47 protein-coding genes and 1 tRNA gene (2 of these 48 cut by a window edge) are annotated in these 57,671 nt (G+C 56.9%); 23 read left to right on the forward strand and 25 right to left on the reverse strand.

From position 1 onward, the window contains the following. The 5 genes from GGR27_RS09360 to GGR27_RS09380 all read left to right on the forward strand — a co-directional run. Positions 1-619, forward strand: the 3' portion of a protein-coding gene (locus GGR27_RS09360) for a hypothetical protein (RefSeq protein ID WP_168037152.1). 572 nt of this gene lie to the left of the window's left edge; only the last 619 of its 1,191 coding nucleotides appear in the window; its start codon lies off the left edge, out of view; it ends in the stop codon at positions 617-619. Between the two features lie 82 nt (positions 620-701). Continuing rightward, a tRNA-Arg gene (locus GGR27_RS09365) sits at positions 702-774 on the forward strand. Between the two features lie 209 nt (positions 775-983). Continuing rightward, positions 984-1,604, forward strand: a complete 621-nt coding sequence (locus GGR27_RS09370; protein ID WP_168037153.1) for a hypothetical protein — start codon at positions 984-986, stop codon at positions 1,602-1,604. A gap of 3 nt (positions 1,605-1,607) precedes the next feature. Beyond that, the gene (locus GGR27_RS09375; RefSeq protein WP_168037154.1) at positions 1,608-2,231 is read left to right on the forward strand and encodes a nucleotidyltransferase family protein; all 624 of its coding nucleotides are present in this window, start codon (positions 1,608-1,610) and stop codon (positions 2,229-2,231) included. Then, the gene (locus GGR27_RS09380; RefSeq protein WP_168037155.1) at positions 2,206-3,312 is read left to right on the forward strand and encodes an XdhC family protein; all 1,107 of its coding nucleotides are present in this window, start codon (positions 2,206-2,208) and stop codon (positions 3,310-3,312) included. The genes GGR27_RS09375 and GGR27_RS09380 overlap by 26 nt, the downstream gene beginning before the upstream one ends. A 129-nt stretch (positions 3,313-3,441) precedes the next feature. On the opposite strand, the gene GGR27_RS09385 is transcribed toward GGR27_RS09380, so the two are convergent. Together GGR27_RS09385 and folP are read right to left on the reverse strand one after the other, a co-directional pair. Then, positions 3,442-4,632, reverse strand: a complete 1,191-nt coding sequence (locus tag GGR27_RS09385; RefSeq protein WP_168037156.1) for a DUF4230 domain-containing protein — start codon at positions 4,630-4,632, stop codon at positions 3,442-3,444. Between the two features lie 57 nt (positions 4,633-4,689). Further along, positions 4,690-5,535, reverse strand: coding sequence for a dihydropteroate synthase (gene folP / locus GGR27_RS09390; RefSeq protein ID WP_168037157.1), 846 nt, complete (start codon positions 5,533-5,535; stop codon positions 4,690-4,692). A 157-nt stretch (positions 5,536-5,692) separates the two neighbouring features. Here folP and GGR27_RS09395 point away from each other — a divergent pair, with 157 nt between their 5' ends. Beyond that, a complete protein-coding gene (locus GGR27_RS09395; protein WP_168037158.1) occupies positions 5,693-7,303 on the forward strand; it encodes a hypothetical protein in 1,611 nt (536 codons plus the stop codon). On the opposite strand, the gene GGR27_RS09400 is transcribed toward GGR27_RS09395, so the two are convergent. After that, positions 7,304-7,933 carry a metallophosphoesterase family protein gene (locus tag GGR27_RS09400; RefSeq protein ID WP_168037159.1) on the reverse strand — a complete coding sequence of 210 codons (630 nt, stop codon included), beginning with the start codon at positions 7,931-7,933 and terminating at the stop codon, positions 7,304-7,306. Between the two features lie 365 nt (positions 7,934-8,298). Between GGR27_RS09400 and GGR27_RS09405 the strand changes: the two genes are divergently transcribed. Then, positions 8,299-9,861 (forward strand): carbon-nitrogen hydrolase family protein, encoded by a 1,563-nt coding sequence (locus GGR27_RS09405; protein ID WP_168037160.1) that lies wholly within the window; start codon positions 8,299-8,301, stop codon positions 9,859-9,861. A 17-nt stretch (positions 9,862-9,878) separates the two neighbouring features. Here GGR27_RS09405 and GGR27_RS09410 read toward each other — a convergent pair whose 3' ends face one another. Together GGR27_RS09410 and trxA are read right to left on the reverse strand one after the other, a co-directional pair. Continuing rightward, positions 9,879-10,460: a Uma2 family endonuclease gene (locus GGR27_RS09410; RefSeq protein WP_168037161.1), complete on the reverse strand. Its 582-nt coding sequence runs from the start codon at positions 10,458-10,460 to the stop codon at positions 9,879-9,881. 126 nt (positions 10,461-10,586) lie between these two features. Continuing rightward, positions 10,587-10,907 carry a thioredoxin gene (gene trxA, locus GGR27_RS09415; RefSeq protein ID WP_168037162.1) on the reverse strand — a complete coding sequence of 107 codons (321 nt, stop codon included), beginning with the start codon at positions 10,905-10,907 and terminating at the stop codon, positions 10,587-10,589. 131 nt (positions 10,908-11,038) lie between these two features. Here trxA and GGR27_RS09420 point away from each other — a divergent pair, with 131 nt between their 5' ends. Further along, positions 11,039-12,112 (forward strand): DUF3810 family protein, encoded by a 1,074-nt coding sequence (locus GGR27_RS09420; RefSeq protein ID WP_168037163.1) that lies wholly within the window; start codon positions 11,039-11,041, stop codon positions 12,110-12,112. Between the two features lie 111 nt (positions 12,113-12,223). Here GGR27_RS09420 and GGR27_RS09425 read toward each other — a convergent pair whose 3' ends face one another. Further along, complete coding sequence (locus GGR27_RS09425) at positions 12,224-15,607, reverse strand: ATP-dependent helicase (RefSeq protein WP_168037164.1); 3,384 nt, start codon at positions 15,605-15,607, stop codon at positions 12,224-12,226. A 459-nt stretch (positions 15,608-16,066) separates the two neighbouring features. Here GGR27_RS09425 and rfbD point away from each other — a divergent pair, with 459 nt between their 5' ends. Then, positions 16,067-16,936, forward strand: coding sequence for a dTDP-4-dehydrorhamnose reductase (gene rfbD / locus GGR27_RS09430; RefSeq protein WP_168037165.1), 870 nt, complete (start codon positions 16,067-16,069; stop codon positions 16,934-16,936). Positions 16,937-16,940: 4 nt separating this feature from the next. On the opposite strand, the gene GGR27_RS09435 is transcribed toward rfbD, so the two are convergent. Continuing rightward, positions 16,941-19,160, reverse strand: a complete 2,220-nt coding sequence (locus tag GGR27_RS09435) for a DUF6851 domain-containing protein (protein WP_168037166.1) — start codon at positions 19,158-19,160, stop codon at positions 16,941-16,943. A gap of 142 nt (positions 19,161-19,302) precedes the next feature. On the opposite strand from GGR27_RS09435, the gene GGR27_RS09440 reads away from it, so the two are divergent. Then, a complete protein-coding gene (locus tag GGR27_RS09440) occupies positions 19,303-20,976 on the forward strand; it encodes an RluA family pseudouridine synthase (protein WP_209037904.1) in 1,674 nt (557 codons plus the stop codon). Positions 20,977-21,055: 79 nt separating this feature from the next. Next, on the forward strand, positions 21,056-21,622 hold the full coding sequence (locus tag GGR27_RS09445) for a Maf family protein (RefSeq protein ID WP_168037167.1): 567 nt from the start codon (positions 21,056-21,058) through the stop codon (positions 21,620-21,622). A 27-nt stretch (positions 21,623-21,649) separates the two neighbouring features. Here the strand turns inward: GGR27_RS09445 and GGR27_RS09450 are convergent, their stop codons facing one another. After that, positions 21,650-23,365 (reverse strand): M1 family metallopeptidase, encoded by a 1,716-nt coding sequence (locus GGR27_RS09450; protein ID WP_245184506.1) that lies wholly within the window; start codon positions 23,363-23,365, stop codon positions 21,650-21,652. A gap of 143 nt (positions 23,366-23,508) precedes the next feature. Here GGR27_RS09450 and GGR27_RS09455 point away from each other — a divergent pair, with 143 nt between their 5' ends. After that, positions 23,509-23,883, forward strand: a complete 375-nt coding sequence (locus tag GGR27_RS09455) for a hypothetical protein (RefSeq protein WP_168037168.1) — start codon at positions 23,509-23,511, stop codon at positions 23,881-23,883. A 99-nt stretch (positions 23,884-23,982) separates the two neighbouring features. On the opposite strand, the gene GGR27_RS09460 is transcribed toward GGR27_RS09455, so the two are convergent. Continuing rightward, positions 23,983-25,359: a peptidylprolyl isomerase gene (locus tag GGR27_RS09460; RefSeq protein ID WP_168037169.1), complete on the reverse strand. Its 1,377-nt coding sequence runs from the start codon at positions 25,357-25,359 to the stop codon at positions 23,983-23,985. 4 nt (positions 25,360-25,363) lie between these two features. Between GGR27_RS09460 and GGR27_RS09465 the strand changes: the two genes are divergently transcribed. Beyond that, positions 25,364-25,513 carry a hypothetical protein gene (locus GGR27_RS09465; RefSeq protein WP_168037170.1) on the forward strand — a complete coding sequence of 50 codons (150 nt, stop codon included), beginning with the start codon at positions 25,364-25,366 and terminating at the stop codon, positions 25,511-25,513. A gap of 192 nt (positions 25,514-25,705) precedes the next feature. On the opposite strand, the gene GGR27_RS09470 is transcribed toward GGR27_RS09465, so the two are convergent. After that, positions 25,706-26,566 carry a hypothetical protein gene (locus GGR27_RS09470; protein ID WP_168037171.1) on the reverse strand — a complete coding sequence of 287 codons (861 nt, stop codon included), beginning with the start codon at positions 26,564-26,566 and terminating at the stop codon, positions 25,706-25,708. Next, positions 26,563-28,641 (reverse strand): peptidylprolyl isomerase, encoded by a 2,079-nt coding sequence (locus tag GGR27_RS09475; protein WP_168037172.1) that lies wholly within the window; start codon positions 28,639-28,641, stop codon positions 26,563-26,565. Before GGR27_RS09475 ends, GGR27_RS09470 begins: the two co-directional genes overlap by 4 nt. Positions 28,642-28,954: 313 nt before the next feature. Between GGR27_RS09475 and GGR27_RS09480 the strand changes: the two genes are divergently transcribed. The 4 genes from GGR27_RS09480 (at position 28,955) to GGR27_RS09495 (ending at position 31,770) form a co-directional block, all read left to right on the forward strand. Beyond that, on the forward strand, positions 28,955-29,398 hold the full coding sequence (locus GGR27_RS09480; protein WP_168037173.1) for a hypothetical protein: 444 nt from the start codon (positions 28,955-28,957) through the stop codon (positions 29,396-29,398). 133 nt (positions 29,399-29,531) lie between these two features. Beyond that, a complete protein-coding gene (trpS, locus tag GGR27_RS09485; protein WP_168037174.1) occupies positions 29,532-30,557 on the forward strand; it encodes a tryptophan--tRNA ligase in 1,026 nt (341 codons plus the stop codon). 20 nt (positions 30,558-30,577) lie between these two features. After that, entirely contained in the window at positions 30,578-30,763 is a 186-nt protein-coding gene (gene xseB / locus GGR27_RS09490) for an exodeoxyribonuclease VII small subunit (protein WP_168037175.1), read from the forward strand. Positions 30,764-30,903: 140 nt separating this feature from the next. Continuing rightward, positions 30,904-31,770, forward strand: coding sequence for an SDR family NAD(P)-dependent oxidoreductase (locus GGR27_RS09495; protein ID WP_168037176.1), 867 nt, complete (start codon positions 30,904-30,906; stop codon positions 31,768-31,770). Here the strand turns inward: GGR27_RS09495 and GGR27_RS09500 are convergent. Both GGR27_RS09500 and GGR27_RS09505 read right to left on the reverse strand, forming a co-directional pair. Continuing rightward, complete coding sequence (locus GGR27_RS09500) at positions 31,767-32,624, reverse strand: SDR family NAD(P)-dependent oxidoreductase (RefSeq protein WP_168037177.1); 858 nt, start codon at positions 32,622-32,624, stop codon at positions 31,767-31,769. The two genes, GGR27_RS09495 and GGR27_RS09500, sit on opposite strands and share 4 nt — an antisense overlap. A gap of 68 nt (positions 32,625-32,692) precedes the next feature. Further along, a complete protein-coding gene (locus GGR27_RS09505; RefSeq protein WP_168037178.1) occupies positions 32,693-33,775 on the reverse strand; it encodes an NAD(P)-binding domain-containing protein in 1,083 nt (360 codons plus the stop codon). Between the two features lie 128 nt (positions 33,776-33,903). Here GGR27_RS09505 and GGR27_RS09510 point away from each other — a divergent pair, with 128 nt between their 5' ends. Genes GGR27_RS09510 through GGR27_RS09520 form a run of 3 tightly spaced genes read left to right on the forward strand, consistent with a single transcriptional unit; the run spans position 33,904 to position 35,765 of the window. After that, positions 33,904-34,989 (forward strand): beta-ketoacyl-ACP synthase III, encoded by a 1,086-nt coding sequence (locus tag GGR27_RS09510; RefSeq protein WP_168037179.1) that lies wholly within the window; start codon positions 33,904-33,906, stop codon positions 34,987-34,989. Positions 34,990-35,040: 51 nt separating this feature from the next. Beyond that, positions 35,041-35,298 (forward strand): UPF0175 family protein, encoded by a 258-nt coding sequence (locus GGR27_RS09515; RefSeq protein ID WP_168037180.1) that lies wholly within the window; start codon positions 35,041-35,043, stop codon positions 35,296-35,298. Further along, positions 35,286-35,765, forward strand: a complete 480-nt coding sequence (locus GGR27_RS09520) for a DUF3368 domain-containing protein (RefSeq protein WP_168037181.1) — start codon at positions 35,286-35,288, stop codon at positions 35,763-35,765. The genes GGR27_RS09515 and GGR27_RS09520 overlap by 13 nt, the downstream gene beginning before the upstream one ends. Here the strand turns inward: GGR27_RS09520 and GGR27_RS09525 are convergent. After that, the gene (locus tag GGR27_RS09525) at positions 35,760-37,064 is read right to left on the reverse strand and encodes a bifunctional folylpolyglutamate synthase/dihydrofolate synthase (protein ID WP_168037182.1); all 1,305 of its coding nucleotides are present in this window, start codon (positions 37,062-37,064) and stop codon (positions 35,760-35,762) included. The genes GGR27_RS09520 and GGR27_RS09525 overlap by 6 nt on opposite strands. 88 nt (positions 37,065-37,152) lie before the next feature. Here GGR27_RS09525 and GGR27_RS09530 point away from each other — a divergent pair, with 88 nt between their 5' ends. Then, positions 37,153-37,473, forward strand: coding sequence for a tetratricopeptide repeat protein (locus tag GGR27_RS09530; protein ID WP_168037183.1), 321 nt, complete (start codon positions 37,153-37,155; stop codon positions 37,471-37,473). 112 nt (positions 37,474-37,585) lie between these two features. Here GGR27_RS09530 and GGR27_RS20440 read toward each other — a convergent pair whose 3' ends face one another. The 5 genes from GGR27_RS20440 to GGR27_RS09555 form a co-directional block, all read right to left on the reverse strand. After that, on the reverse strand, positions 37,586-41,362 hold the full coding sequence (locus tag GGR27_RS20440; RefSeq protein ID WP_168037184.1) for a DUF5722 domain-containing protein: 3,777 nt from the start codon (positions 41,360-41,362) through the stop codon (positions 37,586-37,588). 99 nt (positions 41,363-41,461) lie between these two features. Continuing rightward, positions 41,462-45,226 (reverse strand): DUF5722 domain-containing protein, encoded by a 3,765-nt coding sequence (locus GGR27_RS09540; RefSeq protein WP_168037185.1) that lies wholly within the window; start codon positions 45,224-45,226, stop codon positions 41,462-41,464. A 213-nt stretch (positions 45,227-45,439) separates the two neighbouring features. Next, positions 45,440-45,919 carry a hypothetical protein gene (locus GGR27_RS09545; RefSeq protein WP_168037186.1) on the reverse strand — a complete coding sequence of 160 codons (480 nt, stop codon included), beginning with the start codon at positions 45,917-45,919 and terminating at the stop codon, positions 45,440-45,442. A gap of 214 nt (positions 45,920-46,133) precedes the next feature. Further along, positions 46,134-48,071 carry a DUF4139 domain-containing protein gene (locus GGR27_RS09550; RefSeq protein ID WP_168037187.1) on the reverse strand — a complete coding sequence of 646 codons (1,938 nt, stop codon included), beginning with the start codon at positions 48,069-48,071 and terminating at the stop codon, positions 46,134-46,136. Positions 48,072-48,127: 56 nt separating this feature from the next. Continuing rightward, positions 48,128-48,961: a glutamate--tRNA ligase family protein gene (locus tag GGR27_RS09555; protein WP_168037188.1), complete on the reverse strand. Its 834-nt coding sequence runs from the start codon at positions 48,959-48,961 to the stop codon at positions 48,128-48,130. 104 nt (positions 48,962-49,065) lie between these two features. Between GGR27_RS09555 and GGR27_RS09560 the strand changes: the two genes are divergently transcribed. Beyond that, complete coding sequence (locus GGR27_RS09560; RefSeq protein WP_168037189.1) at positions 49,066-49,881, forward strand: C1 family peptidase; 816 nt, start codon at positions 49,066-49,068, stop codon at positions 49,879-49,881. Here GGR27_RS09560 and GGR27_RS09565 read toward each other — a convergent pair. The 6 genes from GGR27_RS09565 to GGR27_RS09590 all read right to left on the reverse strand — a co-directional run bounded on the left by GGR27_RS09565 (position 49,865) and on the right by GGR27_RS09590 (position 56,957). Further along, on the reverse strand, positions 49,865-50,254 hold the full coding sequence (locus tag GGR27_RS09565; RefSeq protein WP_168037190.1) for a hypothetical protein: 390 nt from the start codon (positions 50,252-50,254) through the stop codon (positions 49,865-49,867). The genes GGR27_RS09560 and GGR27_RS09565 overlap by 17 nt on opposite strands. Further along, positions 50,254-51,192, reverse strand: coding sequence for a tRNA epoxyqueuosine(34) reductase QueG (queG, locus tag GGR27_RS09570; protein WP_168037299.1), 939 nt, complete (start codon positions 51,190-51,192; stop codon positions 50,254-50,256). The genes GGR27_RS09565 and queG overlap by 1 nt, the downstream gene beginning before the upstream one ends. A gap of 166 nt (positions 51,193-51,358) precedes the next feature. Beyond that, on the reverse strand, positions 51,359-52,585 hold the full coding sequence (gene porK, locus GGR27_RS09575) for a T9SS ring complex lipoprotein PorK/GldK (RefSeq protein ID WP_168037191.1): 1,227 nt from the start codon (positions 52,583-52,585) through the stop codon (positions 51,359-51,361). Between the two features lie 320 nt (positions 52,586-52,905). Further along, on the reverse strand, positions 52,906-53,880 hold the full coding sequence (locus GGR27_RS09580) for a PorP/SprF family type IX secretion system membrane protein (RefSeq protein ID WP_168037192.1): 975 nt from the start codon (positions 53,878-53,880) through the stop codon (positions 52,906-52,908). A 23-nt stretch (positions 53,881-53,903) separates the two neighbouring features. Next, complete coding sequence (locus GGR27_RS09585) at positions 53,904-56,021, reverse strand: thioredoxin domain-containing protein (RefSeq protein WP_168037300.1); 2,118 nt, start codon at positions 56,019-56,021, stop codon at positions 53,904-53,906. Between the two features lie 120 nt (positions 56,022-56,141). Beyond that, entirely contained in the window at positions 56,142-56,957 is an 816-nt protein-coding gene (locus GGR27_RS09590; RefSeq protein WP_168037193.1) for a Cof-type HAD-IIB family hydrolase, read from the reverse strand. A gap of 391 nt (positions 56,958-57,348) precedes the next feature. On the opposite strand from GGR27_RS09590, the gene GGR27_RS09595 reads away from it, so the two are divergent. Then, on the forward strand, positions 57,349-57,671 hold the 5' end (the start) of the coding sequence (locus GGR27_RS09595) for a hypothetical protein (protein WP_168037194.1). It continues 745 nt past the right edge of the window; the window shows 323 of its 1,068 coding nt (coding positions 1-323); the start codon lies at positions 57,349-57,351; its stop codon lies beyond the right edge, outside the window.

Genomic DNA, 57,671 nt, shown 5'->3' on the forward strand with positions numbered 1-57,671 from the left:
CGGAACTTTCCGGCCAACGCCCATCGACGGCCCGTTTGCTTACGTATATATCGGTAAAACGCTGGGTTTGGGGAATAAAGCTTACCGCATCTTCCGGACGGACGCGGGGGAAGTAGAAATGGAAACGTACAGCGGCACGCTCGAGCCCCATCGGGTGGAGCGAGTCATACTCGAACCCGTGCCGGGCGTAGTTCCCAGTGACGTTTCTCCGGAAGAATTCGGCAATCGGCTGACGGATGGAGTCCAAAGTATGGACCGGGAGTACCCGGAGATCGACTCCGCCAGCGTGAAGTACGTGGCTAAAGAATCTTTTGCGGGTAGGATCTTGAGTAGAGATGATCTGAGTGAGTTGTCTTTTACCTTCAACCAGGACGGCCAATTCATTTTCGTGGCCGGTGATGAAGTGCTCACGACGGGTATGTGGGCGCTCTCGCCCGACCGCAACTTTCTCATCATCACGCAAGAAATGGCCAGTGGAATGTACCTGCCGATTCTGAAATACGACGAGGAGGAGATTACTTTTCGGTACCCCATGTCGGTCGCGACGCGCGAGCCGCGGGGCGTGGAGTTAGGTAGCTACGGCATCGTCAACACATTTATTAACGTCAAACGCCGGTAGGCGCAACTTTCGGGAAGAGCCCAGTTTTATCTGGGTGCGGGTTGCCGGTCCGATAAATCGCCGTAACTTCGCGCCGCATTCGGGGCCCATAGCTCAGTGGATAGAGCACCTGATTTCTAATCTGGCGGTCGCAGGTTCGAGACCTGCTGGGCTCACAATAGCACCCGACGGGGCAACTGGTACTTTTACCGGTTGCCCTTTCTTTTTTGGGCGCGGCCGCCCCGACAAAATACGGGACTAGCTATCGCGTCGCCGGTGCGGGGATTTTGAGCAAAGAGCAAAGAATACAGAGGAAAGAGTAAAGACGGTGGGGTAGAACAAGTCCAACTTGGCGACCGTTTTTAAGTCCTAAACCCACCCATTGATGAACGTCGTACGCGCCACCGTTCCCCTGCTCCTGTCGTTTTTCCTCTGCACCTGCGGTAATCGCCCAAATGAACTGGCGGAGGACGGCGCGGGCGTCGATACGGGAACGACTCCGGAAATCGATAACCCCAACGAGGACAACACGGACATCTACGACGTCGACCCCGAAGATCCTTACCTAATGAGCAACGGTGCCATCCTGGGCTTAAAACCCGGCGAACCCCTGGGCGAGTACGCCGACGGCCTCCGCACCGGCCGTATTCGCACCGGCGAGGGAGATTTTGACGTGTACTTCATCGACGGGGCCGAAGGCGATGAACTGGGCTACCTGCTGCCCGACCCAACCGCTAAATCACGAATCGGCGACATAATCCTCACCGCCCCGACGGTCGTGACCGAAAAGGGCATCCGCGTCGGCCTGACTTACGCCGAACTAATCGAACGGCTGGGGGCAGTAGCTTTTCACGGTTCCGAAACAGAAGCCCGCGTGTACGGCACGAAGGACGGGCTGCGGTACCGGCTCGACGTGAACAGTACTAAGCGCGACCTGACGGAGGCCGACATCGAACCCGGTACCCGGATTACCGAAATCGTCATCAACCGGCAAGGGCCGCGCTAGACCGTGCAAAAAAAAATCACCACGGTTATTCTCGCGGCGGGCCAATCTAGTCGGATGGGGCGGCCCAAATTACTGCTGCCCGTAGCCGGTCGGTCACTCATCGCCGGAGCCGTGGCGGTCGCCGAAACGCTGTCCGGGCAGAACATTGTCGTCACGGGAGCTTACGACCGGGAGATTAGACGGGTACTCGTCGAAAATACAACGGTAAACCTTATCCATAATCCGGACTGGGAAAACGGGATGGGCTCCAGCATCAATACCGGCGTAAGTGCCGTAAACCCTACCGACTGCCGAGGAATTTTAGTCATGCTAGCGGACCAGCCACGGGTGGACGGCGCGTTTCTGAAAAAAATCATACAACGTTACGACACTTCCCCCGCCACCATCGTGGCGACCAAATACCCGAGTGGCCCCGGCGTACCGGCCGTATTTTCTCCCGAGCACTACCGGGAACTGATCGCCCTCACGTCGAGCGGCGGCGCGAAAGACCTGATCAGAAACCGGGGCTACCTGGTCGACGAAATCGAATTGCCCGGCGGCAACGTCGACATTGATACCCCCGAAGACTATCTTGCCTTCACTGGAAAAACCCTGGACGACCTTGAAGGAAATAAGACAGATCATTGAGCTTTACGACCAATTAAAAAGTGAGAACATCCCCGCCGCGCTGGCCGTGGTCGTCAACGTCGAGCAATCGAGCTACCGGCGGATCGGCGCGCGGTTACTGGTGGCGGCGGACGGGCGCTACGTCGGTGGCATCAGCGGTGGCTGCCTGGAGGGGGACGCTTTGAAACGTGCTAAATTGGCCATTCACTCCGGCCGCCCGGCGGTGCATACGTACGATACGACGGACGGGGAAGACGCGGTGATCGGCATCGGGCTGGGTTGTGAGGGGCGGATCGACGTGCTTTTTTCTCCCGTCGATTATGCTGACGAGAATAACGAATTAGAAATGCTACGCGGTTGCCTCTCCATTCGTAAACCGGTAGTGCTCGTTCGGCTGTTGGATGTATTCCAAGCGGACGATTGGTCGGCTTACAATCTCGTCCGGCCACGATTAATTACGGATTTGACGGAGTTTAAAGCGTACTCGGATTCGCTGTCTTCTAATCGATTAATGGAGCGGGCGGCGGAAATTCTGGCCGGAGGAAGAAGCAAAGTGGACAGTTTGACGGACGAACGGGACCAACCATTTCGCGTCCTCTACGAAACCCTGCACCCGCGGCCGCGCCTCATTCTGACCGGCTATAACTACGATATCCCGGCAACACTGGCCGCCGCCCGCCTGCTAGACTGGGAAACGATCGTTGTAGCTCCCATTCGTAAGCTAACCCGCGAAATTACCGCGCTGGCGGATCAGTGCTTCGATTACGCTCAAGTAGCTCAAATCGACGTAGACGAAGCCACCGCCATCGCCCTCATGTCGCACGATTACGACTGGGACCGGGTGATGGTCCAACACTTTCTACCCCTAAAACCCACCTATTTCGGTATGCTGGGCCCGCGAAAGCGAATGATCAAAATGGACGAGTCCCTACCGGAGCTAGACCTTGCCGGCTACGAAAACTTATACGCACCCGTCGGGCTAGACATCGGCGCGGAAACACCGGAGGAGATCGCCGTGAGCCTGATCGCGGAGATCGTAGCTTGCTTTAGGAACCGGTCCGGTGGAGGGCTACGAAAACGGAGTGGAAGTATTCACGTTTAGGCGGTAGGAAGAGAGGCAGTAGGTGGTAGGCGAGTAGGCGGTAGGGCCGAGCGTTACAGTACCTACCGCCTACCGCCTACCGCCTACCGCCTACCGCCTAATATCCCTACCGCCTACCGACTAACCTCCCTACCCAAGCCGCCCCTGCGTATCCCGCTCCGCCCCCAGCTGATAATCAACTTCAATGCGATAATCCGGCCCCAACTGGCGAACGAGTGGTAAGAACATCGTCTCCATCAAACTATTCGCCTGCGTCTTCGCCCGGGTCATCACGTCACTTTCCAACGCTTCGGCCCGGAAGGTTTCGCGCAGGCTGTTGACGGATTCATTGATGTTAGCTCCTTCCAGTTCGCGGAGCCAGCCGATGTCGAGCTTTTCGATTTTGGGCAAGACTTCGTGGCTGAGGATAGTCGGCTCGGGAAGGGTAATGCGGACGGTTTTGGAAGCTTCGTCGAGTTCGATCGTAAAGAAGTCAGTGAGGCGGAAGCCTACTTTCAGGATGGAAATGGCCGTGATCTCAATGTCCGATTCTGAGACGTTGAAGCCGGCTACGGTGGAATTGATTTTTTTCTCGATGCCTTTCTTGTCGCGTATCTCAATCGTAGCCAGTTCACCGATCACCGTCTCGACTTTTTCCTGAAAAATGCCTTTTGACCGCGAAAAATCATCGATCGCGGCACGCTCGGCCATTCGGGCCATCATCGGACGGAGGGCTTCGCCGGTGGCGACTTTGCACGGGTTATCCACCTCCCGCCCCCGGGCGATGATGTTACCGTTGCGCATCCGGACGACGGCGGCCAGAATCTTATTGACCATGAAACAGGTGTAGTTCGAGGCGACTTCTTCGAAGATCTGCGTGATCTTGCCGCCACCTTCCTCGTACCAGGCTTCGTATACGGCCGCCGAGGTATCGCGCATGCGCATAAAATCTTGGTAATAAAGGTCGGCGAACTGTTGGTGTTGTAGGTCGTATTCCCGCACGACTTCTTGGCGAAGGCTATCGTTCAGGCCCATCCGGTTGCTAACGTGCTGAAGAATGTCGGTATTGATGTCATAAACTAGTTGGTCGAACTCGCGGCGGTAGCGTTTTGGGTGCTGGAGGACGCGCAGGGCCAGATCGGGGTCGATGTCGACGCGGAAGTCCGCCGGGCGGTACTGCAATTCGTATTCGGCCGGGCGGGCAAGAAAACTACCGGGGGAGCCCTGGTAATACCGGTAACCGAGCACGCCCAGAATACCGAGGATGGCCGCGATGATGACCGCGGAGATCAGGCTGCCGGATTTACGGGATCGGGGTGCTTGGTTGGGGTAATCCGCCATGGTTTGTGGTATGCTTTACCGTCCCGAGTGAAGGAACGTTGATGATGCGGGGGTGAGTCAAATACGCGGCGCGGCTGCCAGTAATTCATGAAGCTTGATGGCTTGTGCCGCCTCCTTCACGTCGTGCACCCGCAAAATGTCAGCTCCTTGTTGGAGCGCAAAAAGGTGCAGTGCGGTATTAGCCGGGAGACTTTCTTCCACCGCAATACCGAGCGGACGCCAGGTGGAAGATTTGCGACTGATACCCAAAAGGATCGGCACGCCGAGCGTCTTAAAAACCGCTAAGTTGGCGAGTAGTTCGTAGTTCTGCTCGACCGTCTTGCCGAAACCCCAACCGACGTCGACTAAGATATCGAGCACGCCCAGCTCACGCAATTCACCCATTTTGGCGGCCAAGAAATCCCAAACGTGCGTGATTACTTTGTCGCCATACGCGTTCGTTCGTCGCTGCATGTCAGCCGGTTTCCCGGGCATGTGCATCAATACATAAGGAACGCGGAGGTCGGGTAGGGTGGGGAAGAGTTCGGCGTCGAGGTTGCCTGCGCTGATGTCGTTGATCATCGCGGCCCCGTGCGCGACTGCGGCGCGGGCGGTGGCACCGTAGATCGTATCGCAACTGACGAAGGCTCGCGGGTGCGCCTTAGAGATGGCCGCGATGATGGGTAAGACGCGATCCATTTCTGCGCCGGAGCTGATAATCTCCGCGCCGGGCCGGCTACTCATGCCACCGACGTCGATGAAAGTGGCACCATCACTAAGCATTTGCCCGGCAGTATCCACGGCGCGTTGGGTGTCCGTGACGCGGCTTGCGGCGTAAAAGCTGTCGGGCGTGGCGTTGAGGATGCCCATGATGAGGGGGCGGTTTAGTTCGAGGAGGCGGCCGTTGCAGTTTAGGGAGGACATCTTTGGTCTGGGGTTTTTAGTCTAGGGTCTGTGGTCTAAGGTCTGTGGTCGCTAAGCTAGTGCAGAAACTGAGTAGATACCCCCCCAATGCAGTAAGAACGTCTATCTTGCCGGGACCAAAGACCACAGACTCCAGACCATAGACCTTAGCCCCAAAGTGTACACCGAGCAACAAATCCGCGGCCTGGCCATCAACTTCCTCCGCCAGCACTACAAGCTGCGGCCGCGATCGGGGACGAGCGGGACGCGGGTGGTGCCCAACGTGCATTACTACCGGGGCGTGACGATCGACGCGCGGCTGGCCTTTCAGCAACCGGACCTGGAGTGGTTTACGGCTACGGTGGAAGCGACGAGCCTGGATACGGGGCAGGAAGTGCTTTATCGTAAGAATTGGTTCGGGATTTTTGCTTACGCGCTATTGTTCGGCTTGGCGGCGGTGGCGGTTTTTTTGGCGCTGTCGCCCCGACTAAGTACGGGACTAACTTACGCGTCGCAGCCGGAGGGTTTTAACGTCTGGCGGTGGGCGGGGGGCGCGCCGGCTTACGGAATGCTGTTCTTCGGGTTTTTGATCCTGACGTGCGTGGCCGCGCTTGCGTTGAGCATCGGCAAGGGCTTCCGCTACATCTACGCCGTCGACCAGTTCAAACGCTTTTACGCTAACGCCCAGTGGATGGCGTACGACAAGGAAGTATTTCAAGATTTGCCGCCCCGCTACTTCGCTGAGTTTCAAAGCCAGTGCATCCGCTACGGCTTCGGCATGATGGAAATCCTGCCGGGTAACCGGGTACGGGACGTGATGGAGCCGAGCCACATCGACCAGTTCTCCGGAAAACGCGCGCAGTTACCGCTCTGGGTAGCGGCCATTCAACCGCCGCCCAAGCTTAGGTCGCTCGTAAAATCTTTGCCCTTCCCCAAACGCCCGGCATCTACGTCCGCGCCCACACCTACTGATGGTTATACCGACCCGCTCGACGTTGGTACTTATCTCCCGGCCCAAACTCGGCAATCCGATTACGTTACCTCCATTCTTCACGCCAAGAAGGGTCGACCAAAGTGGTACCAGCGCCCCGCCCGCCGAATCGCCCACGCCCGCTGGTTGCTCCGTGATGCTCGGCGTAAATTCTCCCCCGACGAAATCCGCCGCCGCCCCGGCTATTTTTCCCTGCGTGCCTGGTACTATCCCTCACTGATTGGTGTTTTACTCACCTTAGTCACCTTCGGCGTGCTGCAGGCCAGTTGGAGCCCGTTCGCCAAACTCGGCAGCCGCTTCGAGACACCCGACGTCGCCGGCCTCGAACCGGCTGCCAACCCCGCACAAAGCCGCGCGAGCCCCGACCTGCTCCCCGGCGAATACGATCACAACTTCGACGCGGACAACCGCCCCGCTGGTGAAGTGTACCTGGATGCCGATCGTGACGTGCCAGCCGATAACCCGCCGCGCACCGTGCTGCGCTACCGAGTGGACCAGGCCGGCGAATCCCGCACGGACTACGAGTGCCTCTCCCTGGCCCAACTGCCGAGTACCTATTATTTACTAACCACCGGCGTCTACCCCGATTTCACCTCCGCCCGCGACGCCGCCGATAACATCAACGCCCTTTACAGCATGGCGGTTACCGTGGCGGCCGAAGAGTGCCTGCGCACCGGTGGCGGTAAGTATTTCGTCTACCTCGACGCGCCGGTTGTGGAGGAAAGTCAGGCTAATTTCTTGGTCAGAGGGTATTTGCGACGGTATGATTTGGCGGTGGAGGTGTTGGTGGTGGAATAGTTAATCCAACATCGCAAAAAAGCGCGTCTCCCGCGTATCCAGGTTGAAAACCGTCAGGTAGCCCATCTCCCAGGAGTGGTGGGAGCAGCCGGTGTCGATGCAGAGCCGGCCGAGTTTGTCCATGTTTTTGACGGTGGCCTCCACCATCACTTTCGGTTCCGGGGTGTGGCCGTGCAGGACGGTGCGGCCTGCGAGCCAATCGAAGTCGATGTCATCGTACCAGTAGCGCTCCCAGAGCATGGCTTCCTTGTCGGCCAGGGGGGTGGGCGACTTGAAATTTAGGCCGGCGTGCACCAGCAAGTAACCCGGTGTTTCGTGGTAGTACTTAAGGCCGTTCATCCAGTCGATCGTACGGCTACGGTGCCACCTCCGTGGCGTCCACTCGTAGCGTTCGCGCTTGCCGTTGTGATAATCTAGTAACATCTGTTCGTGATTGCCGCGTAGACAGGTGACTTTGTAGCCCCGTTCTTCCAGGGCCCAGATTTGCTGGAGGACGCCGTAGGAATCCGGTCCACGGTCGATGTAGTCACCGAGGAAGAACAGTTCGTCGGACACTTGGAAGTTCATTTGTTCTAGGGCGTGGGCGAGGGTTTTGGAGCAGCCGTGGATGTCGGTTAGGGCGTAGCGCATTTAGGGAAGGGGTTCTGGCTGTTTAACGCTTTTCGTGGTCGCAGGTGCAATGTTTTTTGAGGAAAGAGGAAAGATAAAAGAGTAAAGATTGCGCGACGGGACGGACCAAATTTTTGATCTGTTTCGAAGCGTCGAGACCAAAGTATAAGAAATGTAACGCGTCCAGCAGAATCTGGTGGACCAAAAAGCTGTCCGATAATTACGGAGGAACACTCATTTGTTTGCTCCGCCTCTTCAACTACTTTGCACCCGCGTCCGCGCCAACATACTACCGCGATCCATTGTTTAACATCCCGACCCAGGGCGAGTAACCAGTGCCCACGGGCCAGAGACTACAGACCAAAGACCACAGACCAAAAAGCACCATGGCTTCCCCCACCACCACCTACGACACCCCCGCTACCAACCCCGAAACCATCGGCAAGATCGAGCTGAAATACCTCGCCATGGAGGAGTACGCGCAGCTGAGAGAGTTGATGGAAGAAGCCTACGCCGTCCTGCCCGAAAGCGCCTGGGAAAAGGACGAAATTCAGAACATCATCGGTCGCTTTCCGGAAGGGCAGATCGCCATCCTGATCGATGGACAACTCGCCGGATGCGCCCTGGGCATCATTGTCGATTACGCTAAATTTGGCGATGACCACACCTACGCCCAGATTACCGGTGAATATACTTTTAACACGCACACCGAAGCCGGAAATATTCTTTACGGAATCGACGTCTTCGTCTCCCCCGAATTCCGCGGCCTCCGCCTCGGCCGCCGCATGTACGATTACCGGAAAGAGTTATGCGAACAATTAAACCTGGAAGGCATCGTCTTCGGCGGCCGATTACCAAAATTCCACCAGTACGCCGACCGGATGAGCGTAAAGGAATATATCGAAAACGTCAAGCTGCGCGAGATAACCGACCCGGTTTTGAATTTCCAGTTCAATAACGATTTCCACGTCAAAAAGGTAATAAAAGGGTATTTACCCGGCGACACCGATAGCCGCGAATGCGCCGCTCTTTTGATGTGGAATAATGTGCTTTACACCGAGCCGACCAAGAAGCCGACCGTTACCAAAAGCGTCGTCCGCCTCGGCCTCATCCAGTGGCAAATGCGCCGCTACGAAACGCTCGATGCGCTATTAGAACAAATGGAGTATTTCGTGCAAACGGTAAGCAACTACCGGTCGGATTTCTGCCTGTTCCCTGAATTCTTCAACGCGCCCCTGATGGCCGCTTATAATGATTTAAAGGAACCGGACGCCATCCGCAAACTCGCGGAGTACACAGACCCGATCGTCAAGAAAGCCAGCGAGTTTTCCATCCAGTACAACATTAACATCATTACTGGCTCCATGCCTTCCGTGGAGGACGGAACGCTCTATAATGTCGGTTACCTCTGTAAGCGGGACGGCTCGGTGGAGAAGTTTTACAAGCTCCACGTTACGCCCGACGAGGCGAAGGTCTGGGGCATGACGGGGGGTAAAGTCCTTCGCGCCTTCGACACGGATTGTGGCCGAATTGGCATATTAATTTGCTACGACGTTGAATTTCCGGAATTAGGCCGCTTACTCGCCGAACAGGACGTTGATATCCTTTTCGTTCCCTTCCTCACCGATACGCAGAACGGCTACAGCCGCGTCCGTCACTGCGCCCAAGCCCGGGCCATTGAGAACGAGTGCTACGTCGCCATCGCCGGCTCGGTCGGTAACCTACCGAAGGTGCATAATATGGATATTCAGTACGCGCAGTCGATGGTTTTTACGCCGTGTGATTTTGCGTTTCCGAGTAATGGCGTTAAGGCTGAAGCGACGCCGAATACGGAGATGATTTTGGTGGCGGACGTGGATTTGGATTTGCTCAAAGAGCTACACGAGCACGGCTCGGTGCATAATTTGCGGGACCGGCGGGTGGATCTTTACCGGCTGGAGTTGCGGTAGGGGCGGGTAGTACCCCGTTATAGGGCGAGAGAGAAGTCAATATCCGCGTAAATAGTCTGCATCGGAACCTCAATGCCCAGGGAATGGAACATGACCGATTGGTCCAAATTATAGTAAGAACCAATGTGCCACAATTCGTGTGTTTCCCGATAAAAACTTTCTACGCTTAGTTTTCGACTGTCAATCAGGACGTATTCCTGAAAGCTTTCCAAACTGCGGTAGTAAGAAAATTTTTCGTTGCGGTCGTACTCGGCCGTCGAAGGAGAAAGTACCTCGACGATCAAATTTGGGTTAGTCAACCGTGCAATTCCTCCCTCCTGATACGTCGGCTTACCGCAGGTGGCCGTGAGGTCGGGGAAAACGTACTTGTTGGTCGACTCGATGGCGACGGCGTTTTCGCTGTTTTTGACCTTGCATTTTTTCTGGCCGGTCGCTAGCGCCAAATAAATATTGTCAATGATATCGTTATGGGCAATTTTCCCTCCGGTCATCATGCGAAGTTTACCGTCGTGATATTCGATCTTAAAGTCCGAAGCCTCCAGCATACGGAAGTATTCGTCTTTCGTGTAGTAGTCTTTCGTCGTGGCTGGTTGTCCCATGAAAACTAAATGTCTTGGTGGCAAGTAAGGTTAAAAATACGTATTTCATTCAACTCTTTCAAAATCAGAAACCCCACCTCTCAAAAGAGAAGCGGGGTTTCTAGTTTGTACTATCACACTAAAGCACTAATTCAACTGCGCCTCAATCTTCTTCATCAATTCCTGCTTACTCGCCGCACCAACGTGCTTATCGACGACTTCACCATCCTTGATGATCAAAATAGTGGGGATCGAACGGACGCCGTATTTCTGGCTGAGTTCTGCGTTCGCATCAACGTCGACCTTGCCGATGAGGGCTTTGCCTTCGTACTCGGTGGCGAGTTCTTCGATGATGGGGCCGATCATGCGGCAGGGGCCACACCATTCCGCCCAAAAGTCGACGAGGGCTACGCCGCCTTTATCGATTACGTTTTCTTGGTAGTTGGTGTCGGTTAGGGTAAAAGCCATGGTAAGCGGATTTTTAATTTTTGTCTACGCGATTTGCGTGGGTTCACAACACCATCGCCTTTCGCTTGGTTTAATGCCCGTCCGCCGCCGCGTTCGACTTGACGCCATCCGACACCCCAAAACGACTGCCCGTGACCCTCCGCCGCCTGTGGCCGTCCGCCCTGCTTTCAATACTTCTTGTACTCCGTTTCATCTTGCCCGCCTCCGCGATCGAAGCGGTGTACAGCCGGGGGGTATTCCCGGTTTTCCGGACTGTCTGGGATCATACGTTTCCACTTTTACCCATCCCACTATTCTTCGTTTTCTGGCTGGTCGTCATCCTTCTTTTTGCGCGGTCGCTGGTGCAATGGAATCGGGCAAGAAAGCAAAGTTCAGCGGGCGGAGCCTGGAAAAGCTTACCCGGGAAAATATGGAATGGTGCCGCCCTGCTGATCTCGGTATTCCTCCTCGGCTGGGGCTTTAACTACGGCCGCGTCCCGGTAGATGAGCAACTAGGCTTCAATCGCTACAACCCCACGCAAGATGAATTACGCGACCGAGTCTATACCGAAGCCGAAGAACTTGCAATCCTACGAAAAAAGGTAACGCTCGATACTCAGGCCTTATCATCCCTGCTCCTTCCCCCCAACCTGGAACCCCGCGTCCGCGCCCAAGTAGCCCAAGCTTTTACCGACCACGGCTACCCCGCCCCCGGTCGCCCCCGCGCCCGCCAACTCCAGCCAAAAGGCATTCTCCTCCGCTGGAGCACCGCCGGCGTCTACTGGCCCTGGGCCGGTGAAGCGAACATCGACGCCGGCCTCCACCACCTCCAAAAACCGGCAGTCATGGCCCACGAATTCGCCCACGCTTATGGGTTCGGCGACGAGGGCACCTGTACCTTCTGGGCCTGGCTCGCCGGCCGTGAAACGAACGATCCTTACCTAAACTACGCCTTCAAACTCGCTTACTGGCGCCAAATCGCCGGCCGCCTCCGCCGCGCCGAACCCGTCGAATACACCGAATGGCGTGCCGCCAACCTCGACCCCGGCATCCGCAATGACCTCCAGGCCATCTACGACAACTCCGCTAAATATCAAGACATCGCCCCCGCCGTCCGCGACCTCACTTACGACGCCTACCTCCGCGCCCAGGGCGTCCACGGCGGCCTCGCCAATTACGGTACCGTCATCCAACTAGTGGAAGGCTATCGCCACGCGAAAAAGTAGTTCTCAGAATTCGATGGACTACGGAGGTACCACGCCAGAACAGTGCAGTCTATACCTAAGACTAAAGACCCTAGACCCTAGACTAAAGACCCTAGACTCTAGCTCCAGACCCTAAACCAAATGATCCAAAAGTGCCCTATAAACCAAACTCTGCCGCAAAACCTCCTCACACCCCACCACCACCAAATGCTCCCGGGCCCGCGTAATCGCTACGTTCAGCTTCCGGTCCACGCCCTCCTCACTCAGTTGTGATAGCGTGGTGATTTGCCGGTCGTCGTTGGTACACAGACTGATCAGTACGATCCGCTTCGCGCCGCCCTGGTAGCGTTCTACGGTGTCAACTTGATAGTGATCCGCGTTCAGCCCGGCTTGCTCTAGCTCCCTTCGGATGTGTGCGATTTGCGCGCGGTAGGGCGTGATGATGCCGATGTCGTCGGGTAGTACCGGGCGGTCGGTTGCTGCGTACAGTGCTTCAAAAGTTTGGATTAATTCTACCATCATTCGCGCTTCGTGCCCGTTCACTTTTGGGTCCGGATTGTCCCCGTCGCGCTTACTGGGTAAATACAGAAACCGCTTCTCGGTTAGTTTTTTGGAGAGGATCGTAGATAATGATGACAAGTTAAGCGGCAGACGCTGCGTAGTCGAGTGCGGAATCGAATCCGGTAAAATAGATAATCCACCCTGGTAGAAATGCGCCGCCGGAAAGGCCATGATGTCTTCGTGCATCCGCCCCTGGTGGCTAAGTTGGTCGTAAGCCCAGTGCCAATCGTTCTTCTTTGCCGTGAGGTATAGGCGCTCGAATAGAGAGTTGCCGAGACTGGTCAGTCCGGTATCCCGAAGCTTTCCGTCCCGCACTACCGTCCCGTACGCCGCCTGCTGCACCACGGCGGGTAGCTGTTTGTGGTCACCGATCAACAAGGCTTTTTTCGCCCGGGGAAGTAGGCCACACAACAAGGGTTCCAAAATCTGACTGGCCTCGTCGACGATGATGCGGTCAAAGTTTTTGAGCTGGAACAAGTCACTTTTCCCCCCAACACTAGCCACTGTACTCACAAAAATCCGCGTAGATTCAATCATGCCCCGCAACTCCGAACGACGGGTGATGCCGGCCGAGCGGGCACTGAGTAGCCGGTCTCGAAAAGCCTCACCGGCACCAAGACTACTACCGATACGGATGTAATTAGTAAAAGACTTTCCGTCTGGCCCAATAATGCGCTCGATGCTCTCACAAATTTCGTCGACCGCGCGGTTGGTGTAGGCGACGAGAAGAATACTTTCGCTGGTATTGTCCAATAAATGCTTGACCAAGTGGTGAAGCATCTGGCTGGTTTTGCCCGTTCCGGGAGGCCCCCACAAGAGGAAGTAGTCTTCGGCCGGGATAATCTTTTGCAGGATCTTGTTCTGCTCGTCCGTCAACGTTTCCGCGATGGGGTCGGGTAACGGTTCTTTCTGCACCGGCGGGATTAATCCCATCCACATTTTCTTCAGGTCTTCCCCGGCCGTGGCCCAGGTGAACAAACCGCGGTAGTGGTTCCGAAACGAACTGTCGAGAATATCTTTTTCGATACTCCAGTAGCCGTCCCCCCGGTAGCTCCGGTCGTTGAGCTGCTGACTGCGCAGGCGTAGCTCTACCGTTCGGGCGGTGACCGACAGCACGGAGCCCTTGTGTACCTGCGAGCGGACGGTGTCCTCACGTCTGGCCTCCTGGCCTTCGGTGGTGTAGAGCGCGATCAGGTCTCCCTTGCGAAATTTTACCAAGCGGTCATCCTCCGCCGGGCGGGTGAGCGTGAGGGTGGACGACGACGGGTCGTACACTTCGAATCTGAGCCCGTCGAGTAATTCGAACCGCTCCATTTTCTCGTCGCGGCCGTCGAGCCAGAGCGAGGCCAGCCCGTTTACGGCTTCCGATCCTTGCTCCCCGGTTTTGGAGATTTGCTGCTCGCGGGCGATGAAGCCGAGGTAGGCCCCGAAGTACCGCTTTTCGAGGTCGGTAAGGGCTGCGGTTACTTCCAGGACTAGTGCGTGGTCCTTTACCGAGAAACCACTTAAGTTCGGGAAGAAGCCCGGAGCTAATTTACCGATCAGTTTGGTGGTGGCATAGGCCAGGTCCTCTTCCGGGTCCATGCCGAGTTTGGCGATGAGTAGTTCGACGCCAATCAGCTTATTGCGGGCGGCGATAGCTTCCAGTTTCTGGAATTTCTCCGGCGGCGCGTATTTCAGCCCGTTGTCGTAATCGAGGCTATAAAGAATGTAACTCCGCACGTTCGCGCCCTTCCCCAGCGCCCGGTTGACCATCAGGTCGTAGAGCAGTGTCTGGATATAATTCGTCTGGTTGATCTTGTGCTTATTCTGCTTCCAGGGTTTGCTCGTTTTTAGCTCGACGATGGTCGTCTGCCCGCCCGGCTGGTCGGCGGATTGGAGGACGTCCAAACGACCCTGAACGCCGTAAGTAGGGCTGAGGAAAGATGGCTCCAGCAGGATGTTTTCGCGCTGTACGTTGATGCCGTCCAGGCTCTCGGTGACGAATTTGCGGACGGAGAGGTAGTGGTGCTTTAGGTCCGTGAGCAGTTTACGGATGTCGTTGTCCTCGTACAAACAAAGGCCGAGCGGCTGCTCCTGAAAGATCGTGCCGATCAGGTCCTTAAAGGTCACGTCGGGGTTTTCGACCAGTTTGTCCAGGAAGTAGTTCACCAAGTTACCGCGCATCAGCGGTAACTTCTGCTCGTAGGGTACGAAGCGCTTGGCCAGCGACGTCCAGGGCTGGAAGCTGGACTGGCCGTCGAATGATTCGGCCACGGCGGTGACGTCGACGAGAAAATCCGGGCTAACGACGATCTGCTCGGGAAAAAGCTGCCCACCATCCCGCAGCTGGGCGTTAATCAGGTTGAGCACCGTCGGCACGCCGCTGATCTTGCGGACGATGGCGATGGCTTCGGCCACCATCTTGTTGACGACTTCTTCGGCGCCGAAGGGAATCGTGTAGGTTCGTTCCGGGCGCGCTTCTTCCTTTACGGTCAGGGTTTCTTCCTCTTCGTCGAAATCCACCACGACGACCCGGAGGAAATCGTGGGTATATTTCACCTGTGGGCGTGGGTAGTTGAAAGGGTAGGGCGTATCCAAATAGCCCACCCATTCCATTGGTACTTCGCCACCGAATAGCGCCCGGGTCAGCTCGATGCCGAGGCGAAAGCCGGTAAAGATGTGTTTGCCCATTTCTTGGGGCGCGAGCGTGTCGACCTTGCGCGTCCGGTATTTGCGCTCCTGAAAGATGTGGCGACCGCTGATGCCGAATTTGTGCGCGGCGTAGGAAATACGGGCGTAGGTGGTGGAAAAATTAAAATTATCTTCTTTCGTCGCCTGCTCGAATTGGTCGAGGTGAAGGAGCTTCAGCGCCCGGGCACGGTCGGCGGGGGAAAAGGCGGCGTTGTCGCGGATATTGAGCAGCCGGCGGTAATAATGCTTGCGCAGCGCGTCGTTTTTCGGGGTGTCGGTCATCGGGGCTTAAGGTAGGCACTGTCGGTCTTATCTCGGTTCTCTCCGGATAAACCTCGCACCCGCGACGCGGTAGTTAGTCCCGCACTTAGTCGGGGCGGCCGCGCCCTGATTTGTGTAGCAATAATGGCTTGAATAGTGAGCGGCGCGGTCGCGGGTGCAAGGGAAGTTACGGGAAGCAGCCGGGTGGGCCAACCGGAATGAGTTAACCACGGATTTAGAGCATGTTGGGACTTTGGGTTCCTGGCCGGTTTTGAGACAGTTTTGTGATGGTTAAGGCAGCAAAACCGGAGTTTAGCCATAGCTAAATGAGGATTTTGCTAACGAAGACCACCGCAAAAGTGGCCAAAACAAGGCCGGAAGCTAAAGTCCCGACATGCTCTTAGACAAAATCGACCCCAAAAATAACTGACCGGCCACCCCGCCCGTTATACCTTGCAACCCACCACACCGAAGTACCGAATGAAAAGAATCATGATCTGCGGCGGCGGCGGCCAACTCGGCCAGAAGCTGATCGGCGCCGCCCGCGCCCACAACGACGGCGATTTGCGCATTTTTGCCTACAACCGCTCCACCCTCGACATCACCAAACCCGCCGACCTGCGCGCCGCCTTCGACGAAGCCCGGCCCGACGTTTGCTTCAACGCCGCCGCCTACACGGCCGTCGACCGCGCCGAAGCCGAGCCCGATAAATGCCGGCAAGTCAACGTTGACGGAGCCGCCCGCCTGGCCGCCGCCTGCCACGAACGAGGAATTGCTTTCGTGCACTTCAGCACGGATTACGTCTACGACGACGGCTACAACCGCCCGCTGCACGAAGACGACCGTACCCTCGGGACCAGCGTCTACGCCCGCACGAAACTCGAAGGGGAGAATGAAGTCATGAAGCAGCACCCCGGTGCTTACGTCATCCGTACCAGTTGGGTGTACGCTGAATACGGCCATAACTTCGTGCGCACAATGCTGCGCCTCGGCCGGGAGCGGGATTCTCTGAGCATCGTCGCCGACCAAATTGGTAGCCCCACTTACGCCGCCGACCTGGCCGCCGCCGCCCTGCAACTCGCCGCCGCGCAAGCGGAACCGGGCATCTATAATTTCGCCAACGCCGGCGTTGCCTCGTGGTACGACCTGGCCCACGCCGTTTTCGACATCTGCGACGTACAGTGCGAGCTTAAACCCATCCGGACCGAGCAGTACCCGACCCCGGCAAAACGCCCCAGCTATTCCGTGCTCGACACGCGTAAAATCGCCGCGGTCATCGGCCAACCCCGCAACTGGCGTGATGCGCTAAAGGACAGCATCGAACGTCTGGCCGCCATCGAAGTCGTTTAGAACGCTACAGAATAACCACTTTGCCCAGTATTTTTCCTCCCGCTACCCGCACGAAATAGACGCCCGGTTGTAATCCTTGCGTGGGTAGCCTTCGGAAAGCGCCCGCGGTCCGTACTTGGCGCACCGCGCGACCCGTCAAGTCACTCAGCACCAGCGTCCGCGCCCCGAAATCCTCGGGTATTTCGATGATTACGTCCTCACCAACGGCGACGGGATTAGGAAATACGCGCACATTTTGTGTCCGCTCGGGGTCACTAATTGAAGTGAGGTCACCCGCGAAAAGGTCGAAAGACTTCTCTACGGCGTCCGCCCCCACCACGATGCCGATTCGCCGCCCCGGAATGTCGTCCACCGGTGGATGGATGCCGCCCCAGATGCGACTCAGGGAAGTCTGGTCGGACGCATCACGGTAAGTCGCCCACTGCAAAACGACGTCCACGCTCGGCCCCTTCTCGAACACCAGAAACTCATCTTTTTTCGCTACGAACTCCCCCACGCCACCGGGGAAAAAGGGGGAGCCCGTCACTTTCTCCAGCACGTAGGCCGCCGCCGAACTGTAGGTGCTGTGCCCGGAAATATAACCGGCAAAATTAGGCGTCACGAAAGTGGGCCGTTGGTAAGGAAACCAGTAGGCGGGGTTGATCCAGCCGACACCGGCGACGTCCGTCAGCGGGTCGATGATCGAGTCCGGACCGATCCATCCCCAAGCTTGCGTTTGCGCCAGTGTCCGGAGGTTCTGTAGTTCACCCGGCGCATCGAGTGGCTCGATGTAACCTGGGTCCAGTTCGAGACCAAAAATGTTGGGGTTGTCACCGTTGGGGTTGGTTGACTGCCCGTTCTTGCCCATCCAGCGGATCGCGGAAATGGGTCGGATGTAGTCGTAGGCACCCTTGATCGACCAGGCGGATATGGCCGCGTCGTGCAGTGCGCCACCGAGGGCGAGGTAAGCTTTTACGTCGTATTCGAGCGGGCTGAGTTCCGGGCCGGTGCCGGCAAGTTTGCGTTCGAAAAGCGGGTGGTCCATGACGCCGTTGAAGATGTCGAACCAGTGGCCGGGGGGCGTTTCGCTGGCGGGGCCGTCGGCCCAGAATTCGGCCAGGACGCGGGCGTAATCGCCGCGGGGCACGATGTTGGGTGGGTAAGCTTCGCCGGTGACGGGGTTGAGTGCGTGCCCGTTCGAGCCGGCCGTGCCGCCTTCCTTCAGGTAAAAATCACGGTATTCGGCCAAGGTGGTTGGGTAGGGCGCGGTGAGGTTGCCGCTGGCACCGGGGGAGATGTCCCACTCCACGCCGTCGCTGGGGTCGAGGTGACCGGACCACTTGAGGACGGTCTCGAAGTTCCAGCGGTATTCGGCCAGGCCGGCGGTGTCCGTCCGGGTAAACACGGGGGGCGGGCCGGGGTCGTGGTAAACGAAGCTGTTGCCGAATTGAAAGTCGGCGTCGGCCATGCTGCGGTCCGCCGCGTCCATCGCGAAGGGCGTTACGCGGCCCCATTCGGCGCCGAGGAAGGGGAGGGGCGCGCCGTCGCCCACGGGGTTGCCCGACTGGTCGATTACAACCCCCGGAAACTGCAGGGACTGCCACCGAACGGGGTCGCGCAGTTGGAAGATGGAGAAGACGTTATTGAAATCGAGGGCGGGGTTGACGGGGTCGGCGTACTCGCTGTTCGCGAAATCCATGGCTTCGTTCGAGCCGTCGGTCATGCCGTAGCGGATAATCTGGCTGGCAACGTAGTTACCCAGCGCGGCGGGGTCGCCACTTTTGTAGTCGAGGCTGACGTTGGCCCCGTCGTAGCCCAGCTCCGTCAGTAGTACGTTCAGTCTTCCCGTCGTGCCCACCGCGCCGGGGGAGTTTTGGTAGCGGTGAATTAACAGGCGGTAAGCGGCGAAGCTGACGGCTTCCCGGGCGGCGGCCTCCGGGTCGGGGTAGTCGGGAACGAGCCAGTGATCGATTGGCACCTGCACATTGTCGAGGAGGGCCGGCGTGCCGCTTTTATTGACCAGCGCCCAGCAGTCGTACGTGGCGGCGGAAACGTGGTAGAGGTTGCGGGCGTGGACGACGGGGCGGGCAAAGTCGTTGCGGATGGCCTCGAGGAGTTGCTCATTCCACTGGCGGGCTACGGAATGTTCGGTTGTTTGCGCCCCGATAGCTATCGGGGCTGTCGCCAAGTAGAAAAGCAACAGAGCAAAGGTGATTAGCAAAGGGCGTTGACGGGCGGCGGGCATGGGTGTAGGTTCGGTGTTAGGGGCGTTTGCGAAGATACGGGGGCTGGTTGGTGAAGGGTAGCGGGTGGATGTCAAACATTGGTTAAAGCTGACTTCTCCGGGCAAGTCGTAATTTCGCCCCGCCAAATCCGATCCAATTTCTTTGCTCCATCCCCTCCCCCCGGCACCGGCCCCGCATTTAGTTGGCGCGCCCGCCCGTTTCACGTACCCGTTCCACTACGAGCCCCATCCGCTCGCCATCGCCGCCGTGCAGGATTTACAAACTCACCTGACATCCCAAACGGAATGGACTTACGATTTCGGACTAGATGATCCGAACCTACCCGGGAGCCAGGGCAAAATGTTCGGGGTGCTCGTAGTGGAAAAAGGTGGTGGGCAGTTTGCCTATTTAGCCGCCTACTCGGGTAAACTAGCGGAATCGAACCACCTCCCCGGTTTCGTACCACCCGTATTCGATATTCTGGAGGAGGACGGTTTTTACAAAGCCGGCGAACGCGAAACCAATGGCTTCACGGAGCGAATTGAAGCATTGGAAAATGCCCCCCGCCTCCCCGCTCTCTTACAGGAAAAAGCGCAAGCCGCTGACCGGGCACAAGCGGAAATCGCCGCCGAGAAACAAAACCGCAAAGTCAGCAAAAAACACCGCGACGCCCGCCGGGAAGCCGCCCGTGATCTAACGGCCGAAGAATTTACCGCCCTCGAAAAACAACTCGCCGAAGAAAGTGTAGCTGGTGCCTTCGCGCTGCGCGACCTCTCCCGCTCCTGGAAGAACCGCCTGACTAACCTGGACGCGGAAATCGCAACGCTGCAACAAGCAATAACTGACCTCAAAGTGGCCCGCAAGCACCACTCCAATCAACTCCAAGCGCGTATTTTTCAGCAGTACCGCTTCCTCGACGCGAACGGGGAGACGCGTGACCTACTGGATATTTTTTCGCAAACGATCTTCAACATCCCGCCCGCCGGTGCCGGGGAGTGCGCCGCGCCGAAGCTGCTTCAGTACGCTTATTTGCACGACCTAAGACCGGTCGTGATGGCGGAGTTCTGGTGGGGCCAGTCGCCAAAGTCCGAAATCCGCAAGCACGGCCGCTACTACCCGGCTTGCCGGGGAAAATGCCTGCCTATCCTAACGCACATGCTCCGGGGCTTAGCGGTGGATCCGAACCCGATGGAAGAAAACCCGGCGGCGGGAAAGGTGCTACCGGTAGTTTATGAGGACGATGACTTACTGATCGTGAATAAACCCGCCGGGTTTCTGTCCGTCCCCGGGAGGCTAATCGAAGATTCCGTCCAGGCCCGCATGGAAGCACGGTTCCCCGAAGCACGCAACCACCTGATCGTCCACCGGCTCGACATGAGCACGAGCGGCTTGTTGCTCCTGACGAAGCGTAAAGAAATACACAAACGACTCCAGCAGCAGTTTTTCAAGCGCTCCATCAAGAAACGTTACGTGGCCCTGGTGGAGGGTATGGTCGCGGGAGAATCCGGCACGATCGACCTGCCACTGATCGGTAACCTGGAGGATCGCCCCCGCCAGATGGTGGACCACGAAAATGGGAAAACGGCCCGTACGCAGTGGCAAGTGGTCGAGCGGTTACCCAACGAGCGCACCCGCGTCTATCTCTGGCCCGTAACCGGCCGCACGCACCAACTCCGCGTTCACTGCGCCCATCCGCTCGGCCTGAATTGCTCCATCGTGGGCGACGACCTCTACGGCATCCCCGACGGGCGTCTCCACCTTCACGCGGAAGAAATTTCTTTCGTGCACCCGGGGACGGATCAGCCACTCCTGTTCAGCGTGCCGGCAGAATTCTGACTTCGCTTACGATTAGCTTGGTTGAGAGCGAACCGTACTCTTGGCTAGCACCAAAGACCAAAGACCAAAGACCAAAATCATGCCCAAGAAAATAATCCTAGCCTCCAAATCCCCCCGCCGCTCCCAACTCCTCACGCAGGCCGGTATTCCTTTCGAAGTACGCACGGCCGATACCGAAGAAATCTACCCGGAAGATCTGGACGTACTTAAAGTAGCGCCTTACCTCGCCAAACTAAAGGCGGACGGCGCCAAACACTTGTTGAAGTCCGATGAGGAAGTGTTACTCACCGCGGATAGCGTGGTCATCCTCGCAGGCAAAATCTACGGTAAACCAGTCGACCGCGCCGAGGCCATTGCAACCCTCGGTTTACTCTCCGGCAACCGCCACACTGTCGTGACCGGTTGCTGTCTGCTGGACGGAGAAAAGCACGAAGTCTTTGCCGGCGTCGCCGAAGTCTACCTCAACGAAATGACGACGCGGGAAATAGAAAAATACGTAGACGCCTACCAACCCTACGACAAAGCGGGTTCCTACGCCATTCAGGAGTGGGTCGGATTGGCGAAGATTAACCGGATCGAGGGGACTTACCCGACGATCATGGGCTTGCCAGTGGATTTGGTTTATTCCCACTGGATGGAGTGGTAGCGGTGTTGAGCTTGGGCAAATCGTTCTTTATCGATTCTCCTCCGCTACCTCCAGGTCCACCAAAAAGCGACCCTCATCAACACGGATTTTCTCAATACTCGTATCACCGGATAGCTGCTGCCAAGCTTCCGTAGCTTCCACGCGCACAGGTTTGCCGTCGATGACCAATCCAACCGGCAACGCCAACCCCGCCACGTCAGCCCGCAAGCGGTACTCTACCCGGCTCCCGCGTTCGCGCAACTGAATTACCGGGATACTGGGGTGGTACAGGTACTGCTCAAAAAATGGATTGAGGTCTTGCTGTGCGTATTTACTAAAGTAGTCTACTACCTGCGCGGTGTTGACGATGCTGTGTTCGTTGTCCTGGTAAAAACTGCGAAGCATTCCGAAAAACAAAGGGTCGTCATTGAGAACGTGACGCAGCGTGTGGAGGATCCACGCGCCTTTGTAGTAATGGTCGGAACCACCGAAGTTGCCAAAATTCACGCCCAGCGGACCGACGATCGGCGATTCGTTTCTGACGAATGGTTTCTGCGTCACTAAGTACCGCCGCGCGTCCGGCTCGCCGTAGCGGTACTCGACGTACAGCGCCTCCATGTAAGTCGTAAAGGACTCGTGAACCCACATTTCCGCGTGGTCGGCCACGCTGATGGAATTGCCGAAATACTCGTGGCCCGTCTCGTGGATGATGATGTAATCCCAGTCCATATCTTTCGGGATCAAACCGCCGAGATAACCGCGCATGTAGCGGTTACCGTAGGCGATGCCACTCTGGTGTTCCATGCCGAGGTAGGGCGTTTCAATTAGGGCGTAGCCATCATCCCAGAAGGGATATTTGCCAAAATAATGCTCGTAGGCCGCCAGCATTTTATCGACCTGCTTGAATTGCTTGCGCGCAACCTCTTCGTTGTAATCTAATACGTAATAATCCAGGTCTAACTCCTCGCCGTCAAAGCTTTTGTAGGTATCGGAAAAATGGACGTAGGAGCCGATGTTGAGGCTGATGTTGTAATTGTTGATCGGGTAGGAAACGAACCAGTCGAAGCGTTTCTGGTAGCGGTTATCCAGCAGGACTTCCGCGCGTAAGTTTCCGTTACTCGCTACGTACAGGCGCTTCGGGACGGTGATGCTGACGAGCATCGAATCCGGTTCGTCGCCCAGGTAATCTTTATTTGGCCACCAGAGGCTCGCGCCGGTCCCTTCACAAGCCACGCCGATCCAGGTGCGGTCGCGTTGGTCGAGGGCCCAAACGAAGCCGCCGTCCCAGGGTGCATTTTCGGCGACGGTAGGGACGCCGCCGTAATGAATCGTCATTCTTTCTACTAATTTATCCGGCACCTGCGTCCGCGCCAAATCGATGAACACGGCATTTTCCACACGGTCATAATGTAAAAGGCGGCCGTTCTGGACCACACTGTCGATGGTCATGTTGCGAAACAGGTCGAGCTGAATGCGACGGGTCGGTTCCTTGACGAGGTAATCCATCTCGACGCGGCCGGCGATGGCGCGCTCGTTCACGTCGATCTCCAGGTGCAATTCGTAGTACGTCACGTCGAAACTCGTCCGTTCCGGCCGCAGTGCCCCCCGCAGCGTGTCGGCCAGCGTAAAGGTCTGGTCGGCGTAATAACCCGCGGCGGTTTGGGCGCGGACGCCGGTGCCGGGGAAATGGGCAAACAAGCAAAGAATAAATACCAAAAGAATGGTGGGACGAATCATTCGACTCGGCGGGTTGGGGGAGATCATGGTCAGTGGCTTCAGGTACGCAAAGGTATAACGGGCGGGGGGTTACAAATTATTTCTACGAAGTGGTCACGCGCCGCGAACAGCACTAGCCATTTTACGTAACATTACGAAACCGTAAACTAGATATAACGGCAAATTTCCGGATGCTAGCAAATAAAGAAAAGACTGACCCCTTCGTCGAAGCCAAATCCATTTTTGGGGAGGATCGGTCCGGCTACGTCCACTTCCTCCGCCTCGTGGTGGACGATCTCACCAACGTCCACGGCGAATTCGACACTTTTATTGAGGACAGCAGCATCGATCGTTACCGCGGTATCCGCCACAATACGCTGACAACGACCCGACTTTTCAAGCTCACGGAATTTAATCAGCTGCTGCAGTCCGGCCTCGATAAAGCGCGCGCCGGGTTGTTTACGGAACTAAACGAAACCGACATCCCCGCCATGCAACGGCTGATCGAAAATTTTCGGGAAGTAGTCCGTGCGGAAATCGTTACCAGCAGTAATAAAGGTCAGTGACCAGGTAGTCTTTTGTGGGCGGTTGAGAAATCGCACGGATAAATCCAAGTTGTCGATTAATCCATACCCAGGTCCACCGCGACCAACCCAAGACTCTTCCTACGGCCGCACCCCGACCTGCCGGCTATCCGCCAGCCAGTCCTGAACTGCGGGGCACCCGTGGTACCGCTCGTCGACGCTGATGAAGGTGGTACCGATCTTTCCTTCGATCCAGTCGCTCAGGTATGATTGCTGCTTGGCCTGCTTGGTCGCGGTTTGAATTTTGGCGTAATCCTGCGCGAGCGTGGCGCGGTGGGGCTGCGTCCGACTTTGCAGCTGGACCACGCGCAGTAGGTTATCCCCGCTCGGGCCCCGGTATTCCATGACGCCACTCAGGCTGTCGAGCTCCATGTCGTCGATCGCAAAGTAAATATCCGGGTCGAGGTCGCCCGTTTCGAAAAAGGTGTTGCCGCTGACGCTGTTGGTCATGCGCCCGTCGTTGTTGTAGCTCTGCACCTTGTCGTAGCCGAACCGCTTGACGGCGTAGCTGAAATTGAAGGTGTCGATCTTGACGAGCGTGGCGACGCTGTCGAGGAAGCTGCGGGACTTTTCAATGTCTTCTTCCGTCACTTCGGGCCGAATCAGAATGTGACTAACGCGAATGGTGTTGCCCCGCCGCTCCTTGAGCTTGATGAGGTGGTAGCCGAATTCCGATTCCACCACGCCACTCATCGTGCCCGGGTCGAGGTTATAGGCGGCGGCTTCGAAGGCCGGCACGAACTTTCCCCGCTTCGTCCAACCCAGGTCGCCACCGCCTTGCGCGGAGCCGTCCTGGCTGTACTTTTTTGCGGCATCCTCAAAGGTCATTTCGCCGGTGTTGATCATCTCCGCGATGCCCTCCAATTTTTCGATAGTTGTCTTCTTAGTGGCTTTGTTGGCGATCGGTAGGACGACGATCTCGCCGATTTCTACTTCCGAGTTGAAATATGGCAGGCTATCCTGCGGGATGTCGGCGAAAAATTTCTTCACCTCGGCGGGCGTCACTTTTACTTCACGGACGACCGTGCCCCGCATCCGGTCCACCAAAATCTGCTCGCGCAAGTCTTCCCGGAACTGCTCCTTGGTGGCCGTGATGGACTGACCGTAGTAATCTTCGAACTGGTTGATGTCGCCGTTCATGTAGCTCAGGATGCGGTCGATCCGCGCGTTCAGCTGCGACTCGACTTCGGCGTCGGTGATTTCGATACTGTCGAGCTTCGACTGGTTGTACAGCAACTTACTCACCAGGACCTGGTCCAGGATCTGACAGCGCGCGCTCGCCGGTAGGCTATCGTTGGACTGACTCTCCGATAGGGCGAACTGCTCTTCCAGGTCCGACAGCAAAATATACTCTCCGCCAATTCGGGCGATCACCTGATCGATCACGGTCTGCGCGGTGGCCACGTAGCTAAAGGTGACCAGGGCAAGGGTGCAGCAGAGAGAAGAGATAAATTTCATACGGTTGGGGTTTGTACGCGGGCGCAAAGGTACGGAATCTAACATCGCTTTTGCCCGGGTCGAGGGCCGCTGGTCGCGCTTCAGCACCGGTAGCGCTTTCGCCTGGGCTAAGGATCTCTGGCCGGACTTCAGCATCAGGGGCGCTTTCGCCTAGGTTGAGGGCCTCTGGCCCGAAGGCAACAGTGGTAGCGTTACCGTACCCCCGATCGCTATCGGAGTTCGGGCCAGAGGCCCTCGACCTACGTTAGCATAGGACACGTTGAATTGGGCCGGGGTTGGTTGCCACATTTGCCCAACACTCCCAAATCCATCATTGATTTACGCTCAGTCAAAGTGCCGACACTCATTACTCCTCTAGGGAAAAAACTTCCACGTTTTTCTTCCGTAGTTCCCGCTGGTAGATGTCTTCCCGCGCCTGTTCCAGCACGTCCAGCTTCCGGTTCTGAATCATCATACTGCGCGCTTGATCCTCGACGTAGCTCAGCGGAGCGACTTCGAGGCGGGGCTTCACTTCCAGTAGGCGGTAGTAGTAACGGTAACTTCCTTCCTGGAGCGAAAATTCTTTTTTATGGTTGACGTTCTTAACCGTCAGCACGCCCTTGGGCAACTGCGTGATGATGTCGTCGAGGCTGTACCAGTCGTCGGGTTTCAACAGCGCTACCTCGGCGAAGCGTTCGCCGTAATTGGCCAGCGCCATGGTGTCGGTAATCTTGCCGTTGTTCCACAACGCCTGCAGTTCCGCTTCTTCCTGTAGGGGGTAGGGGACGCGTAGCAGGAGACAGCGCACGATGGGCCGCTCCAGCAAGTACCGCTGCTTATTTTCTTCGTAATAGGTGGTGAGTTGGTCCTGCGTGATCGCGCTGTCCAGTTTAGCCCCGACGAGGGCTTCTTCGTAGTGGCTACTCACGAGGCTGGCCCGGTAATCGCGCACGAGGCGGTCGATGTTGAGGTCGGCCGGCAGGTTGCGTTCGGCTTCCCATTCCATGGAGGCGTCCTTCGTCCAGCGGCTCGCGAATGACTGCACGATGAGCTGGCTATCCTGCCGCGTGGCGTCGCGCGGGAACATGCCGGAGAGCTCGGAGAGGCGCAACTCCTTCTGGTGGACGCGGGCCACGACCTGGTCGCCGAGGTTTTCTTCGGCGCTGTCGCAGGATGCCAGGGAGAATACCAAAAAGCAGAGTAGAATGGGCCAGCCGTGTCGTATCACTGGATGATTTTATTCAAAACGCGCTTATTGATTTTTACTGGGTACTCCGTCCGCAGCTGCTCTACCCACCGCCGTTCTAGCTCGTCCTGATAATCGGCAATCACGTAGCCACGGGCTTCGCTCAGCTCCTTGCGCGCGGCGGGTACGAGGCTTTCGACCTTGTAAAAGGTCGACGTCCCGTCCCGCAAATCATTCTTAATCATACTGACGCTACCGACTTCCGGCTTGAGCATCTCCATGTCTGCCAGGCGGTCGTACTCGTACTTATCGGTGGTTATCTCGATGGCATCCGTCCTGAATTTGGTGGTTACCGCCGCAGGGTCGTTGGATTTCGTAAAGTCAAGCACTTGATTGACGTCGAGGTCAGCTTTGGTACTAACGACGTACCTGCTCACCTCGGCCCGCTTCTCCCACTGGTAGTCGTCGCGGTGGTTTTCGTAGAAACTGGCCAGGCCGCTGGTGTCGTCGGTGGCCTTGTCCCAGACTTCCAGCTTAGTCGCCTCGAAGAGAAGAATTCCTTCCCGGTATTCCCGCATCAGGGCGGCAAAATCGGGGTAGTCTTTTTCCAGGCGGCTTTCGGCGTACTTGATGGTTTCCTCGTCGAGCCAGTCGCCGTAGAGCTGATCGACTACGCTGGCCGTGGTGGCTTGCGAACTGCGGGCGAGGCCGGTGCGCAGGCGGCTGTTTTTGAGGATGAACTGCTGGAAGTCCGCAACGGTCCCCCGTTGGCCACCGTCCATGGTGTAGAGCACGGGGTTTTCCGTCGATTCCGTCGGTTCCCAGCGTGCACCGGCAAATTGAACGTCGTCGAGGCTAGCGGTGAAGGCCCGTAAAGCAGGTCTTTGCTCCACCAAGTTTGCGTCCTTTCTGGTACGGTCCAGCAGCCGTTTTTTTGCGTCGGTAAAGCGGGGGTCTTGCTTGATCTTACCTTCCAGCAAGGGGCGAACGTCATCGAGGGGAAGGGCTCGCCGGCGAAAAACGCGGCGGATGAGGTGGTAGCCAGCTTGCGTCTCGACTACGTCGCTAATGGCTCCGTCGGTGTCCAGCGCAAAGGCTGCTTGCTCGAAAGCGGGGTCGTAAAAATTAATGCCGAAAAAGCCAAGATAACCGGCGTTGTTCTTCGTTTCGCGATCTTCAGAAAGCTCGGCGGCGACGCGGGCAAAATCTTCCCCGGCGTCGATCATGGCTTTGGCCTCCTGCATCTTGGCGGGGACGGGGCCGCCCATCGGTGTGCCTTTTTCCTTGCGAACCAGTACGTGACCGACTTCCATTTCACCGTAAGCGGGGCGTTCGCTGAGTTTCGTGGCCAGGTGGTAGCCGCTGGAGGTTCGGATGGGGCCGATGATTGTGTTGGCCGGGCTTGTGTACAGAGCGGCTTCCAGGTTTCCGAGTCCTTTGGGGAAGGGTGCGTTTACGAAGCCAACGCGGCCGCCCCGCGATTTGGAGTAACCGTCGTCGCTCAGTTCCGCCGCTTTGGCCGCGAAGTTTTCGGGCGTAACGTCATTTTTCACGCCAGCTACCTTAGTGAACATAGCCAGGGTATCGGCCGGCGTGGGTTGGCCGGTGAATTTGAAGAAAATGTGGCTGAACTCAACGTCCTTTTGCTGGCGCTCGTACAGTTGCTCGACGAGCTTGTCGGTGACCTGGCGGTCGATGATGTAGTTGTCGGCGAGTTGTTTGCGGTAGCCTTCGAGTTCACGTTGGAGGCTGGAAATCGTGTCGAGGCCCATGGCGCGGGCGCGGGCGACTTTGAGCTTGAAGCGCTCGTAGAGGTCGAGGTACTCCTGGACGCTGGCTTTGCTGTAGTCGGCCTCATCACCGTTACTTTTTGCGTAAATGTATTTGAACTCTCCGACGGTGACGTCCGTGTCATCGACGGTAAAGAGTACGTCGGAATCAGCCTGGGCGGTGAGGGCGGCGGCGGTCAGCACGAAAGCGGCGGTGAGGTAAAGCGTTCTGAGTAAGGGCATAGGACGACGGGTAACGTTCATTCGAATGGAATTTGGCGCGCGGAGACGAAGACGGCGCGCCAGGTAGAAAATGTACGCAAAAGTAACTTTTTCCGGTGAGGACATATTGCGCCGGATTTTAACGCTTCGTTAGCTGGTGTCGATTGTCCAACTACATCGCTACCCCACATAAAACTTTGCACCCGCGACGCGTAGCTAGTCCCGCACTTAGTCGGGGCGACCGCGCCGCTAGTCCCACACTAATTTCGTGCGACCACGCCCAACTCGCGCAGCTACGTGCTCGGGGCCTACGTACCGCCGACAATCATAAATTCCTTAAGAGACCGACCGCACGGCCGTTAATGGCGCGCTAAAGTCTCTAAACGTCAGCAAAGGATCGCCGTAAAACACGATTTTAGGAGCACAAAAATCCAGCACCGTGCAACGAATCATCCTAACCTACCTAATAACTAGCGCACTCCTAACCACCGGCTGCTCCATCCAGGACCAAGTCGCCAACCGCGAAGACCGACTGATCGGTACCTGGGTGATCGACCGGGCCGTTTTCGACGAGGACGGCGCGTTGTTCAACACCAACGTGACCGATGAGTACGCGGGCGATGAAGTGGTCTTTTATCCCGACGGCACGGTGGAGTATTTCTCCGGCGATGGCCGATTTTTCTCCGGCCCGTGGTTCCTCGACGCCCTGCGCGACCTCGACGACGACGTAGAATTCACCCTCGACGCTGACTTTTTCCTCGACAGCGGCGTACTGGCTTTCCGCTGGTCGGGGACGATCCAGAAACTGACCAACAACAACTTCAACCTGAACGTCCCCGAAGTGGACGGTACGCTGCGGCTGCGCTGGGACAAAGTGGACTAGGCCGACCATTTTGGCGAAAATCGGCTTACCGGCGACTGGTCGATTTGCGTATACCCGACGGCTGGGCGCGTGGTCACGAAAGTTTGTTCCGTAGGTAACGGGCAAACATCGCCACCGCTTACCTTTGGCCCCCATGAGTAAGAATAATACCATCCTTTCCGGCATCCAACCCACGGGCAAGCTGCATTTTGGCCGCTACTTCGGTGCCGTGGAGAATTGGATCCGCCTGCAGCAAGAATACGACTGCCTGTACATGGTCGCGAACTACCACGCGATGTCGATGCCGTTCGACGGTAAAAAGCTCGCCGAGCAGAGTTGGGACATCTGCTTCAACCTGCTGGCCTGCGGCATCAAGCCGGAAAATCTTTTCCTGCAAAGCCTCGTCCCCGAACACACGGAACTGGGTTGGATTCTGAACTGCTTCACGAGCTACGGCCAACTGTCGCGGATGACGCAGTTCAAGGACAAAAGCTCGCGCGATGACGTAGCGGGCGACCAGGGGTTCATCTCCGCCGGTTTATTCACCTACCCCGCCCTCCAGGCGGCGGACATCCTCATCTATAAGGCGGGGATCGTGCCCGTCGGTAAGGACCAGGAGCAGCACCTCGAACTGACGCGCGACATCGCCCAGCGTTTCAATAACTTCGCGGGCAAAGAATTTTTCCCGATCCCGGAAGGGCTGTACACCAAAGTGCCGAAAGTGATGAGTACCGCCGACCCCGATCGGAAAATGAGCGCCAGCCTCGGTGACAAGCACAACATCGACGTTTTTGCCGATGAGAAGCGTATTCGTAAGCAGGTGGGTTCCGCCGTGACGGACAGCGGATCGACGTCCCCAGTAGCTAGCGGAGAGGGCATGTCGCCCGGAGTGAGTAACCTCTTTAGCCTGCTCGATGCTAGCGGGAATACAGAAGCCCACGCCTCCCTCCTGCAAGACTACGAACAGGGTTCTTTGCAGTACGCTGACCTAAAAAAGGAAGTCGCCGACGGTTTGGTTGCTATCTCTAGTGAAATCCGCAACAACCTCGCCGAGCTTAAAAAAGATCGCAAAGCCGTCAAAAATCAGGTCAAACAGTCTTCCTACGAAATCCGCAAACGCGCCCAGGAAACGCTCCGGGAGGTGAAGGACATTTGTGGCCTGATGAACGTTCGCTTCTAATATCCCCTAACCCCCAACAAATGACCTACCAGGAAGCCGTCACCGAACTGGAGCAAATTCTCGCCCAACTGCAGGAAGTCCCCGCCGATATCGACCAACTCCACGCGCGCATCGCCCGTGCCGAATCACTCGTAGCCGCCTGCCGGGGCAAACTACGCGGCGTAGAAGAACAGCTCGAAGAACTACAAAAAACGACCGAGGCTTAGCGTACAGAGAGAAATTGACGAAGGAAACCCCAAACCTCTGCATCCTTTTACCAATTTTCACACTTAATCCCCAGACCCCAGACCCCAGACCCCAGACCCCAGACCCCAGACCCCAGACCCCAGACCCCAGACCACCAAAAATGTCCAAAATAGCCCTAGTAACCGGTGCCAGCTCCGGAATCGGCCTCGCCACCGCGCAGGACCTCGCCGCGCGCGGCTACAAGGTGATCGTCCACGCGCGGTCGGCCGACAAGGCCAACACAGCCGTGCGGACGATTTTGCAACGGTCGCCCACGGCGGATCTGCAGGCGGCGTTTGCGGACTTGAGTAGCCTCGGTGACATCCGACAACTGGTCGATCAGATTCGGAGCCGGAACAAGCGGCTGGACGTCCTCATCAACAACGCCGGCGTCTGGAATTCTAAACTGGAGCTAACTGCCGAAGGCCACGAGAAAACCTTTGCGGTAAACCACCTCGCCCCGGTTTACCTGAGCCACTTACTGCTACCCTTACTGCACGCTTCGGCGGAGCCCCGCATCATTATCGTCGGGTCGGATAGCCACAAACAGGTGAAGGGGATGGCTTTCGACGACGTCAACCTCACCAACAATTACCACGGGCTGCGGTCCTACGCGCAGAGTAAACTGGGCAACGTACTGTTCGGCTACGAATACGAACGCCGACGGCCAGACGAGCATTTCCCCGCCGTGTACGTCGTGCAGCCGGGTTTGGTGCAGACGGACATCGGCCTGAAGGGGAATACGTGGTTGCACGGCATCGCCTGGAAAGTGCGGCGGCGGATGAGCGGTAACAAATCTCCGGCGGAGGGCGCGGCCACTAGTATTTACCTGGCTACTTCACCCGACGTGCAGGGGCAGTCCGGACTCTACTGGGACGATTCCGCACCGAAGAAAAGCTACTCCAGCTCCTACGACCGTGACGAAGCGCAAATTCTCTGGTCCGTGACGGAAGAAATGCTGGGCATCGAGTTCTTTGATCTGGGTTAACCGACCGGTACGTTTTGCTCGGTGCGCACGTCCGCTTCTTCCGGCTGCGGCGCCTCCCGGTACTTGGAAAACAGGCGCTCCAGGATGCGCATCTTCACGCCGCGGGGGACGACGTAAGCAAAGCCGAGGATCGCCCGGACCAGCAAACCGGGCCGGATGACGTCCTTGTTCTTCAGGAACCCGGCGACCGCGCCGGGGGCAATGTCTTCCGGCATCGTCACCAGCACCTTTGCGAGGTTCCCCATGGCTTCGACGCGCTTTAGCCCATCCTCGTTCGTGATGACGGGCCCGGGGCAGAGCACCGTCACGCCGACGTCGTAGTACCGTAGTTCCTGACGCAGCGCGAGGGAATAATTATAGACGAACGCTTTGGTGCCAGTGTACACCGTTTTGTAGGGGAGGGGGAGCGTCGCCTCCATGCTACTCATGTTCATGATTCCGCCCCGTTGCTGTTTTAGTAGCGGTAGTAGGGCTAGCGTTAGGCCCACCATCACTTGGTTATTGAGTTGCATCATGGTGAGGTACTCCGCCCAGGGCGTGTGCTCAATCAGGCCGCCCCGTCCGAAACCGGCGTTATTAATGAGGTACTTAAGTGGTACGCGCCGCTCCTCCAGCGTACTGACTACTTCACCGATTGAGGTAGCAGCGGTCAGGTCTAATCCGATGGTTTCGAAAATAGCCCCCGGGGTGGAACGTAGTTCTTGCCGCACATTTTCTAGGTGCCGGTCGGGTAGGGCGACCACTACGACGGCTAGTCCCCGTCGGCTGCATTCCAGCGTCAGTGCCCGGCCAATTCCGTGGCTACCGCCGGTGATCAGAACCCAGTCTTTGTTGGTCGGAAGGTGTTTGTTCATAGTGTGTGTCCTCGTGGGTAAAGGTACTCCTTATGGTGTCTCCTTCCGGCCACCGTGGGGGTAGGGCGTTAACCCAACAGCGCGGTAATTACTTCTCCGGCATCTTTCCCGACCCCGCCCAGCAGGGAGGAACTGGGGCGACGCAGGTTTTCTAGCCCCAGGAACGCTACGGATTTATCGACCGTACTGATGCCGCCCCGGTGTGCCGGGTCGCCCGCGCCATCGAGCAGCTCGGGCGGTAGGAATGGGTAATGATTGCGGTACCCGGTGCACCAAATGACGATGCCCCGGTGGCCGGGGGTGGGCCAAGGGATTAGTTCCTGGTAGGTTTCGTCGGCGGTACGCAAACGCAGACGGCCGTCAGAATATTCCTGCAGGTGATGGGGTTGGCGATCGATCGTGGCGGGCAGCGGTTGCTCCCCAACGGTGACGATTCCTTTACCGTCGGGGGCAAGTAGCTTTCCGGGGAATTGGTCCGTGCGCAGTGACATGGTGCCGGACGCGTAGAGCCAGAAGTAAATATCTTTCCCCAGCAAGGTCCGCGGAAGATTACTGACCTTTGGCCCCAACAAAGTCACCTTTGCACCCGCGTCCGCGCATAACCTGCTGAGTTGTTGGCCACTGGCACCCGCACCGACGATGAGCACCGAAGTGGGTCCGTTGATTAGCGCTTCGACGCTGGTCACTTCCGAGGAGTGTAACTCTTTGACGTACTGAGGAAAAGTATTGCTGACTTGTGCTGGAATGTAGGCATCCTTGTAAGCGCCGGTCGCCAGGAGCAAGTTCTTCGCTTCGATAACTTCCGTGCTCGTTTCGATCCGCCAGTAACCACCCCGCGCCGCTGCTTTTTTGGCGCTGACGCAGGTGCAATGTAATTGGATGGGGAGCGAGAAATGAGTGGCGTACGCTTCCAGGTAATCCGCCGCTTCGAGTCGGTCGATCAACTTCCTGTCGCCACCCGGAGGGGTCAGGCCGGGTAATCGGTTGTAACGCTGCGGCGTGAATAACTCCAGCCCTTCCCAACGCTTCCGCCAGCTATCGCCGACCCGCGCGTGAGCGTCGATGACCAGGAAATCTTTCTTGGCTTGTTTAAGGTAGTAGGCTGCGGCGAGGCCCGCCTGCCCGGCCCCGACGATGAGCGTATCTAACATATTAAAACTGGCTTTGGGGAGACAACGTAAGCCATCCCCGTAGCAAAAGGTTGCTCCGCGATGAACGGCCCAGGGGTCATCACAAAATAACTTACCTTCGCGGCCTTACCATCTTTCAACAGCAACTCATGCCGCTTAGCACGATTACCGGAATTGGCCACTACGTACCCAAAAATATCGTTACCAATAAAGACCTCATGGAGGTCATGGAAACGAGCGACGAATGGATCCGCGAACGGAGCGGCATCGAGGAGCGTCGCTACATCGACCGCACGAAAGAAACCACCACCAGCCTCGCCGTCGAAGCGAGCTTGAACGCGATCAAAGACGCCGGAATCGATAAGAACGACATCGACTTCATCATCTTCGCCACCCTCAGCCCTGATTACTACTTTCCCGGTGCCGGCGTTCTTCTGCAGCGCGAACTCGGCATTGCCGGCACGGAGATTGCCGCGCTCGACATCCGCGCCCAGTGCTCCGGTTTCGTCTACGGCCTGGCTACGGCCGATAACTTCATCAAGGCCGGTACCTACAAAAAGATTCTGCTCGTCGGCGCCGAGGTCCACTCGGTCGGGCTCGACTTCACCACCCGGGGCCGCAATGTTTCCGTGCTGTTCGGCGACGGGGCCGGTGCCGTGATCGTGGAAGCGACGGAGGACGAAAGTCACGCCGTGCTGGCCACGAGCATGCACTCCGACGGTACCTACGCTGAAAAGCTCGCCTACATGTACCCCGGCGCGCACGGCGGTTACTTTCTGGACAAGTACGCCATCGAAGGTTTTGACGTAGACTACAACTTAGAGAACACCCCCTACGGCGGCGTTTTCTGGAACCAGGACATGCTGGATAAGGCCCGCATTTTTCCCCACATGGAAGGCCAGGCCGTCTTTAAAATGGCCGTAACCAAGTTCCCGGAAGTCATCAAGGAGACGCTCGAGAAGGCCGGCCTGGGCGTGGAAGACCTAGACATGCTCATCCCGCACCAGGCCAACCTGCGTATCAACCAGTTCGTGCAAAAACTGATGGGCTTGCGCGACGACCAGGTGCACAACAACATTCAGAAATACGGCAACACGACGGCGGCGACGATTCCTATCTGTCTAAACGAAGCTTACCGCGAGGGGCGGATCAAGAAGGGCGATACGGTGGTGCTGGCGGCATTCGGTGCTGGCTTTACGTGGGCGGCGGCGGTGTTGAAGTGGGGCAAGGACTAAATGCGCAACTAGTCTGAGGCTTAGCTCGTTACCTGTAGAAATCATCAAACTATGTCAGCCACGACACTCAGTGAGTTTAGCGTACGTACGGGTTGGACCGAAGAAGAAATTCGGCTGGAGTTAGCCTGCGCCGCTTACCGCGATCAACGGTTGAGTTTTGGAAAGGCTAGAAATTTTGCTGGGTTAAATCATTTGGAATTTCAGCGTGCCTTGGGTGCGCGGAAGATACCGCGTAATTACGGTATCGAAGAGCTCAAGGAGGACTTGGCAACTATCGAAAGAATCAAAGATGAGCCGTGGGTATTGTAGTCAGTGACACCACCGTAATTACGAATCTGTTACAGGTAGGGCGTTTAAATCTATTAAGGAGTTTATTTGGTACGGTGATAATTCCAAATGCGGTCAAAACTGAACTCGATGCGATGCATCTTCAAGAATTGACCACGACGAGTAGCGATTGGTTAACCGTATATTCAGAAAAATTACTTGACATCGAACTGGTCGATGCAAGTTTAGACAGCGGCGAGCGGGAGGCCATCGCGCTTTCACTCGAACACAACGCGAACTTACTTGTCATTGACGAACTCAAAGGGAGAAGAGTAGCGGAGAAGCTTGGTATCGAGATAATCGGAACGATAGGTATTTTGCTCCTAGCTAAGCAGCGGGGCAAAATTGAGCGGGTAGCGCCCGTAATTCGTGAGATGATTTCCAACGGCTTTTGGGTTAGTCCAGCTCTTCTTAAGCAGGTATTGATCAGCTGTAACGAAGCTTCATAATACCTCCGCCACCGTAAAAATGCTCCCCCCCACAAACACCAACTCCTCATCCGTAGCCTCCGCCCGCGCCGCCGCGTAGCCTGCCGCAACCGAGGGGTAAGCCTGACCCACCAGGCCGAATTCTTTTCCTTTTTCTTGTAATTCCGTCGCTGGTAATCCACGTGGAATATCCGCTTTAACGAAGTAGTAGCGTGCCGCCGGTGGTAACAGGGTCAGCACCTTACCGTGGTCCTTATCGCTCACCATACCGAGGACGACGTGCAGCGGCCGGTTATAGCTCAGGAGCCAGGGAATAGTTTGCCGAAGCCCGTCCTCGTTGTGGGCGCTGTCGGCTAGGCAAAGAGGGCCATCACCTTTGGAAAGGGTTTGAAAGCGGCCGATGTAATACGTGAGTTCTCCCAATCGTAACCAAGCGGTTTCTAGTTCCCGAAAATCCATTTTATAAAGTCCGCGTTCCGCTAATTCAGCTAACGAAACTAGTGCCGTAATCATGTTTTCTCGCTGCGTAGGGCTTTGCTTAAGACTGCCGGGGGAGAACGGGATCGGTTGCGGCTCGCCATGCGCGTAGAGATGGTAATCGGAATCGGTAGACGGTTTAGCTGGTGGGGTGGGGCGCCATTCGTAGCTGTCTTCCGCAAAGTTCAGTGTGGTACTGTTGTCGCTGGCTTTCCTAGTGTAAACCAACGTCGTTTCCGGCTGGCGCTTACCGACGACCACCGGCACACCCGCCTTAATGATGCCCGCCTTCTCACCCGCAATTTCCGGTAAAGTCTCTCCGAGGAACTGCGTATGATCCAGCCCGATGTTGGTGATGACCGAAAGGATCGGCGTAATGATGTTCGTGCTGTCCAGCCGTCCGCCGAGGCCAACTTCCACCACGCAAAAGTCCGGTGCTTCCCGCGCAAAGTAGTCGAAAGCCATCGCCACGGTGATTTCAAAAAAGCTGGCATCTACCGATAACCCCGCATCCCGCAACCGTGCCGTAAAATCGATCACGTCCTGCTCCGGAATGAAGGTCCCGTTAATTTTGATCCGCTCCCGAAAATCCTTATAGTGCGGGCTCGTGTACATCGCTACCCGGTAACCCTGTTGCTGCAAAGCGGCGGCGATCAGGTGGCAAACCGTCCCTTTGCCGTTCGTCCCCGCCACGTGAACGCACGGTAACCGCTCGTGGGGGTTGCCCAGCCAGTCGAGTAATATTCGGATATTCGTCAAGTCCTTCTTCATCGCCGCCGCGCCCTGGCGCTGGAACATGGGCAATTGCGTAAATAGGTAATCAAGCGTTTCTGGATAGGTCATGGTCGATCTATTGGGCGGTAGTATCTTGCGGCCGCAAATATGCACCCACTAATTGGAAGACTCCAGACCGTAGACTACAGACCATAAAATGAGCCGCAAAGATCAGATTATCTCCTTATTAACCGGGAGCCCCAACGACTCCTTCCTTCTCTTCGCCCTCGCTAAAGAACACGAAAAAGCGGGCGCGGACGCGGGTGCCAGGGAAGTGTACGAGCGCATCGTCAGCGAGCACCCCAACGACCCCGGCACCTACTACCACCTCGGTAAACTTCTCGAAAAAATGGGCGAGCCGCTCACTGCGGACCAGATTTACGCCCAAGGCATCACCACGACGAAGGCCCTCGGCGAGACCCACCACATGCGGGAACTACTTGGCGCGCGATTGGAACTCGGGGTGGAGGAAGAGTGAATGGGTTTAGGTCTGAGGTCTAGGGTCTGTAGTTTTTAGTCACTACAGATCACAGACCACAGACCCTAGACCAAAGACTCTAGAACACAAACCCTAGACCACAGACCAAACCTTACCGCAGAACAAGCTTACCACTAACAACCGTCCCATCCCGAGCAATAGCCCGCAAAACATACGCGCCTTCCGGCACATTTCCGAGGGCTAACTGGCCAGATTCTCCGGGCAGATCCACCTCGGTGACCCGGCCCGTTGCGTCGATGAGTTGCAACTGTTCCGCAACGAAGTTACCCGGTAAGCGGAGGGTGACAATTCCGCTGCTCGGATTCGGTGATATCGATAATTCCTGCGTCAATTCACCAAAGTCGATCCGTCGTACCGGAGAGGTCACCGCTTGGCCATCAAAGTCAGTCTGTACAATACGGTAGTAAGAAGTTCCGCGCAGTGGATTTGGGTCCGTCACTTCGTAGTTCTGGGGCTCCATGACCGGCCGGGCGGCCACTTCGGAAATGGTCGCAAAGGCTAATCCGGTAGCGGAACGTTGTACCGTAAAGCCAGCGTTCTCCTTTTCTGGGGAAACGGACCAAATAAGCCGGGCCGTCTTCGTCAGTGCTTCTGCGGTGAACGTTTGCCACTCTACCGGAAGCGAGCAGAGGTCGACCGCAACGTCGGTTGGCCCGGTTACGGACACTTGTTCCTTAGCGGCGAGATTGCCGTCAACGAACACTTCGTACGCTTGGTCCACGTTGGAGGCCACGTTGTAGAAATTGACGCTGCCATTCGGTTGTGGCATTCTCCGCTCGCCGTTAAAACTGACCATAGTTTCCATCGTTGGGTCGTAACAAGAGATTTCCATGGTAACGGGGTAGGGCGTCGTCTCGCTAGCAAAATTAAACTGGATTTCCGACCACTCCGCAATGCCAATGGTGGTTTTGTAAGGATCAAACGTGCCGGATTCGTTGGCCGTGCCGGCGTCGGCCCAGACTTGCCAACTCAGTTTTTTGGTGTCGAATTCTCCACGCGTACCGGGCGCCGTCGTCCAGAGACCGAATAAAATACCCTGCTCGGTAGGAAAGTCGACCCAGCGCTGCAGGTGGATGGTTTCAATGGCCGGTAAGCGTTTATTCTCCGCCTTTTTCCAGAAGTAGGCGACGGCCGCCGCCTGGTTGGTCTCGCTACCGCCGGCCAGGGCGGGGTTGGAATTGAAACCGTTTTCACTCAGCATGATGGTGCGCACCTTCTTACCGTTGTAGAGGCGGTCTTTCTGGCGCACGAAGGCATCGATCACTTCGATGTTGCGCGGGGTAATTTCCGGGGTGAGAAAGTCGAGGCGGGTGCGGGGGATGGGGTCGTTCCAGACGCGGGGGTCGGTGAGGTTAGTCGGGTAACTGTGCCAGGCGATGCCCCATTCGTAGTCCCCCTCTTTCTTGGACAAATCGGTAAGCCGGTTGAGGATATCTAAGCCCCTGAAGTTCTCGTTACTGCCGGGCTTGCTGTTAAAGTGCTTGGTGTGGCTGGTAAATACCTTAAAGGTCGGGTTGTGCTTGCGCGCGGTGAGGTACACGAGGCGCATGGAGCGGTCGTATATCTGCACGTAAAGATCAACGGGTTTCTCGCCGGCGTGGGTCCATTCCGTGTGGGCGTCCACTTCGTTGTGGATGATGAATTGAGTAACCCTTCCGTAGAGACTATCGGGCCGGCTGTAGCGTTTGGCCAAAAAGTCGACGTAAGCGGTATAGTACTCCACGCCTTCGGCGGAAGTGACGTTGGCCATGCTGTACAGGCCGGTGCGCGCATCCGGGTGGGTAAAGATGTCGCTGATGAATGCCGGTACGTTGTTGAGGGGGCACAGGATGGTGAGCGAGGTTTTCATGCTGGCGTCCGTCAGGAGCTTAACCCGCTCGTCGAGGCCGTTGATGAAGTTGGGGCTTACTCCGTACGTTTTGTTGTTGAAGCGGAAGGTCATCCCGGTGGTGTCCCGCCGGTAAAGACCGTGCAGCAGCAGGCCGATACGGTGTGCCTTCACGTCGAGGTCTTCGAGGTCGAAGAACATATCCGTGTTGTCGTTCTTGAGCCCTTCCAGACCCTTGAGGGCGTTCTGTTTGTCTTCGGGCTGGTTGTTGTTGGCGATTTTTACAATGCCGGTCGGCCAACGCATTAGGGAAGCCAGCTCGTAACGGTCGTTACCAAGCGGAGTAGCCACGGCCCACCGGGAGTAAAGCCGGTCGCGCTGGCGGCTGATGCCGTTCTCAATGAGGGCCACGTAACGGTCGAGGGTTTGCTCGTACGCACCGCCTACCGGGGTGAGTGAAAGTGCCGTGATAAAAGTATCGAGGTTAAATCCGTACTGCTCCGGTAGGATCTCCACCAAAAACCTGGCGCCCGCGTCCGCGCCCACCGTACCCCCGATCGTTACCTCTTCCATCGTCACGTCAACGGCGGCAACGGAATCGGGATAATCAGCGGCCAGGTAAGCCAGGAACTCCGCATTGTTGCGGCGGCTACGCAGCTTATCGCTGTCCTCCTCCGCTACCACCTCGGCGGCGGTTGGCTTGCGCAAGGTGATGTTCCGAATCAAAAAAGTCTTCTCGTCGGTGGTGGATTCTCTTCGGCCAAAATCAAACCGGAAATCCGTCCAGTCGCTATCCGCAAAGTTATCGGATTCGAGGCGGGTATTGATGGTGTAGGTCGTCCAGGTAGCGGCCGCGGCAACGGGGAGGGTCGTGAAACTCCTCACACCGTTCGGGGGCAGGCCGTAGAAAATCTGCAACTCATTGTACTCGGCGGACGCCTGATATTCAAACTCCAAAATGTAGGTGGAGTCGGTGTCGTAGCGCTCCGTGATTTGCTTGCTGCGGATCCAAGGGTCGGGGCCCGTCGTCGTGAGGGTGTAGCTACCCGGTGCGTCTTCCGTTGCGTTTAGGTTGCCGCTCGTTAGCGCGGTATTTAGTTCGACACTGACGGTTTCAACCAAGACCGGTGCGAGCTTGCGTTCCGCGTTGGTGGGTTCGCGCAGTACTAGGTTGCTGACCTGAATATCGAGCCCCGCCGTGGTGCCGAAATCGAACCGGAAGGTTTCGAAAAATTCCGTCCATTTGCCCACCGCGTCCACGTTTAGTAAGGATTTAAAGTTAGTGCGCGTGGCTGCGGCGGGCAACCGGCCGTAATCGATGGCCCGGGCGGGGTTGGGCTCACCGTAAAATATTCGCAAGTCATTAAGCCCGCTGGTGGAAGTGTAGTCGAATGACAGCACGTAAACTGAATCCGGATTGTAAACGGTAGTAATCGTCTCCGTCCCGACCCAGGGGTCTCCACCACTGGTCGTGATGTCATAGTTGTTCGCCGTGGGTTCGGTCACGGTAATGAAGGGGCTCACGTTGGCGGGGTCGAGCCGCAGAGAAATAACTTCGGTGGCCGTCGGCGCCCGCAGCTGTAAATTCCTCAGGGTTATTTCCTGGCCGCTGGAATTGCCAAAATCGAACCTGAAATCTCGGTAGGCCTCGTCCCAGGTTGCCGCCTCAATCTTCATGAACGCTTTGAACGTCCGGTAACTAGTTGTGGCGGATAGGCTGCCGAAAGTCACCGACCGGGCGCCCGCAATTGGGGTCCCGTAATAAATCTGGAGCCCATCGAGCCCGTCCGCGGCAACGTAGTCGAAGCTGATGACGTAAACTTGATCCGGGTCATAACTAGCGGCCGGAAGTTGAACGCTGCGGATCTTAGGGTCGGCGCCCGTACTGCTTAGTACGTAAGTACCGGTAGGGCTTTCGGTGACTGACAGCTGATTTGCCGTAGCCACGTCTAACGCAAGCGGAATGGTTTGCGCCTGCAGGCTAAGTAGCGGTAGTGCTAGGACCAGGCAGCAGAGATTGATTCTTTTTAATATCGACACGGTCTTAATTTTTGTACGGGTAAACCCCTTCCCCCGGAGGTGTCTCCGGGGGAAGGGGTTTACTAATTGTGAGTTCATCAGATAAATACGGGTACGGACCTAGCGGAGAACCACCTTGCCCGTAAGCAGCGCGCCATCAAGCGCAACGGCTCGCAGCACGTAGGTGCCCGTAGCGGTGATGGGGAGCCGCACGTTGCGGTCTCCGGTCGCAAAGGCTAGCTCGCTTACGCGGCCGAGCGGGTCAATCAGTTCCAAACGCCGTAATTCAAAACCGGCGGGAAGCTCCAGACGAATCAGCCCAGTCGTCGGGTTGGGGAATACCGTGAACGTGCCCGGGGTACCGCTGAACTGAACCCGGCGCACCGGTGAGACGGTACTTTGCCCGTCGAAGTCAGTCTGGATGATGCGGTAATAATTGTCTCCGGTAATCGGCGTCCGGTCGGTGTAGGCATAAGCCTGGTCGTTCGGGCTGATGCTGGCGGCCACCCGGCCGAGGGCGGACCAATTGGCTCCGTCTGCTGAGCGTTCTACGGTGAAACCATCGTTGTCGTCCTCAAAACTCGTCGTCCAATCGAGCGCGGCAAATTTCCCCCGCGCACCGGCCGAAAAGCTGAGCCAACTGACGGGTAAACTGCAAAGGCTCAGGGTCGTATCCGTCGGGCCGGTGACGTCGAGGCGGCCGCTGGCCAGCACTTCTCCATCCCGGCTAATTACGTAAGGCTGCGCTACGTCGGAGGCTACGTTGAAGTACTGGAGCATGCCGTTAGCGTCCGGGATCTTTTTCTCCCCGTTGTAACTCATGACCAGCGTCGTCGGGTCACCCGGGCAGTTGATGGCAATCTCGGCGGGGTAGGGCGTAGTCTCCGAAGCGACGGTAAACTGAATTTCGGACCAGTCGGAAATGCCAACCGTATCGAGGTACGGGGCGAAAACAGCCTCCTCCTGGGGCGTGCCGGCGGCGTCCCACACGAACCAGCCTACTTTCTTCTCTTCAAAATCACCGCGCGTGCCCGGCTTCGTTGTCCACAGGCCGAAGAGAATGCCACCCTCGGTGGGGAAGTCTACCCAGCGGTGTAGCTGGATGTTTTCGATGGAGGGCAACCGGTTGTTAACCGCCTTTTTCCAGAAGTAAGCCAGTGCCGCGGCTTGCTTGCCGGGGCTGGAGTTAGGTGAATCCGGGTTAGAATTAAAGCCATTCTCACTCAACAGGACGGTCCGGATTTTCTTGCCGTTATAAAGCACGGATTTCTGGCGAACGTAGACGTCGATCATCTCCAAGTTGCGGGGTGTGATCTCGGGCGTCAACAGATCGAGGCGGGTGCGTGGGATGGGGTCGAGCCAGACGCGGGGGTCGGCCAGGTTGGTCGGGTAGCTGTGCCAGCCAATGCCCCACTCGTAGTCACCTTCCTTGGTCATCAGGTCGGTCAGGCGATCCAGTACGTCGACGGAACGGAAATTGCGCGAGTCGCCGGCGATGCTATTCCAGTGCTTGGTGAAGGTGGTAAATACCTTGGCCGTCGGGTCGTGCTTGCGGATGGTGTAGTGGACCAGGCGCATGGACCGGTCGTAAATCTGCGTGTACAGGTCGACGGGCTTTTCACCAGCGTGCGTCCAGTCGGTGTGGGCGTCCACTTCGTTGTGGACGATCCACTGATCGAGACGGCCGTAAAGACTATCCGGACGGCTGTAGCGCTCGGCCAAAAAGTCGGTCATGGCGGTGTAGTACTCCACGCCCTGGGCGCTGGTGACGTTGGCCATGCTGTAGTTGCCTAAGCTGGCGTCCGGGTGGGTAAATAGCGTGCGGACCGTATCACTGATCTGGTTTAAGGGAACCAGGTACACCAGCGTCGTCTTGATGTCAGCGTCCGTCAGGGCCTTGATCCGCATGTCCAGGCCATTAACAAAATTGCGGTTGACCCCGTATTTCTTGCCGTTGAACACGTGGGACATAGTTGTCGTATCTAAACTGAAAATTGCCTGGATCAGCAAGTTGATCTTCATGCTCGTGATCTCCAGGTCTTCCAGGTCGCTGAACATGGACATACTGCCGGGAGTCAGGCCGTCGATCCCCTTCAGCGTCCGCGCTTTGTTTTCTTCACGGTTGTTGATCGCGGCGTCGAGAACGTCGGTCGGCCACTTCATGAAAGAAGTCAGGACGTAGGTGTCGGCTCCGGTTTGCTCGGCCACCGCCCAGCGGGAGTATATACGGTCGCGCTGCCGGCTCCGTCCGTTCTCGATAAGGTCGACGTAGCGGGGTAGGGTCGCTTCCCACCGTCCGTCGGTTACCGTGAGCGGCAGCACGGTGGCAAAGGTGTTGCGGTCAAAACCGTACTCCTCCGGTAGCACTTCGACTAGGAAACGGGACCCGGCACCCGCGGCCCCGCCCAGGGAAACGTTCTGCATATCTACGTTGACGGTATTGACGGTGTCGAGGAACGTCTCGGCGAGGTAAGCCAGAAACGCATCGTTGGCTTTCCCGCTACGAATCTTGTCGCTGTTCTGCTCGATAACGACTTCCTCCGCCGTCGGCTTGCGAATGATCAGGTTGCGGATATTGAAAGTCTTGGAAACAGCGGGGTCTTCACCACGGCCCAGGTCGAAACGAAAGTTAGTCCAGTCGCCGGTCTGAAAGTTATCGACCAGTAATTTGGGGTTGATGGTGTAGGTCGTCCAGTCGGCCGCCGCCGGGATGGGCTCGGTAGTCAGCGCGAAATTGCCGTTAATCGGCGGCCCGTAGAAAATCTGCAGTTCGTTGTAGTCACCCGTAGCCTTGTAGTCAAACTCGAAAATATAGGTTTCGTCGGTATCGTAGCCGATGGTAACGGGCTTCGAGCGAATCCACGGATCGGGGCCGACGGTAACCAAATCGTACTCCAGTGGAGAAGGCTCGGTGGCGGTGAGAAAACCGCTGGTGAAGTTGACGTCGAGTTCGAGCACGACGGTATCGGCGGGTGGCGTGACGAGTTTCCGCTCCGCATTAGTGGGCTCGCGCAACAGGAAGTTGCTCACCCGGATGTTCAACCCGGCCGCGCTGCCGAAGTCGAAGCGGAACTGTTCGTAGAACTGGTCCCAGTTATTTACTTCGGCTTTAAATACGGTCGTGAAGGTCCGCGTGGCGGCGGTTGGGGCAATGGCACCGTATTCGATCTTGCGCTGCGGCGACGGTGGGTTACCGTAAAAGATCTGATAGTCATTTAATCCGCTGGTGGTCGTGTAGTCGTACGAAAGCACGAATACGGAATCTGGGTTGTACACCTCACCGATCACCGTGCTGCGTACCCACGGGTCTCCGCCGGTAGTGACCACGTCGAAACTGCCGTCGCCGTTGTCGGTGACCGTAGCCGCGCCACTACTTGCGACCGGATTTAGCGTGAAGGGAATGACTTCGCGGTCGGTTGGCGCACGCAGTTCCAGTTGGCGGACGGTAATGTCCTGCCCGCTGGTGACCCCGAAGTCGAAGCGAAAGTCGGTAAAGGAGGCATTCCAGTTGGGCGATTCGATTTTCATGAACGCCTTGAAGGTGCGGTAGGTCGGTGCTTCCGGCAAGCTGCCAAAGTCAATGCGCTGGGTACCATTAATGGGCGGGCCGTAGAATATCTGTAGGTCATCCAGCCCGGCGGGGGCGAGGTATTCGAAGCTGAGCACATAGACCGTTTCCGGGTCGAAGGTGGTGGTAAGTTTGGTGGCACGGATGCGTGGGTCACCGCCGATGGTGTTGATCACGTAAGTGCCGGTGGGGCTTTCGGTGATCGTCATGTCGTTGCTCGTAGCGAGGTTCAGCTCAATCGGGATCGTCTGGGCGCGGACGCCGGTGCAAAGTAAGATAAGGATGAGCAGAGAAAGAAAGTACGGTTTTGTTTGCATTAGGCAAAATTTTGAGTTGTTTAACCCGCCTAAGTTCCTCAGTAGTTGCGGAGGGAGTATCCTGTACCGTAGGGGCACGTCCGACAAAATCTTCTACCGACGTGCTTTCCTGCCCCGTAAGTAGAGCCACGATTATCTCCCATAAAAAAAATGGACACCCCGCTACCGTGCGGAGTGTCCATTTTTGAGCATAAAGTTTGAACCGGGGGAGATTTACACCGCTAATTCTCGCAGAGATTCTTCCAATCGGTCCACGTCCCGGCAACCAATAAAGTAGCGGGCACCGTCGGTCATCAGAATTGACAAGCCGTTCCGCCCACTCAGGCTGAACCTCCGCTCGCTCGACGCGAGGTGGCTACCGTGGTTGGGGGCCAGGGGATGAGTCTTGATCACTTCGTACTCGGCCACGTTCTTCCACTTAATCTTACGCGATTTACCGTGAAACGGTGTCATTTTGAACTTGATCACTTTTTCACTGACAACTAGCTTCATTTTCATTCGGTAAAGAAAATACAGAATGCCGCCGACGATGAGCGCAGCACCCGCGTACACCAACGCCCAGTTGTGATTGGCCGATTCGGTGAATGCGTTAACCCCGGAGGCAATGAGCAGTGCGAGTAATGTTAAGGAGAGGAGACCGATGGTGATGATTTCTGAAAAACCACTTTCCTCCCGGTATAATTTGTTAGCCATGGTAGTATTTTTTGCCCGGGTGCCGGGGTTACGATTGTTGGAATTGGACTTAATCAGTGTATTCTTCGAAACATTCCGAGCCACACCCAATTCTACTGGCCGCCAATAACGACCACCTTACTAACAACAAAGATAGGTCATTTAGTTTACGTGGAGTTAACATTGGGTTTACTTTGTCTTCACCAAGGCGTAATCCTGCCATTCGTGGCGTAGACTATTCGAGTTGCAAGCGCATCGATCGTGGGTGCTTGACGACGTACCCAAATTCATCCCGCCACTCCACATTCGATGCCACGTTCACGCGCCAGGTGACAAACCCGGTTTTATCGTCCAGGGCAGCCTGACTGCTAACTTCCGGCGTCACGTCGACCTGCTCGTCTCCACTGACGGGCACTTGATCTTTAATCACCAGCGTAATTGCCTGCTGCTTCTTATTACGCACGGATATGGTGTACCCCCGGCTTTCACTCATCTTGCTACCGAAGAAGTTGCGCGCTCGGTAGTCGTCCGTCTCTTCTCGGTTGATAATAACGTTCGGGTCGCGACCCAGACTAAGGTTCAGCGTATCACTCGTGTTATCCACGTCAAGCTGGGATACGCCCAGGTAGGTGCCTTCGAAGAACAAATTAACCTGGCCGGTCAGAAAATCGTATTGCTCCCAGTTCGTGACGGACGCCGTCAAAAATGCAGCCTCCTCGTACTTGGGTACGCTAAAGTGCGTGTAGGTGGCGGGTAGTTCGTAACGCTGGATGTCTACGTCGCGCGCTTCCCCGTCGCTCGGGATGGTGTAGGGCAGCTCGATGTCGAAGTTAACCGTGGTTGCTTTCCGTACGGTAGCGACCGGGACGGGGGCAGACGCAGCGGCGGGAGGAGCTACTTGCACGCCGGAAGCGCGACCCGCTAACTCATCGGATTGATTTTTTTCGTTCCTACGCTGATTGCGCTTACTTGACCTTCCGCGCGCGGCACCCGCGTAACCCGTGACGACTACTTCCTCCAACTGCCTGGCTGACTCAGATAATACTACGTCCAGGCGTGGTGACGCGATTTGTACGGTTGTCGTTTCGTAACCCGTGTAAGAAACGGTCAATTCCGTAGCTTCATCCGGTAGGTCCAATTGGTAATGACCATCAATGTCGGTCACGGTTCCGATGGTTTTCCGCCGAACCAATACGGAAGCACCAATCAATGGCATCCCTCCCCGCTCGGTTACGTAGCCCGCCACGGTCTGATAGCCAAAATTCGTGGCCGCAACGGTGTTTGGTCGGTAAGTGGGTGGGCGGCTGCCGTTCGTGAGGCGCCACGTCGACAGGGTGGGGGCGAGGGCCGACGCCTGCGGGTCGCCCGTGCTGAGAGTAAGGCGGACGTCCGTCCAGTCTTCGCCGCTGGACTGCATCACCTTGGCGCGGTAGCGGAGGTCTACCGGGCGGGAAATATCGGTTACCCGCACGTCGTAGTGGGGCGTCCAGCTGGCGTTGGGGACTAAGTAAGTCAGGGTGAAATCGCTTTGCGTTGCGCGGTCTGCTTCAGTGACGACGATGACTTCGGCGGTGGTTTTTACCTTGCTTTTCTCGCCGGCTTCCACTACTTGGCGACGTAGCGCGTCCTGTTTCTCGTCGATGGTCTCTAGTTCGTCGGTAATTTCCAGATAAAGCGTGCGGATGGCGGTCAGGCGTTCCCGGTGGAAAGTAACGGTCGCGGCGAGTTGTGCCGCGTCCAGTCCATTTTCGTCACCGGCGACTTCCCGGTTGGCGGCCAGTAAAAGTTCTTCGTCCTTCGCGATCTGGTAGGCCGTCTGAAGTATATTTTTTTGCTTATCCAGGGCAGTAATTTCTTCACTTAACTTTCGCGTGGCGGAGTTGGCCTGCGGAACCGTGCCAAAATTCAGGCGGTGGCTGACGGACAGGACGGTGAAGTCATCGCCCGTAGAATTAACCTGGACGCTGAGCGGGTCGAGGTCGGTCGTCAGTCCGGTAAACACCAACGTGCGTCGGCCAGAAGGAATGTCGGTTGTGGTTCGCCGCGTCACCTGCGCGCCTTCCAGAAAAACGGTTGCCTCCTTGATTTCGGAAGAGACCTTCAAGGTGTCTTGGGCGCGGACGCCGGTGCAATGAAGTACGGTAAGCAGCAGGGGGAGTAGGATTCTGACCATGGGTTTTTTCACCGCTTGATGCGGTCACACCCAAGTTTGCACACCACTCCGTTGCACTATTTTTCTGCCGCCGACGTCCAGTCGGTCACTAGTTGTCGGACTTCCGCGATCAACTCCGCCGTGAGTTCGAGTGGGGCGGACTGGGCACCGGCGCTCTTACTGAGCTTTTTCCCACCGGCCGCCGTGACCAGTACGTGGTGCACAAAATCAATCCGCTCCAGTAGCGGTGCGTAGCCGAGTAAGTCACTAACCACCACCTGCGCCGCCGTGCTCGCCAGTAAATCCACGCCCCGCCCGACGTGCGTAATGTCGAAATGTAGGTCATCCACCGTGCAGGCGAGTTGGTAGCTAGGTAAACCCGCCTTTGTACGTACCGCAAAATCCGGTATCTCCGCGTGCAAATTTACCGTGAAGGGGGTTTTCCGGTACAGGTCGGGTATGATCACCGGCTGGTCAAGCGCGCGCGTATTTATCCGCCAGGCGACCCCCGGCGCGTCTTTCTCCACGCGGCCTTCCCGGCAACCGTAGGCGTGCTCACCCCGAACCAGTTCTTTCCGGGTGCAGGGGCAGGCGAAGACGAGCGGATGATCACGGAGTGCCGCCAGTGCAGCACTGTAAATGCTCATCCGGTGTTTTTGCGACCAGGACCGCTCAAAATCGGCCACGTCAACCGGCCCTTCGGTCACCTTCAACTCCAACTTGTGAACTACGCGGAAAATATCTTCGAGGTAAGCCGGCCGGCAGCGCGCCCGGTCGAGATCGTCGATGCGCAGCAGCGTTTCGCCAGACGGACCAGCCAGGGCCGCGTTGAGCAGAAAATTAGCCAAATTCCCCCGGTGCAGATAGCCGGATGGGGTAGGGGCGATGCGGACTTTTCGGGGGCGGGGCATGGCAGAAATTATGCACTAAAGATAGAATCAGCCCGCCGTACTAGCGCTTTAAATACCGGCGTTAAACTGTGGCCAGTCACCCCCCAACTCATTCCCAAACCCCCATGCGTTTCTCCTTCGCTTTGCTCTTTCTCACTTTTCTCTGCACCTGCGTCCGCGCCCAGACGCCCACGCCCGACAACTACTCCCAGGAAAAGAACTCGGAAAAAATGATGGGCATCACCGACCGACAAACGCTCGACGAGATGATGTTCTACGTGCCCGGCATCGGTAGCTCCGCGCCGACGGACCTGCTACGGCAAAACATTAAAAGCTACATGATGCCCATCCGCAAAGCACCGAACGCGCGTATGGAATGGGCCTACGCGCTCACCTCCGCCCTGGAATATTATTACAACCTCAACAACAACTACAAGGAAAACCTGAGCCCGGACTACCTCGCGATGAGCCTCGCCAACCAGGGCACCCAACCGAACATGGAAGACGGCCTGCGATTTCTCGCGACCCAAGGCACGGTTTCGGCCGGGATTGTTTCCTTCGGCAGCGTCGTTATCCCCGGCGCGGTGTATTCCGTGCCGAAGGTCAAAATCAGCAACTTCGGCTACCGCTTTCAGCGCGATACGAAGGACCGCAACAAAATATTCGAGGTCAAAAAAGCTTTGAGTCGTGGCAATCCGGTGCTCGTCGAACTAGCTACGCCGGCCGGCTTCGACCGGGTGCAGGGCGGCACCTACCTTCCCTCCGGGCCCAACGTCGAAACGCATTTCCTCACCATCACCGGTTACGATAGCGACGCCGAAACCTTTGAACTGCGCGGCAGCTTTGGACGAATGTGGGGTGACGGTGGCTACGTCCGCCTCGGTTTTGCGGACTTCGGAAAGCTCGCTAATCTCGGCTACGTGCTCATTCCGGCTCCCTGAGGGGCAGGAAAATTAACTCCGCGGGGTGCCCCAGGCGCAGTAGTACGCTAGCGACGCTATCGCCCGTCCCTTCGCCGGCCAGCGCCGTATCGTAATAAATGACGTCCACCCCCGGTTGCAATAGCCAGGGAATTCTTGCGGTGAGGGTAGTGGCACTGTCGGTAGAGTCTCCGCTGTACAAAACACGGGCGCCTTCACTAGCTAATTGAGCCCCTAATTTCCGGATGCGGTCATCGACCCACGCGGTTGAATCGGTCAGGATCACGACTTTGAGTTGCCGTGCCTTTTCTTCGGTAGGTCCGTTTGGCGCGCACGCGGGTGCCCAGGCAAGTACGTAAAGAAGCAGGGCGAGTTGAATCGTTTGGCGAGCCATCAACTCGGTGGGTTGAGGAAATCGATGTTGCGCCGCAAACCAACGAATTTCGTCCGCTTGACCGCTGATTTCTGGAACACTTTTCGGAAGACTTCTTCCGTCATTTCTCGCGTTTCCCCGGGCGTCATGGCCGGAAGATCCGGGTGTGGTAAAAAAGCCGGTTCCGCGTGCGGTTTGCTGAAACGGTTCCAGGGGCAGACCTCCTGGCAAATATCGCAGCCGAAGGCCCAGCCTTCCATCCGTCCGCGAAATTCTTCCGGGATGGCCTCCCGCAGCTCAATCGTCAGGTAACTGATGCACTTGCTTCCGTCCAGTAGATATCCCTGCGGGCTGATGGCCTCCGTCGGGCAGGCATCGATGCAGGCCGTGCAGGTGCCGCAATAATCTTTGATTTGCTGATCGGGGGCTACGTCTAAATCGGAGATCAGCTCGGCCAGAAAAAAGTAACTCCCCGCCTTTGGGTTGATGAGCAGGGTATTCTTACCCGTCCAACCCACGCCGGCGCGTTTGGCCCAGTCGCGTTCCATCACCGGCGCGCTGTCTACAAATACGCGGCCATCCAGGGGGGCACCGATTAGTTCTTCGATCCGCCACACCAGCTCTTTTAGCTTGGCCCTGATGACGTGGTGGTAATCCTGCCCGTAAGCGTAGCGGCTGATTTTAGGGCCTTCGCGGCTCGGCGCGTCGTCTTCCGGAAAATAGTTGTACATGAGCGACACGACCGTCTTCGCACCCGGCACCAGCTTAGTTGGGTCGACGCGTTTATCGAAGTGATTTTCCATCCAGCGCATCGTCCCGTGCCGCCCCTGGTTAAGCCAATCTTCAAGCCGCCGCTCCTCTTCCTTCATCCGCTCTGCTTTCGCGACGCCCACGAAAGAGAAGCCTAGCTCAAAAGCTAGGGCTTTGACGTCAGCGGAACGGACGGGCGTACGGTTGATGCGGTGGTAGTTTGGGGTAAAGCTAAGGCGGCCGGCGCGGTTTGCCACACTCGTGAAGAAAACTAAGGCGTCACTAATAAGCCAGTGAATTTCGAAATCCGACCCACAAAAAAAGCGGCAGCCCTTTTGTAAGGACCACCGCCGGTAGGTTGAATCTTGTATCTTACTAGAAGTCGTTGATGGACCGCCCCGTGAAGGAGAGCACGTTCCGGAAGCCAACGTAAGACTTAGTGGTATCCTGGTATTCGAAGTCACGCGTACCACACTGCAAGTAAAAGCTGATGTCTTTCCAGCTGCCCCCGCGAATGACCTTACGCTTCATGCCTTTAGGGTCGTCTTCCAGAGCATTGTAAGTAACGGTAGGGTTGAAGTCGTGTACGAAGCTATTAGCGTTTTCAAAGAAGGCGGATACCGTCCACTCGGCAACGTTACCGGACATATTGTACAGGCCAAAGTCATTCGGGTAATAAGCATCTACCGGAACGGTATAAGCACCGCCATCGTCGGGGTAGTTACCACGGCCGGGCTTGAAGTTAGCGAGCAAGCAACCCTTGCTGTTGCGGACGTAAGGGCCACCCCAGGGATAAGCAGCGTGCTCACGGCCACCACGGGCGGCGTACTCAAATTCGTATTCGGTGGGGAGGCGAAAATCCTCGGTCAGCGCATCGTTATACTTGTTCCAGAGGCTCGTGCGCCAGTGGGAAAAAGCGCGGGCCATGCCCCAGTCGATACCGACGATTGGGTAATTGTCGTAGGCGGGGTGGCTGAAGTAGCTACGCGCCATGGGCTCGTTGTAGCTGTAAGAGAAGTCCCGTACCCAGACGAGCGTATCGGGGTAGATGTTTACTGCGGTGGTGTTGGTGTAGCCACTCATGCCACGGCCACTGTTGCCGTCGGGGCGCGCGCGGGAAGCTGCTTTCCAGTCAACGTCGTTGTAGGAGTATTCGTAAAGATTGACGTTCGCCTGGCGGCGACCGGCGAAAGTCTCTTCCAAGTAAAGGTCAGCGAGTGCTTCGTCTTCGTAATCAATCTCGAGCTCCCAGTCGATGCTGCCGTTCTCGTCAAAGTCACCCAGCATGTCGTGGGCGATAGAGTCACGAATCCAGTGGATAAACTGGCGGTACTCATTGTTGCTGATCTCGGTGTCGTCCATGTAGAACCCGTTGATCGTGATTCGTTTGGGCCGCTGGATGTAAGTACCGGTGATGTCCTGATCAGAGTTGCCTACGTGGGCGGTCCCGGAAGGGACGTACACCATGCCGTAGGGGGAGATGCCTTTCCAGTCGGGGCGATCAGAGACGCCGAGGAGTTCTCCGGTTTCACTGCTTCCACAACTGGAAAAACAGATCGCTAAGAGAGAAAAAGCGAGAAGGGGATGGAAAAATTGCTTCATTAAGGGGCCCGAGTTTTCCTCAAGATTTAAAGTACGATACAAAAGTAGAGAGACTTTGGCTGCGCCATTCAGGATTACCATCGGCCTCATAAGGTCTACACCTTTTCAGCCTGAGTTTCTGCCTTCTGAAACGCCGGCCATTTGTGACTTATTATTAATGGGTTGGCGAGAGAACCAACTTTTAACGTTTTAATCGTGTCCTGCCCGGACTGGTGTCTAGAATACCGCAGTCTTGCTATAATTGTTTAAAGTAGGTTTATCCGTACGAAGGTACGGAACAAGCAGTAAATATGTTTTAAGGTAAGGCCATATTATCACCACTATTCCTTTACCCGTGGGTAGTAAATGATCGGGGGCGGCACCCCGGCACCAATGCGCTTACGGAGATTATATTTAAGCGTGATCTCGTGGCTCCCGTCGTTGACGGTGCGTAATTCAGACAGCGTCAAGTCGTAAGCGTAAGCAACCGTTACCTTATCACTCAGGTTGAACCCGCCCGAAAGGACAATCGCGTCCGGACTGACGCTGCCACCTGAGCGGTACGCAGCCCCCCCAAAGATGTTTTCTTGGTACCGTAAGTTCGCCCCACCACTCACCTGCGTTTGCGTCCCGTCACTAATGACGTAGGCAAAAGGAAGGACTTCCCACGCACGCAGTACGTCGAATCGCGCACGCAAATAGCCGTGGTACTGACGACCGAGCGTGTAGTCTAAGCCCTCAAAACCAATGACGGGTGCGTTCAAATTCTTAACCGACACACCACCCTCCACGGTAGGCCCCTGGTAATACACCCCGGCGCCGATGCCAAGTGCTCCCTGGCTCACGTCACCGGTCGGTAGTAGTGCATCGTTGTGGATGATCGTATTCGGGTCCTCGTAAATACCGTCCGACGTTCTCAGCAGGCTACCGTTCAACCCGAGGCTTTCGTAGCGAGCCGATGCGCCAATGGAAAAGACACTGTTTCCCCGGACGATTTGGTAGTTATAAGAAGCACCGAAAGTCGTGAGGTTTCGTGCGCCGATCTCATCCCGCTCCGCCTCAATTCCAAAACCACTACTCAAGAAATAAATCGGTAAATGCGCGCTGAACCGCTGGCCGGTCGGTGCACCTTCGAGGTTGCTCCACTGGGAGCGATAACTTCCGGTGACGGACAGACTATTGTCCAGGCCAGCGTAGGCGGGGTTGAACTGAACGACGTCCAGCCAGGGCATGCTGTACCGCGACAGTTGCTGGCCACTCAGGCTACTGAGGCCGAGCGTAGTGAGAAGACCGAGAAAAAGTAAACGTTGGCGCATACGTGGTAAAATGCTGGTAGGGTCTACGTTGTTGTGTCCGCTGGTGGGCCGTCCAGCAAAAGCAAGGCTTCGTTTACCGTACTGACCGGTGCCCGACAAGCGCGGTTTTCACAAACGTAAAAACGTAACTCACCGGTAAGGTAACGGTTTCGGAACAAGGGAAGGTCGTCGTTCGCCGTTTCGGTCGCCGCGACCAGTAGGCCGGGTCGGTAGCGCGACAAGAATTGTTTCGCCGCCGCCGCCGCCCCGGGGCCGACGATGACCAACTCCCGGTCCGCCCCGGCGTGGAGCAGCGCCGCATGAACCCAGCCGCCGAAGCTGCTCGGGTAGCGTTCCAGACTACCCGCCATGGCGGCCAGCATGTTTTCGCCGCGTTGTAAGTATTCGGGGTCGTCCATTAATCGGGACAGGCGTAAGAAACCGTGCATCGTTTGGCTGTTGCCGGAGGGGAGGGCGTTGTCGAATAGGTCGACGCTGACGACCGGTAGCTCGCTCGCTCCGGCGGCGCGGAGGTTATACATCGGGCTATCCTCGTTACCGAAATCACGGGCGATTCGATTGAGTAATTCTTTGGCCCCATCACCATTGCTTCTGTCGGAAGACCCGGCTTCTACGACCGCGCCCCCCACTAATTCGGTAGACAAGTGCGGCAGGTCGGAGGTGACGTCGAATAAATCCAACCGCGCCTCGGCCAGGGCCGCGAGGTCATCCAGGAAAGCCGGTGCCCCCAGTTGCCCACCGGTCGAGTTGCGGTGCCAGTCGCCGTTTTGATGCAGTAAGTCAGTTAGTTTAGTATTCAGTTCTTCAGCCAGTTGCAGGTACTGACCATCATTCAGTGCGCGATAGCACCACGTCCAGGCGGAGACGAGGAGGGCATTCCACTGAAGAATGACTTTGTCGTCTTCGCCGGGGTGGATGCGTGTCGTGAAGCGATAGTCGTGCAGCTTTTTACGGGCGGCTTTTAATTTAGCTTCCGCCACGTCGAGGGGCAGGCCGAGTCGGTCCGCCACCACTTTGAGTGAATCGGTGCGGTAGGGGATATTGGTGTGCTCTTCTTCCCAGTTGCCCGCCTCGGTGATGTTGTAAAACTCGGCGATGAGTTTGGCTTGGTCCTCGGGTAGCAAACCTTCGATCTCCTCCAGTTGCCAAACGAAATATTTGCCTTCAATCCCCTCACTATCCGCGTCGAGCGCAGCGCGATAGGCACCGGACGGCAGCAACATTTCCCGTTGCAGCCACGCGGTCGTTTCGGCAATGGCTTTCCGGTAACGCGGGTTAGGTTGCGTCATTTCCAGCTTAGCCAGCAGGCGGAGTAGTAAGGCATTATCGTAGAGCATCTTTTCGAAGTGCGGCACCCGCCAGGCGGCATCGACGGTGTAACGGCTGAAGCCGCCACCCAAATGATCGTAGATGCCACCGTTCAGCATGGCGAGCGCGGACTGGCCGGCGTCGTAGGCGTGGACACCTTCCCCGTGCAGTACGGCATTGGCTACCATAGCTTCCAGCGACTGACTCATCGGGAACTTCGGCGCCCCGCCAAAACCACCGTTGCTGGGGTCGAGGCCATCCTTGAGCTTCCCCATGACCGCGGTACGCCAGGCGGTATGGTCGCTGGCTTCCGGCTCGATGCGCAACATTTTCAGTCCGCCGCCGGCGATGTTCTTAGTAAGACGTTCTGCCTGCTCGGTTACTTCGTCGCGCTTTTCCCGGTAGGAAGAGGAAAGAGACAGTAACACGTCCTTCCAACTCGGGCGATTGTACTTAGCAACGGGTGGGTAGTAGGTGCCAGCGTAGAAAGGGCGCGCATCCGGTAAAAGGAAGGCGTTCAGGGGCCAACCGCCGCTTCCGCTGATGGCCTGGCAGGCTTCCATGTATATCCGGTCGACGTCGGGTCGTTCCTCACGGTCCACTTTGATGCAGACGAAGTACTCGTTCATCAGCGCCGCCGTTGCTTCGTCCTCGAAGCTTTCGCGTTCCATCACGTGGCACCAGTGGCAGGTCGAGTAGCCGATGCTGACGAGAATGGGTTTGTCTTCGCGGACGGCGCGGGCCAGGGCGGCGTCGTTCCAGGCGTGCCAGTGGACGGGGTTGTGGGCGTGCTGGAGAAGGTAGGGGCTGGATTCTTTGCTCAGGTGATTGATGGGCGGGGGCTGGTTTTGGTGGCGATTAGTTTACGCGGACCGTCGTAAAAGGTTTTAGCTGGCGCGGTCGCAGGTGCGGGGTTTTTTTGATTGGCGTGCGGTAGTCACGTAAATAATCAACTATCGGAAGCTAATGAGTCGGTCCAGACCCTCCGCCACCCCATCGTCCTTGTTGCCCGCGACGATGTGATCCGCCACGGCTTTTACTTCCGGACGGGCATTTCCAACGGCTACACCGGTGCCGACGCCCGCCAGCATAGCGATGTCGTTGTAATTATCCCCGAATGCGATGCATTCTTTCAGATTTATGTTCGGGTAGTGGTGGGTAAGCAGCGTAGAGATGCCGGTGAGCTTGCTGATGCTAGCCGCGGCGATTTCCAGGTAGTCGTCTTTCGAGCGGTAAAGGTGTAAACTGCCGGGGTGGCGGGATTTTAGTTCTCTAGTAACTCGGTCGAGGTGGGTGGCCTCCCCCATGCACATGATCTTGTGGGCACCGATGCCGCGCGTGGTCCAGCTGCGGATGGTATCCCCGAGCGCACGTACCGTCGGTTCCGTCCGGGTGTTGTGGGTTTCGCGCTTTGCGTAGTGATCAAGCGAGGGCACGTACCACTCGTCGGCGTGGTAGAGGCTGGTGGAAAAACTTAATTGTTCGTTCAGTTCACGAACGGTCGCGACAGCCCCGATGGGAATGGCTCGGCTAAAGATGGTCTTTCCATCGACGACGACCAGACCACCATTGTAGGCGATCAGGGGCTGGCCGGAAATACCAAGGTCGTCCTGAAGGTGGGTCATCGCCCGCGGCATCCGGGAAGAAATGAGGACGAACGGGATGTCGTGCTTAGTAAGTCGGTCGACCGCCCGGTGGGTGGCGGGGGAGATGCGGCGATCCTTATCGAGCAGGGTACCGTCGATGTCGGAAAAGGCGATTTTGATCATCCGACGAAGGTAGTGAGCGGTGCTAAATGTTAAAGTTTGTCGGGAGCTAAGAAAGCTGGGCTTCACAATCGATTTGGTGGAAAGACGCGGACGGTTCGTACCGAATTGCCGGTCGGGACGGGATTCAGCTAGTTATGTGGCTAATCAGTCAGTTACTGAGTTTTGATTTTGTGTTGACTTTGAAATATCCGGTAAATCCAATTTTTAGTTCGTCAGACAACGCCCCGAAAACACCACTTTTCTTCCCCTCCACCCGTTACTCCAGCAGCGCGAATCGTCGCGCTATTAGCCCTTTTACACCGCACCCGCCCCGATAGCTTTCGGGGCACCGAATCGCGAACACCTACCGCCCTAACTTCAACTTAACACCCCACCACAAAAGCCGGAACCTATGCACCGACTACTATCCACCACCCTGCTGCTACTGCTGCCCCTGTTCGCTACGGCGACCTCCATTTTCGACCAACTGAATCTAGCCGACCCCCACGCCGCGCTGCCCGTCACATTATCCCTGCCCTTCGACAGCATCATCGCCCGGAGTAGCGAAGACCAAAAAGGGGTATTCTCCTTCACGGACGCTACGGGAATCGCGCAAGACTGGTCCGTCAAAATTTCCCTCCGCGGGAAGTTCCGCCGTACCCGCTGTGGGATGCCCCCGCTAAAACTGGACTTCTCCAAAAAAGACCTCCGTATTGCCGGGCTGACGAGCTACGA

It is taken from the genome of Neolewinella antarctica (assembly GCF_011927835.1).
GTDB lineage: Bacteria > Bacteroidota > Bacteroidia > Chitinophagales > Saprospiraceae > Neolewinella > Neolewinella antarctica.

What these genes read in the sequence shown, in the direction of transcription:
- GGR27_RS09370 (WP_168037153.1), top strand. Translation starts at nt 984, where the DNA reads ATGAACGTCGTACGCGCCACCGTTCCCCTGCTCCTGTCGTTTTTCCTC.
- GGR27_RS09385 (WP_168037156.1), bottom strand. Translation starts at nt 4,632, where the DNA reads ATGGCGGATTACCCCAACCAAGCACCCCGATCCCGTAAATCCGGCAGC.
- folP (WP_168037157.1), bottom strand. Translation starts at nt 5,535, where the DNA reads ATGTCCTCCCTAAACTGCAACGGCCGCCTCCTCGAACTAAACCGCCCC.
- GGR27_RS09400 (WP_168037159.1), bottom strand. Translation starts at nt 7,933, where the DNA reads ATGCGCTACGCCCTAACCGACATCCACGGCTGCTCCAAAACCCTCGCC.
- GGR27_RS09405 (WP_168037160.1), top strand. Translation starts at nt 8,299, where the DNA reads ATGGCTTCCCCCACCACCACCTACGACACCCCCGCTACCAACCCCGAA.
- GGR27_RS09410 (WP_168037161.1), bottom strand. Translation starts at nt 10,460, where the DNA reads ATGGGACAACCAGCCACGACGAAAGACTACTACACGAAAGACGAATAC.
- trxA (WP_168037162.1), bottom strand. Translation starts at nt 10,907, where the DNA reads ATGGCTTTTACCCTAACCGACACCAACTACCAAGAAAACGTAATCGAT.
- GGR27_RS09425 (WP_168037164.1), bottom strand. Translation starts at nt 15,607, where the DNA reads ATGACCGACACCCCGAAAAACGACGCGCTGCGCAAGCATTATTACCGC.
- rfbD (WP_168037165.1), top strand. Translation starts at nt 16,067, where the DNA reads ATGAAAAGAATCATGATCTGCGGCGGCGGCGGCCAACTCGGCCAGAAG.
- GGR27_RS09435 (WP_168037166.1), bottom strand. Translation starts at nt 19,160, where the DNA reads ATGCCCGCCGCCCGTCAACGCCCTTTGCTAATCACCTTTGCTCTGTTG.
- GGR27_RS09445 (WP_168037167.1), top strand. Translation starts at nt 21,056, where the DNA reads ATGCCCAAGAAAATAATCCTAGCCTCCAAATCCCCCCGCCGCTCCCAA.
- GGR27_RS09450 (WP_245184506.1), bottom strand. Translation starts at nt 23,365, where the DNA reads ATGATCTCCCCCAACCCGCCGAGTCGAATGATTCGTCCCACCATTCTT.
- GGR27_RS09455 (WP_168037168.1), top strand. Translation starts at nt 23,509, where the DNA reads ATGCTAGCAAATAAAGAAAAGACTGACCCCTTCGTCGAAGCCAAATCC.
- GGR27_RS09460 (WP_168037169.1), bottom strand. Translation starts at nt 25,359, where the DNA reads ATGAAATTTATCTCTTCTCTCTGCTGCACCCTTGCCCTGGTCACCTTT.
- GGR27_RS09475 (WP_168037172.1), bottom strand. Translation starts at nt 28,641, where the DNA reads ATGTCCTCACCGGAAAAAGTTACTTTTGCGTACATTTTCTACCTGGCG.
- trpS (WP_168037174.1), top strand. Translation starts at nt 29,532, where the DNA reads ATGAGTAAGAATAATACCATCCTTTCCGGCATCCAACCCACGGGCAAG.
- xseB (WP_168037175.1), top strand. Translation starts at nt 30,578, where the DNA reads ATGACCTACCAGGAAGCCGTCACCGAACTGGAGCAAATTCTCGCCCAA.
- GGR27_RS09495 (WP_168037176.1), top strand. Translation starts at nt 30,904, where the DNA reads ATGTCCAAAATAGCCCTAGTAACCGGTGCCAGCTCCGGAATCGGCCTC.
- GGR27_RS09500 (WP_168037177.1), bottom strand. Translation starts at nt 32,624, where the DNA reads ATGAACAAACACCTTCCGACCAACAAAGACTGGGTTCTGATCACCGGC.
- GGR27_RS09505 (WP_168037178.1), bottom strand. Translation starts at nt 33,775, where the DNA reads ATGTTAGATACGCTCATCGTCGGGGCCGGGCAGGCGGGCCTCGCCGCA.
- GGR27_RS09510 (WP_168037179.1), top strand. Translation starts at nt 33,904, where the DNA reads ATGCCGCTTAGCACGATTACCGGAATTGGCCACTACGTACCCAAAAAT.
- GGR27_RS09515 (WP_168037180.1), top strand. Translation starts at nt 35,041, where the DNA reads ATGTCAGCCACGACACTCAGTGAGTTTAGCGTACGTACGGGTTGGACC.
- GGR27_RS09525 (WP_168037182.1), bottom strand. Translation starts at nt 37,064, where the DNA reads ATGACCTATCCAGAAACGCTTGATTACCTATTTACGCAATTGCCCATG.
- GGR27_RS09530 (WP_168037183.1), top strand. Translation starts at nt 37,153, where the DNA reads ATGAGCCGCAAAGATCAGATTATCTCCTTATTAACCGGGAGCCCCAAC.
- GGR27_RS09540 (WP_168037185.1), bottom strand. Translation starts at nt 45,226, where the DNA reads ATGCAAACAAAACCGTACTTTCTTTCTCTGCTCATCCTTATCTTACTT.
- GGR27_RS09545 (WP_168037186.1), bottom strand. Translation starts at nt 45,919, where the DNA reads ATGGCTAACAAATTATACCGGGAGGAAAGTGGTTTTTCAGAAATCATC.
- GGR27_RS09550 (WP_168037187.1), bottom strand. Translation starts at nt 48,071, where the DNA reads ATGGTCAGAATCCTACTCCCCCTGCTGCTTACCGTACTTCATTGCACC.
- GGR27_RS09555 (WP_168037188.1), bottom strand. Translation starts at nt 48,961, where the DNA reads ATGCCCCGCCCCCGAAAAGTCCGCATCGCCCCTACCCCATCCGGCTAT.
- GGR27_RS09560 (WP_168037189.1), top strand. Translation starts at nt 49,066, where the DNA reads ATGCGTTTCTCCTTCGCTTTGCTCTTTCTCACTTTTCTCTGCACCTGC.
- GGR27_RS09565 (WP_168037190.1), bottom strand. Translation starts at nt 50,254, where the DNA reads ATGGCTCGCCAAACGATTCAACTCGCCCTGCTTCTTTACGTACTTGCC.
- porK (WP_168037191.1), bottom strand. Translation starts at nt 52,585, where the DNA reads ATGAAGCAATTTTTCCATCCCCTTCTCGCTTTTTCTCTCTTAGCGATC.
- GGR27_RS09580 (WP_168037192.1), bottom strand. Translation starts at nt 53,880, where the DNA reads ATGCGCCAACGTTTACTTTTTCTCGGTCTTCTCACTACGCTCGGCCTC.
- GGR27_RS09590 (WP_168037193.1), bottom strand. Translation starts at nt 56,957, where the DNA reads ATGATCAAAATCGCCTTTTCCGACATCGACGGTACCCTGCTCGATAAG.